At 42.3% G+C, this 57,671-nt stretch carries 47 protein-coding genes, 1 tRNA gene and 1 riboswitch (2 of these 49 cut by a window edge); of the genes, 24 read left to right on the top strand and 24 right to left on the bottom strand.

Annotation, left to right across the window (positions count from 1 at the left end; genetic code table 11):
* From secA to DWX23_RS07510, 5 genes are all read left to right on the top strand, one after another.
* Positions 1-564: the 3' portion of a preprotein translocase subunit SecA gene (gene secA / locus DWX23_RS07530; protein ID WP_122374029.1), read on the top strand. 2,823 nt of this gene lie to the left of the window's left edge; only the last 564 of its 3,387 coding nucleotides appear in the window; its start codon lies off the left edge, out of view; the stop codon is at positions 562-564.
* An 86-nt stretch (positions 565-650) separates the two neighbouring features.
* The gene (locus tag DWX23_RS07525; RefSeq protein ID WP_122374028.1) at positions 651-1,793 is read left to right on the top strand and encodes a glycerate kinase; all 1,143 of its coding nucleotides are present in this window, start codon (positions 651-653) and stop codon (positions 1,791-1,793) included.
* A gap of 83 nt (positions 1,794-1,876) precedes the next feature.
* Positions 1,877-2,770: a HEPN domain-containing protein gene (locus DWX23_RS07520; RefSeq protein ID WP_122374027.1), complete on the top strand. Its 894-nt coding sequence runs from the start codon at positions 1,877-1,879 to the stop codon at positions 2,768-2,770.
* 496 nt (positions 2,771-3,266) lie between these two features.
* Positions 3,267-4,373 carry an alanine dehydrogenase gene (ald, locus tag DWX23_RS07515; RefSeq protein ID WP_122374026.1) on the top strand — a complete coding sequence of 369 codons (1,107 nt, stop codon included), beginning with the start codon at positions 3,267-3,269 and terminating at the stop codon, positions 4,371-4,373.
* Between the two features lie 231 nt (positions 4,374-4,604).
* Positions 4,605-5,324, top strand: a complete 720-nt coding sequence (locus DWX23_RS07510; protein WP_122374025.1) for a hypothetical protein — start codon at positions 4,605-4,607, stop codon at positions 5,322-5,324.
* 495 nt (positions 5,325-5,819) lie between these two features.
* Here DWX23_RS07510 and rseP read toward each other — a convergent pair whose 3' ends face one another.
* The 8 genes from rseP to DWX23_RS07470 all read right to left on the bottom strand — a co-directional run bounded on the left by rseP (position 5,820) and on the right by DWX23_RS07470 (position 16,206).
* Complete coding sequence (gene rseP / locus DWX23_RS07505) at positions 5,820-7,151, bottom strand: RIP metalloprotease RseP (RefSeq protein WP_122352910.1); 1,332 nt, start codon at positions 7,149-7,151, stop codon at positions 5,820-5,822.
* A 22-nt stretch (positions 7,152-7,173) separates the two neighbouring features.
* Complete coding sequence (locus DWX23_RS07500; RefSeq protein WP_122352909.1) at positions 7,174-8,331, bottom strand: 1-deoxy-D-xylulose-5-phosphate reductoisomerase; 1,158 nt, start codon at positions 8,329-8,331, stop codon at positions 7,174-7,176.
* 4 nt (positions 8,332-8,335) lie between these two features.
* Positions 8,336-9,208: a M23 family metallopeptidase gene (locus DWX23_RS07495; protein ID WP_122352908.1), complete on the bottom strand. Its 873-nt coding sequence runs from the start codon at positions 9,206-9,208 to the stop codon at positions 8,336-8,338.
* Between the two features lie 71 nt (positions 9,209-9,279).
* Positions 9,280-9,801 carry a ribosome maturation factor RimM gene (gene rimM / locus DWX23_RS07490; protein ID WP_122352907.1) on the bottom strand — a complete coding sequence of 174 codons (522 nt, stop codon included), beginning with the start codon at positions 9,799-9,801 and terminating at the stop codon, positions 9,280-9,282.
* 11 nt (positions 9,802-9,812) lie between these two features.
* A complete protein-coding gene (gene murA / locus DWX23_RS07485; protein ID WP_122352906.1) occupies positions 9,813-11,117 on the bottom strand; it encodes a UDP-N-acetylglucosamine 1-carboxyvinyltransferase in 1,305 nt (434 codons plus the stop codon).
* Positions 11,114-11,713 carry a DUF4290 domain-containing protein gene (locus tag DWX23_RS07480; RefSeq protein ID WP_122352905.1) on the bottom strand — a complete coding sequence of 200 codons (600 nt, stop codon included), beginning with the start codon at positions 11,711-11,713 and terminating at the stop codon, positions 11,114-11,116. Before DWX23_RS07480 ends, murA begins: the two co-directional genes overlap by 4 nt.
* Positions 11,714-11,842: 129 nt before the next feature.
* The gene (locus tag DWX23_RS07475; protein WP_122374024.1) at positions 11,843-13,654 is read right to left on the bottom strand and encodes a glycoside hydrolase family 2 protein; all 1,812 of its coding nucleotides are present in this window, start codon (positions 13,652-13,654) and stop codon (positions 11,843-11,845) included.
* A gap of 29 nt (positions 13,655-13,683) precedes the next feature.
* Entirely contained in the window at positions 13,684-16,206 is a 2,523-nt protein-coding gene (locus DWX23_RS07470; RefSeq protein WP_122374168.1) for a glutaminase domain-containing protein, read from the bottom strand.
* Positions 16,207-16,368: 162 nt separating this feature from the next.
* Here DWX23_RS07470 and DWX23_RS07465 point away from each other — a divergent pair, with 162 nt between their 5' ends.
* Positions 16,369-20,313, top strand: a complete 3,945-nt coding sequence (locus DWX23_RS07465) for a hybrid sensor histidine kinase/response regulator transcription factor (RefSeq protein ID WP_122374023.1) — start codon at positions 16,369-16,371, stop codon at positions 20,311-20,313.
* On the opposite strand, the gene DWX23_RS07460 is transcribed toward DWX23_RS07465, so the two are convergent.
* The gene (locus DWX23_RS07460) at positions 20,297-22,150 is read right to left on the bottom strand and encodes a PAS domain-containing sensor histidine kinase (protein ID WP_122374022.1); all 1,854 of its coding nucleotides are present in this window, start codon (positions 22,148-22,150) and stop codon (positions 20,297-20,299) included. The genes DWX23_RS07465 and DWX23_RS07460 overlap by 17 nt on opposite strands.
* Before the next feature lie 337 nt (positions 22,151-22,487).
* The gene (locus DWX23_RS07455; RefSeq protein WP_122374021.1) at positions 22,488-22,964 is read right to left on the bottom strand and encodes a pyridoxamine 5'-phosphate oxidase family protein; all 477 of its coding nucleotides are present in this window, start codon (positions 22,962-22,964) and stop codon (positions 22,488-22,490) included.
* A gap of 79 nt (positions 22,965-23,043) precedes the next feature.
* Here DWX23_RS07455 and DWX23_RS07450 point away from each other — a divergent pair, with 79 nt between their 5' ends.
* A complete protein-coding gene (locus DWX23_RS07450; RefSeq protein WP_122374020.1) occupies positions 23,044-24,330 on the top strand; it encodes a M64 family metallopeptidase in 1,287 nt (428 codons plus the stop codon).
* 68 nt (positions 24,331-24,398) lie between these two features.
* Here DWX23_RS07450 and DWX23_RS07445 read toward each other — a convergent pair whose 3' ends face one another.
* Positions 24,399-25,106: a pirin family protein gene (locus DWX23_RS07445; protein ID WP_122352899.1), complete on the bottom strand. Its 708-nt coding sequence runs from the start codon at positions 25,104-25,106 to the stop codon at positions 24,399-24,401.
* Between the two features lie 178 nt (positions 25,107-25,284).
* Between DWX23_RS07445 and DWX23_RS07440 the strand changes: the two genes are divergently transcribed.
* The 4 genes from DWX23_RS07440 to DWX23_RS07425 all read left to right on the top strand — a co-directional run bounded on the left by DWX23_RS07440 (position 25,285) and on the right by DWX23_RS07425 (position 31,854).
* The gene (locus DWX23_RS07440; protein WP_122352898.1) at positions 25,285-26,778 is read left to right on the top strand and encodes an IMP dehydrogenase; all 1,494 of its coding nucleotides are present in this window, start codon (positions 25,285-25,287) and stop codon (positions 26,776-26,778) included.
* Positions 26,779-27,057: 279 nt separating this feature from the next.
* Complete coding sequence (locus DWX23_RS07435; RefSeq protein WP_122374019.1) at positions 27,058-27,960, top strand: helicase associated domain-containing protein; 903 nt, start codon at positions 27,058-27,060, stop codon at positions 27,958-27,960.
* 78 nt (positions 27,961-28,038) lie between these two features.
* Positions 28,039-28,244: riboswitch (cobalamin riboswitch) on the top strand.
* Between the two features lie 128 nt (positions 28,245-28,372).
* Positions 28,373-30,712 carry a TonB-dependent siderophore receptor gene (locus DWX23_RS07430; RefSeq protein ID WP_122374018.1) on the top strand — a complete coding sequence of 780 codons (2,340 nt, stop codon included), beginning with the start codon at positions 28,373-28,375 and terminating at the stop codon, positions 30,710-30,712.
* Between the two features lie 11 nt (positions 30,713-30,723).
* Complete coding sequence (locus DWX23_RS07425) at positions 30,724-31,854, top strand: PepSY domain-containing protein (RefSeq protein WP_122374017.1); 1,131 nt, start codon at positions 30,724-30,726, stop codon at positions 31,852-31,854.
* Positions 31,855-31,880: 26 nt separating this feature from the next.
* Here the strand turns inward: DWX23_RS07425 and DWX23_RS07420 are convergent.
* A tRNA-Gln gene (locus tag DWX23_RS07420) sits at positions 31,881-31,951 on the bottom strand.
* Between the two features lie 224 nt (positions 31,952-32,175).
* Between DWX23_RS07420 and rsfS the strand changes: the two genes are divergently transcribed.
* From rsfS to DWX23_RS07405, 3 genes are all read left to right on the top strand, one after another.
* Positions 32,176-32,535, top strand: coding sequence for a ribosome silencing factor (rsfS, locus tag DWX23_RS07415; RefSeq protein ID WP_122352894.1), 360 nt, complete (start codon positions 32,176-32,178; stop codon positions 32,533-32,535).
* A 28-nt stretch (positions 32,536-32,563) separates the two neighbouring features.
* Positions 32,564-34,627: an ATP-dependent zinc metalloprotease FtsH gene (gene ftsH, locus DWX23_RS07410; RefSeq protein WP_122374016.1), complete on the top strand. Its 2,064-nt coding sequence runs from the start codon at positions 32,564-32,566 to the stop codon at positions 34,625-34,627.
* A gap of 158 nt (positions 34,628-34,785) precedes the next feature.
* Positions 34,786-35,619, top strand: a complete 834-nt coding sequence (locus tag DWX23_RS07405; protein ID WP_122374015.1) for a phosphatidate cytidylyltransferase — start codon at positions 34,786-34,788, stop codon at positions 35,617-35,619.
* Here the strand turns inward: DWX23_RS07405 and DWX23_RS07400 are convergent.
* The gene (locus tag DWX23_RS07400) at positions 35,606-36,307 is read right to left on the bottom strand and encodes a porin family protein (RefSeq protein WP_122352891.1); all 702 of its coding nucleotides are present in this window, start codon (positions 36,305-36,307) and stop codon (positions 35,606-35,608) included. The genes DWX23_RS07405 and DWX23_RS07400 overlap by 14 nt on opposite strands.
* A gap of 112 nt (positions 36,308-36,419) precedes the next feature.
* Here DWX23_RS07400 and DWX23_RS07395 point away from each other — a divergent pair, with 112 nt between their 5' ends.
* Positions 36,420-36,590, top strand: coding sequence for a DUF362 domain-containing protein (locus tag DWX23_RS07395; protein ID WP_007658993.1), 171 nt, complete (start codon positions 36,420-36,422; stop codon positions 36,588-36,590).
* A 101-nt stretch (positions 36,591-36,691) separates the two neighbouring features.
* Here the strand turns inward: DWX23_RS07395 and DWX23_RS07390 are convergent, their stop codons facing one another.
* A complete protein-coding gene (locus DWX23_RS07390; protein WP_122352890.1) occupies positions 36,692-37,054 on the bottom strand; it encodes a DUF3276 family protein in 363 nt (120 codons plus the stop codon).
* A 224-nt stretch (positions 37,055-37,278) separates the two neighbouring features.
* Between DWX23_RS07390 and nusB the strand changes: the two genes are divergently transcribed.
* The 5 genes from nusB (at position 37,279) to DWX23_RS07365 (ending at position 40,688) form a co-directional block, all read left to right on the top strand.
* Positions 37,279-38,205 carry a transcription antitermination factor NusB gene (gene nusB, locus DWX23_RS07385; protein ID WP_122352889.1) on the top strand — a complete coding sequence of 309 codons (927 nt, stop codon included), beginning with the start codon at positions 37,279-37,281 and terminating at the stop codon, positions 38,203-38,205.
* A 63-nt stretch (positions 38,206-38,268) separates the two neighbouring features.
* On the top strand, positions 38,269-38,580 hold the full coding sequence (yajC, locus tag DWX23_RS07380) for a preprotein translocase subunit YajC (protein ID WP_007658999.1): 312 nt from the start codon (positions 38,269-38,271) through the stop codon (positions 38,578-38,580).
* Between the two features lie 12 nt (positions 38,581-38,592).
* Positions 38,593-39,603, top strand: a complete 1,011-nt coding sequence (locus tag DWX23_RS07375; protein WP_122374014.1) for a YbbR-like domain-containing protein — start codon at positions 38,593-38,595, stop codon at positions 39,601-39,603.
* Complete coding sequence (coaE, locus tag DWX23_RS07370) at positions 39,600-40,172, top strand: dephospho-CoA kinase (protein ID WP_122374013.1); 573 nt, start codon at positions 39,600-39,602, stop codon at positions 40,170-40,172. The genes DWX23_RS07375 and coaE overlap by 4 nt, the downstream gene beginning before the upstream one ends.
* Before the next feature lie 66 nt (positions 40,173-40,238).
* Positions 40,239-40,688, top strand: a complete 450-nt coding sequence (locus DWX23_RS07365) for a DUF5606 domain-containing protein (protein ID WP_122374012.1) — start codon at positions 40,239-40,241, stop codon at positions 40,686-40,688.
* 69 nt (positions 40,689-40,757) lie between these two features.
* On the opposite strand, the gene lon is transcribed toward DWX23_RS07365, so the two are convergent.
* On the bottom strand, positions 40,758-43,217 hold the full coding sequence (gene lon, locus DWX23_RS07360; RefSeq protein ID WP_370450077.1) for an endopeptidase La: 2,460 nt from the start codon (positions 43,215-43,217) through the stop codon (positions 40,758-40,760).
* A 107-nt stretch (positions 43,218-43,324) separates the two neighbouring features.
* On the opposite strand from lon, the gene DWX23_RS07355 reads away from it, so the two are divergent.
* On the top strand, positions 43,325-44,041 hold the full coding sequence (locus DWX23_RS07355; RefSeq protein WP_122374010.1) for a tRNA1(Val) (adenine(37)-N6)-methyltransferase: 717 nt from the start codon (positions 43,325-43,327) through the stop codon (positions 44,039-44,041).
* On the opposite strand, the gene DWX23_RS07350 is transcribed toward DWX23_RS07355, so the two are convergent.
* Complete coding sequence (locus DWX23_RS07350; RefSeq protein ID WP_122352883.1) at positions 44,026-44,997, bottom strand: diacylglycerol kinase family protein; 972 nt, start codon at positions 44,995-44,997, stop codon at positions 44,026-44,028. The two genes, DWX23_RS07355 and DWX23_RS07350, sit on opposite strands and share 16 nt — an antisense overlap.
* 197 nt (positions 44,998-45,194) lie before the next feature.
* On the opposite strand from DWX23_RS07350, the gene DWX23_RS07345 reads away from it, so the two are divergent.
* The 3 genes from DWX23_RS07345 to gldH all read left to right on the top strand — a co-directional run bounded on the left by DWX23_RS07345 (position 45,195) and on the right by gldH (position 48,436).
* A complete protein-coding gene (locus tag DWX23_RS07345; RefSeq protein ID WP_122374167.1) occupies positions 45,195-46,382 on the top strand; it encodes a pyridoxal phosphate-dependent aminotransferase family protein in 1,188 nt (395 codons plus the stop codon).
* 169 nt (positions 46,383-46,551) lie between these two features.
* Complete coding sequence (locus DWX23_RS07340; protein WP_122374009.1) at positions 46,552-47,985, top strand: regulatory iron-sulfur-containing complex subunit RicT; 1,434 nt, start codon at positions 46,552-46,554, stop codon at positions 47,983-47,985.
* Positions 47,924-48,436: a gliding motility lipoprotein GldH gene (gldH, locus tag DWX23_RS07335; RefSeq protein ID WP_122352881.1), complete on the top strand. Its 513-nt coding sequence runs from the start codon at positions 47,924-47,926 to the stop codon at positions 48,434-48,436. Before DWX23_RS07340 ends, gldH begins: the two co-directional genes overlap by 62 nt.
* A gap of 9 nt (positions 48,437-48,445) precedes the next feature.
* On the opposite strand, the gene rodA is transcribed toward gldH, so the two are convergent.
* The 8 genes from rodA to DWX23_RS07295 all read right to left on the bottom strand — a co-directional run.
* Positions 48,446-49,891, bottom strand: coding sequence for a rod shape-determining protein RodA (gene rodA / locus DWX23_RS07330; protein ID WP_122374166.1), 1,446 nt, complete (start codon positions 49,889-49,891; stop codon positions 48,446-48,448).
* The gene (gene mrdA, locus DWX23_RS07325) at positions 49,881-51,758 is read right to left on the bottom strand and encodes a penicillin-binding protein 2 (protein WP_122374008.1); all 1,878 of its coding nucleotides are present in this window, start codon (positions 51,756-51,758) and stop codon (positions 49,881-49,883) included. Before mrdA ends, rodA begins: the two co-directional genes overlap by 11 nt.
* Complete coding sequence (gene mreD, locus DWX23_RS07320) at positions 51,748-52,263, bottom strand: rod shape-determining protein MreD (protein ID WP_122352879.1); 516 nt, start codon at positions 52,261-52,263, stop codon at positions 51,748-51,750. Before mreD ends, mrdA begins: the two co-directional genes overlap by 11 nt.
* Positions 52,256-53,110, bottom strand: coding sequence for a rod shape-determining protein MreC (gene mreC / locus DWX23_RS07315; RefSeq protein WP_122352878.1), 855 nt, complete (start codon positions 53,108-53,110; stop codon positions 52,256-52,258). Before mreC ends, mreD begins: the two co-directional genes overlap by 8 nt.
* 95 nt (positions 53,111-53,205) lie before the next feature.
* On the bottom strand, positions 53,206-54,225 hold the full coding sequence (locus tag DWX23_RS07310) for a rod shape-determining protein (protein ID WP_007659018.1): 1,020 nt from the start codon (positions 54,223-54,225) through the stop codon (positions 53,206-53,208).
* A 19-nt stretch (positions 54,226-54,244) separates the two neighbouring features.
* Positions 54,245-55,768, bottom strand: coding sequence for a bifunctional phosphoribosylaminoimidazolecarboxamide formyltransferase/IMP cyclohydrolase (purH, locus tag DWX23_RS07305; RefSeq protein ID WP_122352877.1), 1,524 nt, complete (start codon positions 55,766-55,768; stop codon positions 54,245-54,247).
* A 139-nt stretch (positions 55,769-55,907) separates the two neighbouring features.
* A complete protein-coding gene (locus DWX23_RS07300) occupies positions 55,908-57,071 on the bottom strand; it encodes a 6-bladed beta-propeller (protein ID WP_122374007.1) in 1,164 nt (387 codons plus the stop codon).
* Positions 57,072-57,201: 130 nt separating this feature from the next.
* On the bottom strand, positions 57,202-57,671 hold the 3' end of the coding sequence (locus DWX23_RS07295; RefSeq protein WP_122374006.1) for a hypothetical protein. Its footprint extends 1,315 nt past the window's final position; 470 of the gene's 1,785 nt are visible here — the last part of the coding sequence; its start codon lies off the right edge, out of view — the gene reads right to left on this strand; its stop codon occupies positions 57,202-57,204.

Genomic DNA, 57,671 nt, shown 5'->3' with positions numbered 1-57,671 from the left:
TACGAAACTGAAAGCAAAGCGATCACGAAAGCATTCCAGAAATCGATTGTACTGCATACCATCGACGAAGCATGGAAAGAACATTTGCGCGAAATGGACGAACTGCGCCACTCGGTACAGAATGCAAGCTACGAAAACAAAGATCCGTTGTTGATCTACAAGCTGGAATCTTACAACCTGTTCAAATCGATGGTCGACACCATGAACCGTAAGACAGCCGCCGTATTGATGCGCGGACAGATCCCGGTGCGTGAAGAGCCGACAGAAGAAGAAAGACAGGCAATGGCTGAACGCCAGGCGGCTGCACAGCAAGCTCAGCAGCAGGCTGCCGCAGCAGAGCGTCGCCGTATCGAAGTAAGACAGGCTGGTCCGGAACAACGCCAGGACATGAGCCGTTACCGTACGGAAAAAACCGACATCAGCGGAAACAATGATCCGGAAGAACGTGCTCCGCAGCAACCGCGCCAGGAACCGGTTCGTGCCGAAAAGCGAGTAGGACGTAACGATCTCTGCCCTTGCGGAAGCGGCAAGAAATACAAAAACTGTCACGGACAAGGTTTATAAAACCTGACAAGATAACAGATAGAAAGGGTAGCTTACTGGTTAAGCTGCCCTTTTTTGTATCTTTACCCCATCCAAACAGATAGAAAATGAAAATAGTTATCGCTGTCGATTCTTTTAAAGGATGCCTTTCCTCCTCCTCCATCGCCAACGCCGTAGAAGAAGGGATACAGAATACTTTGTCCGGATGTGAAGTGATCAAAGTACCTATAGCCGACGGTGGCGAAGGGACTGTCGATGCGCTGGTAGATGCAACCCTAGGGAAAATCATAACTATACCGGTGCATAACCCCTTGATGCAACCGATTCAGGCCAGCTACGGTATGACGGGAGACGGACAGACGGCAATCATCGAAATGTCGGCTGCCAGCGGCCTGGATCTGATTCCTTTGAAACCGGGGAATGTTATGGATACGACCACCTACGGCACGGGTGAAATGATAGCCGACGCCATCAAACGCGGCTGCCGCAATTTTATTATCGGTGTGGGCGGGAGTGCGACGAACGATGCCGGAACAGGGATGATGCAGGCTTTGGGTGTCCACTTTACTGATGAAAAGGGTAATGAGGTGGAAAAAGGAGGGAAAAGTCTTTCCTCCATCCGGCATATCGACACACAAAACCAATTACCTGAATTACAGGATTGCACTTTTCATATAGCAACCGATGTTACCAATCCCTTTTATGGTCCGCAAGGAGCAGCCTGTATATTCGGTCCGCAAAAAGGCGGGAATGAAGAACAAATCAAAGCACTCGACAAAGGGATGGAACACCTGGCTGAACTTATTTTTGAAACGACCGGAAAAGAGATCGGCCATCTGCCCGGAGCAGGAGCCGGCGGCGGTATGGGAGGAGGTTGTGTCGCTTTTCTGCAAGCTAATATATCTCCGGGTATTGAACTGATTATGGATTATCTGCATTTTGACGAGATCATTCGCGGGGCCGGTCTGGTGATCACCGGAGAAGGAAAGATGGACCGGCAAACATTGTTCGGCAAAGTACCTGTCGGCATTGCCCGTGCAGCAGCCTCACAGCAGATTCCTGTCATTGCCATCACCGGACAACTAGATATTACAGCAGACAAAGAATTACGGGAAGCAGGTCTGTCCGCTATATTCCCTATACACCCTGCCCCCATCTCCCTGGAAAAAGCGATGCAACCAGACTATGCCTATCGTAATATCCGACGGACCATAGAACAGATTTGCTATATTCTTAACTTATTATTTTAAATGAGGACATGGATGTTTTTATCAGATGTAAAACAATCTTTTGTACATTTGTGTGTTTAACGTTTACATAAATATAAAACGTAATGAAAGACTCGATCGCTTATTTACCCAAAGACAAACAGGAAGAGCTGAACTTTCTGGTCAAAGAGATACTAAAACGGTTACCTCAAACGGAGTTTATTATTCTGTATGGTAGTTATGCGAGGGGGAATTATGTACGTCGTAGCCTTCGGATCGAAGATGGAGGTATTCCCACGGTTAAAATATCTGATTACGATATCTATGTGGTAACAAGCGATTTCAACAGTAAAAAAGCAGAAACAGTCCTAGACAATGTAGAAGATTTATTTTTTGCAGGAAAGGAGTTCGACCGCGATACTCCTGTGCAGTTTATCAACGATGATATTAAATTGCTTAATAAATACCTAAAAGAGGGACGATATTTCTATACACAAATTAAGCAGGAAGGAGTTCTTCTTTATAATAGCGGGAAATACAAATTAGCCCGTAGAAGAAAACTTAACTTTGTAGAGATTAAAGAACAGGCTCAGAAGTATTTTGATGAAAAATTAAATGAAGCGAATGAATTTCTAATAGATACCATCAACGCATATAATAGAAAGAATTACAAAAGAGCCTCTTTTTATCTCCATCAAGCCTGTGAAAATTATTACTATGCAATTCGATTGACATTTACTTTACGAAATAATAAACAACATAACCTCTCTAAACTATCCTCTTCTACTAACAGGTATTCTGATGATTTGAAAACAGTTTTTTCGCAAGATACACCTGAAGAAAAGCAGCTTTTTATCTTACTTAAAGCTGCTTATGTGGAAGCACGATATAATCCGCATTTTATGGTTACTAAAGAAGATATTGACGCTCTTATCCCGAAAGTTGAATTGCTCAGAGATATTACAAAGCAGATTTGTGAAATGAAAATCAAGGAATACGAAGATAATATCAATATGTAAAAAAGTTTTTTAAGTTACTGTCCAGTTCCATAATTATCAATAATATGCTAATTGGCCAATATACTAATGTACCAATGGTGATAATAACAAGTTCAGTATTTGTCAATAATGAGCTATCCCTTTATCAAAGTGACTTAGCCATTACAGGTTTATTTGCCGTCAGTTTTAACTGACGGTTTACATGTTGCTTCTCTTTATTGGCTTCAGCCACATTTCTCTTCAATAGAGAGACTGCTTAAATGGGACTAAAGTCCAAAGAGAGAGAGCATTTACTAATCCGTTGGTTAAAACCAACGGCAAATGAACCTGTAACTAAGCATGTTTTATGTATGACTGATCGCTTGCTCGGATAGTTCAAATCTTTCTAAAACTAAACCTTTAGCATATAACCATACCACCCCTTCTTTTGTCAAAAAGTAATAAAAATCATTCTTTTACAGCATAATGTCATATTTTTATGTATATTGCAGCATAACAACATTTAAACATTAACATTATGATCATCGGAATTCCCAAAGAAATCAAAAACAATGAGAACCGTGTAGCGCTTACGCCTGCCGGAGCTAAAGAATTGGTGAAGAGAGGACACACCGTCTATATACAACATACAGCCGGTGAAAACAGCGGTTTTCCTGATTCAGCCTATGTAGAAGCCGGAGCACAGATTCTCCCGTCGATAAGCGACGTTTACCAGACTGCTGAAATGATCGTTAAAGTAAAAGAGCCGATTGCCTCCGAATACTCATTGGTACGCAAAGGACAACTCGTCTTTACTTATTTCCATTTTGCTTCAGACGAAAAACTAACACTTGCCATGATGGACAGCGGTTCCATCTGCCTGGCGTATGAGACCGTTGAAAATCCGGACGGTACACTGCCCCTTCTGATCCCTATGAGTGAAGTTGCCGGACGTATGTCGATACAGGAAGGTGCCCGCTTCCTGGAAAAACCGCAGGGTGGAAAAGGCATCCTTTTAGGAGGCGTACCGGGAGTAAAACCGGCTCGCGTATTGGTGCTAGGAGGTGGTATAGTCGGACATAGCGCCGCATTGATGGCCGCCGGACTCGGTGCCGACGTGACAATAGCCGACATTTCACTACCCCGCTTACGTTACCTCGAGCAAATCATGCCCGCTAATGTAAAAACACTTTATTCCTCCACCCACAATATCGAGACAGAGCTTCCATACACGGACCTGGTGATCGGTGCCGTTCTGATCCCCGGAGCCAAAGCTCCCCACCTGATAACAAAAGAGATGCTGCAATTAATGAAGCCGGGAAGCGTCCTGGTAGATGTCGCCATCGACCAGGGAGGTTGTTTCGAGACTTCACATCCCACAACACATGCCGATCCGGTCTATACGGTCGATACGATCGTCCACTATTGCGTAGCCAATATCCCGGGTGCCGTCCCCCAGACCTCTACACTGGCATTGACGAATGCGACATTGCCTTATATACTGGAACTGGCGGATAAAGGATGGAAAGAGGCATGCAAAGAAGACAAAAGCCTTTATCCCGGACTGAATATCATAGAAGGGAAAATCGTCTATCCGGCAGTAGCCGAAGCCTTCGGACTCCCCTGCTATCCTGCCGTATTATAACCCCAAAACAAATGTCGGTTATGCTCCTGATCTTTGTCCGGAACATAACCGACATTTACAATCCTTTATATTCATGCCTTCTTTTATCTGTAATCTGTCTGCTTGCCTTCGTTTCTAAATTAAGGTCTCATTCCTTTATAATATCAAAAAAAATGTAAAATCGTTTTGATACTTTTACAGAGCTTACTACCTTAGCGCATCTAATAATAAAAATTAAATCGTTTAACAACCATGAAGAAAATTGTTTTGTTATTGGCTTTCTGCCTAAGTATTGGAAATGTATTTGCACAAGACGCTGATAAACTGCGTGATGAAGGTGATGCAGCCTTAAAAGCTAAAAACTATGCGGAAGCATTTACAAAGTATGACGGGTTCCTGAAGCAAACTAACAATGAAGATGCCGACCGTGTTTTTAATTGTGCATTCGCTGCTTTTCAAGCTAAGAAATATGAAGATGCAGTAAAATATTATGATTTAGCAATTCAAAAGAACAAAAACATCGACGATGCCTATACAGGAAAAGCAATGTCATTGCGTAACCTGAATAAAGCTGCCGAATTTACAGCAACTGTAGAGGCAGGTTTGAAAGCAAAGCCAGGTGATGCCGATCTGGAAAAACTGCTTTATGTATATTGTATGAAGCAAGGACAGGCAGCCCAGAAAGGTGGCAAAGTAGCCGATGCTGAAGAATTATATAAAGATGTCCTGATCGTAAGTAATCCTAAATATAAAGGTAATGCGCTTTATAGCTTAGGAGCTATGTATTACAATGAAGGTGCCAAGATTCTGGCAGCCGCTACCGATCCTGCAAAATATGATGCAGAAAAGGATAAAGCAGACGTTCAGATGAAGAAAGCAAAAGAATATCTGGAACAAGCTTTGGCAATCAATGCTGCAGATGCTAACTCCAAGAAAATCCTGGATTCTATCAACGAAACGTTGGCTAAATAAACGTATAATCAGCGTTTAAATATCCATCCCTCAAGGGAGTTTTTATTTCACGTTTCAGCCTTCAGGCTGTTTCAGAATGTAAAAATCAATAGCTCCGGCTGAAAGGTTCTTTTCCGACAGAGAAGTTCACCTTTCAGCCGGAGTTTTTATTATTCAAGCTGTAGGAAAGACTGAAGGCTGAAACATATAGTTCGCGAACTTCATAGCACAGAACAAAAAAACGGATGCCTACCCATTTCCTGACTGATAGTTATCCGTTTCAAAAAAGACTTACATATTTCAGAAGAAAAGCGTACACTTTTTTCCTTAAAAGGTAGCAGCTTCTACCCTATATCCTACCGGAACTCTCCTTATAGAATAACAGACTTTTCCCTATAACATAGAAATGATATACCCGCACTATAGACTCAGGTATCCTGATACTATAATGTCACTACTATCAGCACAGTAGTGCTAAAGGTAGTGACATTATAGTGTTATCAGTTTACAAAAACGTCAGGACTTGAAAAAGAAGCGGAATATATCATTCCCATTTGCATAGATCAGCAAAGCGAACAACAGGAACATACCGGTAATCTGTGCATATTCCAGGAATTTATCGCTCGGCTTGCGACGGGCAACCACTTCATAGAGCAGGAACATCACATGTCCGCCATCCAACGCAGGAATAGGCAATATATTCATAAAGGCCAGGATGATCGACAAAAATGCCGTCTGCATCCAGAATACCTGCCAGTTCCAGACTGTCGGGAAGATACTTCCGATCGTACCGAAACCGCCCAGACTCGACGCTCCTTCTTTCGTAAAGACATACTTCATATCATTGATATACCCTTTTAAGGTATTTACCCCCAGCATAGCACCGGCAGGGAACGATTCGAAGAAACCATATGTACGGGTCACTGTCGGATATATATCGGACGAACTCATCAGATAAGCTCCCATCTTTCCGGCTGTATCCAACTGGAGAACAACCGACTGTTCCTTATTATCACGATAAAAGTTCAGAGTTATATCCTTTCCTTTATTCTGATCGAATAATTCAGCAACCTCCTCCAACAAGGGGGTAGACTGCCCATTCACCGCAACAATACTATCTCCAGCCTGTAAACCGGCAATCGCAGCCGGTGAATCTTTGGACAACAAGCTCTTTACAACCATCGGTATACGGTTCGGATTGGCAAAACCTTTTCCTTCACGCATAAAACGCTGCATCATATCTTCCGGTATAGGAATAATCGTTTCTACCCCGTCACGCAATACCGTAACGTTATTAGCTTCCACGACTTTGCGGAAACTGGCCTGGTCCAGACGGTCCAACTCTTCGTTATTCGCTTTCAAAAGAATATCGCCATCCTTAAAACCGATGTTATGGAAAGCTTCACTGTAGTACATACCATGCTTCATATTCTTCAGAGGCAGATAGGTTTCGCCCCAGGTATAAAGCACCATCGAATAGATAAACAATGCCAACAGGAAGTTGAACAAAACACCTGCAATCATGATCATCAAACGCTGACCGGCAGGTTTGGAACGGAATTCATACGGTTTGGCAGGTTGCGACATCGCCTCCTTGTCCATACTTTCATCGATCATACCCGATATCTTGCAATAACCGCCCAGAGGCAACCAGCCGATACCGTACTCTGTCTCACTGTTCTTAGGTTTAAACTTGAACAATGAGAACCAGGGATCAAAGAAAAGATAAAACTTCTCTACCCGGACCTTGAAAATGCGGGCAAAAATAAAATGTCCGAACTCATGTACAAGGACCAATATCGATAAGCTCAGGATGAGCTGTAACGCCCTAATTAAAAATGTCTCCATCTATTTGTCTGTCTGTATTAATTTATATTGTTTTCATAACCGCTGCCGCCATCTGGCGTGCTTCGGTATCTGTTGCCACATAATCCTCATAAGTAGGTGTTGCTATGAAAGAAGATTTCTCCATCGTCTTTTCAATCACATCGCTCATTTGCAGGAATCCGATCTCATCCCGTAGAAAGGCTGCGACCACTATCTCGTTGGCTGCATTCAAAATACACGGCATATTTCCTCCCGTACGGATCGCATCGAATGCAAATGCCAGGTTGCGGAAACGCTTCATGTCGGGTTCTTCGAATGTCAACGTGGAATACTGGTTGAAATCCAACCGGGGCGCTTTACTCTTCAAACGCTTCGGATAAGAGAATGCGTAACTGATAGGTAACTTCATATCCGGAATACCCAACTGGGCCATCACAGCGCCGTCTTCAAACTGCACCATCGAATGAATGACCGATTGCGGGTGCACCACGATCTGTATCTGTTCTGGTGTTACGCCAAACAGCCATTTGGCTTCGATCATTTCAAAGCCTTTATTCATCATGGAAGCCGAATCGATCGTGATCTTTGCCCCCATACTCCAGTTCGGATGTTTCAAAGCCTGGGCTTTGGTTACCCCAGCCAGTTCTTCCATCGTTTTCGTACGGAACGGTCCGCCGGAAGCAGTAAGCAAAATCTTCTCCACCTGATTCTCCCACTCTCCCGCTAAACACTGGAAAATGGCAGAATGTTCAGAATCGACCGGCAGGACCGGTACTTTATGCTCTGTAGCCAGCGAAGTGATCAGTTCACCCGCCACCACTAACGTTTCTTTATTGGCCAACGCAATCGCCTTGCCTGCTTTGATAGCGGCAATCGTCGGTTTCAGTCCGGAATATCCGACCATGGCAGTCAGTACCATATCGATCGGCTCCGACTGTACCACCTGTGCAATCGCATCCGAACCCGCCCATACCTTGATCGGCAGATCTTCCAAAGCCTCTTTCAACTCGGGATATTTCTGTTCGTTGGCAATTACGACCACTTCGGGCATATATTTACGTGCCTGATTAATCAGTAAATCTACCTGGTTATTGGCGGTCAAGGCATACACTTCGAATAAGTCGGCATGTTCGCTGACTACTTCCAGGGCCTGTGTCCCGATCGAACCGGTAGAACCTAATATGGCTAAAGTTCTTTTCATCGATTTAAAAAGCTATATATTCTTCAGGATTGACCGGAGTACCTTTATACCACAACTCGAAATGGAGATGCGGGCCGGTAGACAGTTTCCCCGTGTTTCCCACCAAAGCAATCGCTTCGCCGGCTACCACGTGGTCGCCAATCTCTTTCAGCAATAATTCATTATGTTTATAAACGGAAAGGAATCCGTTCTTATGTTGCAACTGGATCACATTCCCGAAATTAGGATCAAATCCGGTAAATACCACCGTACCGTCCAATGTCGCCAGTACGCTTTCTTTCGGAGCAGCCACCAGGTCAACGCCGAAATGACGGGCATCCGCTTCATAATGCGAAGATACCACGCCGTTGACAGGTTTATAGAAAAAGATCCCGTCTGTAGGAACCGGATTCGGATTCAGCACCGTCAGGTTATATTTTTCTTCTTCCTCAAAACTCTTGACAAACTTTTCTTCCGACTTACTGCGGGGTATTTCGTAGTTTGCATCCACATGGGCCAGGGAATCGATCTGACGGATAGAATCCAGCTCGATCGTACCGGACAAGATACCGGCTACATTTTCCAGATAAAGCGACTGGATGGACATCATCCGCTCCAGTGAATCGGCACGCAGTGCATTCTGCATGATCTCTTTACGTATTTCTACATCCAGGTAACCCGGTAAATAGTTTCGTATCGGTGTTTTAATAATAATCAACGAAGTGATGCCCACCAACATAAAAGCGAACAGGGCAAGCGTAAGAAATGCGGAAAGCTGCGACAAACGGAAAGACCATACTTCTTCCAGCGTCGTTTCATTGAAAAAAGACAGCTTGTATTTGAACCTGATCCGGTGCCAGAATGATTTCTTATTGTTCTTTCGTTGTTTTCGTGCCATGTTTTTATGTTAAAACGCAAAAGTAACAAAAACCGTATCTACACGGGCATTGTTTACTCTAATTAACGTTATTATAAATCAAGCAGACCTTCGGGAACGGAAACCCGGAGTGTTTTATTTTCATGATCTGCAGCCGTTATCAACTCCTCGGCAGCCGGAAGGAGTATTTCGTTGCCTTTATGGTCGATCTGCAAAAGAACGTTGATTGTCGTTTCATCCACATCAGTGATCTTACCCAGTTCCCCGTGTTGCTCGTCGATGACAGTATATCCGATAAAACTATCCCACGACATATCGCCTACCAGATCGTCTTCATCCACATCTTCCAGCGGGAAAAAGACTTCACGGTTCGTAAATTCACGGGCAGCTTTCTCATCATTTATATTTTCCAGCTTTACCAACATGACAGTATCGGTCTTATAACGGTACTCCTCGATAAAGAAAGGGACCAGGATACCATCCATCTCACAAACGATACAAGGGTCTTCTACATCATCAAACAAGTCGCAGTTCGTCACCAGCGAGATCTCTCCCTTTATCCCGTGAGGTTTGGCAAACTGCCCGATCTTAAAAACTTCTTCTTTTCTTATCATAACAGGAAATATCAGAGCCGGGTAATACGGGCTCCTATGTTATTCAAACGTTTATCGATATTCTGATATCCGCGGTCGATCTGATCGATATTATGGATATGGCTGGTTCCTTCCGCACTCATTGCAGCGATCAACAAGGCTATGCCGGCACGGATATCCGGTGAAACCATATTGGAACCACGCAATTTGAAGCGGTTGCCCAAACCGATCACCGTAGCACGGTGCGGATCACAAAGAATGATCTGAGCTCCCATGTCGATCAGCTTATCCACAAAGAACAGACGGCTTTCAAACATCTTCTGATGAATCAGCACACTGCCTACGGATTGTGTAGCTACGACCAGGAGAACACTCAGCAAGTCGGGAGTAAGTCCCGGCCAGGGAGCATCGGCAATGGTCATGATAGAACCGTCGATAAAGGTATCTATTTCGTATGAATCGTGTGTAGGGATATGGATATCGTCGCCGATCTGTTCGACAGTGATACCCAGGCGGCGGAATGATTCGGGAATAATTCCCAACATCTCATATCCGGTATTTTTTATGGTGATGTCGGAAGCGGTCATGGCTGCCATACCGATAAAACTGCCGACTTCGATCATATCCGGCAAAATAGTATGGGTAGTTCCTCCTAGAGAGTCGACACCTTCGATGGTTAGCAGGTTCGAGCCTACTCCCGATATATTAGCCCCCATCCGGTTGAGCATGGATGACAACTGTTGCAAATAGGGTTCGCAGGCTGCGTTATAAATGGTGGTAGTACCTTCTGCCAGCACGGCAGCCATCAAGATATTGGCTGTACCGGTTACCGAAGCTTCGTCCAGCAGCATATAGGCTCCTTTGAGACGCTTCGCTTCGATCTCGTATAACTGACGTTCGGCATCATAGCTGAAGCAGGCACCGAGTTTCTGTATACCGACAAAGTGGGTATCCAAACGACGGCGTCCGATCTTGTCGCCACCCGGTTTCGGGATCAATGCCTTGCCGAAACGGGCAACCAACGGTCCGACGATCATGACCGAACCACGTAACGATCCGCTTTTACGCAGGAAATCATCCGTATTCAGATAATCCAGATCGATATTATCAGCCTGGAACGTATAGGTATCGGCTGCCGGATGTTCCACTTTCACCTGCATGTCACGCAAAAGCTGAATGAGGTTGTTCACATCCAGGATATCGGGTACATTATGGATCGTTACTTTCTCCGGAGTCAGCAAAACAGCACAAATCACTTCCAATGCCTCGTTCTTGGCACCTTGCGGAGTGATCTCGCCGGATAACTTATAACCACCTTCTATAACAAATGAACTCATCGGCTTTTACGGGGATAATTCTTTTTGTTCGTATTATTCCGGGCCAGGATATCGCGGCTTTCCGTCAGTTTATGTACCTCTTCGCTCAACACGATCTGTCCTTCCGACAATTCATCGAGGTCTTTGAATATCTTACGGTCGTCTACCGACTCCTTGTTCCAGGTAAGGAACGATTTCTTCATCTGGGTTGCCAGCAACTTGATGAGCTGATCTTTTTCAACGCCTGGTTCCAGCTCCGTAGCTTTACGGATCATCAGTTCCAGTGTTCTCCCGTAATGACGGTAACGGATACGGTTATTGTTATACGGGATCCGCGGAGGGCGGGCATACAGGTTCTCTTTCTTCACGATTTCATAAGGATAATCGATGTCCAGTTTAAAATCGGACATGATAGCCAGATGATCCCATAAAATGTGTTTGAAGTCGTTCACATCACGCAGATGGGGAAACATATTTCCCATGATGTTGATTATTGTATTGGCGCAACGCTTGCGTTCTTCCCTGTCCTCTATTGCAACACAATAGTCTACCATATTCTGGATATTGCGTCCGTATTCGGGCATAGCCAATTTCTTTTCTTCTGTATTATATTTCATTATCATATTCGTTTATCCGGCAAATGTACTTATTTTAATTGATTTACACAAGATGTCCCTACACCTGCAAAAGAGGCATAGGGACAAAATCTATCTGCTAAACAAATATTACTTGTTCTGGTTAAATATTTACTTTGACAACTGGTTGATCACCGCCTGGTTCGCTTTCTTCACGGCAGCTTCGTTGATCTTGATCTCCTTACGGTCGTAGGTCATCAAACCATTCACTTCGCCTTCCACATCTGTGGTCTGAGTGTAAACGGCTGCAGAGAAACCACGGTCTACCATATCTTTCAGTTCATTAGCATATTTTACATATTCGGCAGTAACCTCATCGCTGTTCTTGAACTGAACATATCCCCAGTTACGTTTATTCCACCACAAATGGTTTTCCAAAGGCAAACCGATACCTCCGTATTCTCCCAATACTGTTACCCGCTGCGGATCATACAGGAACATGTTCGGACCCGGATAGTTGTGCAGGTCGAGAATATCTCCGCAGGCACGGTGGTTACCTCCACTAGCCGGATTTACCAGACGGGAAGGATCGTAATTCTTTGTCCATTCAGCAACCTTTTCAGTATCGAACTGTCCCCATGCTTCATTGAAAGGAACCCATACGACTATAGAAGGATGAGAAACGCACAGGTCCATGATTTCTTTCCATTCCTGATAATAGTTTGCGATCGAAGCGGAAGAACGCTCCTTATCTGTTCCGCCGTTATAAGTATGAGGAGCCCACTGGTTACCCATATCACCGCTCGGCATATCCTGCCAAACCAGGATACCTTCTTTATCGCAATGATAATACCAACGTGACGGTTCTACTTTTACGTGTTTACGGATCATATTGAATCCCCATTCTTTTGTTTTGATAATATCATAAAGCAATGCCTCATCGGTCGGAGCAGTATATAAGCCGTCAGGCCACCATCCCTGATCAAGCGGACCATAATGGAATAAATTCTTATTGTTCAGCTGCATACGCATAACGCCGTTTGCATCTCTCTTAGCAGAAATCTTACGGAAAGCAGTGTATGATTTTACATCATCCAGTACTTTACCATCTTTAACCAAAGAGACTTTCATGTCATACAGATACGGATTGGTTGTATCCCAAAGAGTCGGATTCTGTACGGCCAAACGAAGTTCTTTCCCCTGGATACCTTTCGCAGAAGCAACCACCTGGCCCTTGTCCATCAGCTTAACCTCAACAATAGAGGTATTACAAGGCATAGAAGTACCGACCGTTACATTCATCGTTCCATTGTCAATGTTCGGAATCGATTTAACGGAAGTAATATGATTAGTAGCTACCGGTTCGATCCATACAGTCTGCCAGATACCTGTTACCGGAGTATACCAGATACCTTCCGGATTAGAAGTCTGTTTACCTCTCGGCTGGTATCCTTTGTCACTCGGGTCCCAGACACGTACAACCAATTTCTGGTTACTCTTTCCGTTCAGATAAGGAGTGATATTGAATGAGAACGGGGTAAAGCCTCCCTGGTGGGAACCGATCAGGACATCATTGATAAATACATCCGCTTTCCAGTCCACAGCACCGAAATTAAGTACAATATCTTTATTCTTCCAGTTAGCCGGAACCGAAAAAGTCCGTTTATACCACAGCTCATTGGCATCTCCCACTTCTTTCTGAACACCCGACAGAGATGATTCTACGGCAAAAGGAACCAGGATATTCCCGTCAAACGCCTGCGGTTCGACCTCTCCCTTCGGTTTAATAGCATATTCCCACTCTCCGTTCAGATTTACCCAATCCGTACGTTCCAGTTGCGGACGGGGATACTCGGGCAATACATTTTTAGGGTTGATCTGTTCCGCCCATTTCGTCTTGATCTTGTCACCTGCCGGCTTCCATTGGGCCTGGGCACACACGGTTAGTGCCAAAGCACAACATACCAATAATGTTTTTTTCATGTTCGTGAATATTAAAGTTACTATTTCGTTTATTTGTTTTTATTCATCTTATTTTCAAGCATCTTCATAAAATAACCACCGACAACCGAACGGGCACGGAAACCGACAGAGTTACCGTCCGTTGTTTCATGCCAGTCGCTAAGCGGCATACGGGTGGTTGTTTCACCGGCATATTTATACACCGGAGAGACAAGCCGGTCGAATGTATTCCTGTCTTTTGCCAGACAGGCAGACCAGATGATCCAATCCGATTTCGTATAAGTTTTACGACTATCCAGCGGCAGACCGTATGTATTTTGCCGGGTCAGATAATAGGCTATTTCCCGATCAGCCACTTCATCCGGGAAGATGTTTAATCCCAACAATTTATCCCACACCAGATTATATTTCTGGCTCCAGGTTCCCGGCTGGTCAAATGTCAACCGGTAATGATCGCCGTCGTCTGCCATAACAACCCACTTAATGGCCATATCCTTAGCAGCAGCCATATATTTGTCGGCAGTAACCTGATCGCCCAGCATGCCGGCCAGTTTTCCGTATCCGGCTATTCCCATGATCGCTTTGATAGAGAGGTTGGCGTTATGGGCAAAATGACCGGCAAAGTCATCCGTACAAAGCTGGTTCTCGGGATCCAGCCCTTCCTTCAATAAATAATTCGCCCAGGTAGTCAACACATCCCAATGTTTCTTCGCGTATTCGGCATTTCCTTCCCGCTGGGCTATGGCTGTCGTTAGTATCAGCATATTACCGGTTTCCTCCACCGGCATATCGCCGCCATAAGTCTGACCGTTTGCGATCGGATAAGTACCTACATCATGGGCGGCAAAAGGTTTATTCCACTGTCCGCTCTCACTATAATAAAAAATCGGATTCATCATACCCTTCAATAGATCAGGGTTATAAATCAAAAACAAAGGAGCAGAAGGATAAGTGATATCGACCGTCCCGATCGAACCGTTGCTGAAATTCTCTTTGGAAAGAAACAACAGGTTACCGTCCTTATCATTTACCAGTTTATGTGCAGCTATTGCCTGACGGTAGGCCAATGCACAAAGAGCGGCATATTTCTGACCTCCGGCATTTTCTGCATCGTTCATCAACCCGACATCAAAAGCACGGCAGCGCTCCATTACTTTATTATATTCTTTACCAGCTTTGGTTAAAGCCTGTATCATATCGACCTTTCCGTTCTGTTTCCAATACCCCATCCGGTTATCCTTAAAATACTGTATCGAATACAGATCGTCATAACCGATCATAAGGAAACCGTCAGCGGAAGAAGAAACTTTACCCAAATCCTCACTATAGGCAACTACCGGTTCTGTTCCGGATATTTCCGAATTAGGAACTCCCATCAATGAAACAGAGCCTCTATCGGCAAACAGTTTCTTTATCTTATGATATTCTCCCATAGAAATAGCACGTTCCGGTTTAACATCCGATGCCAGATAGAAATATCCCCAGTCGATACGGACATCATCGCCTTTTTTCTGTAAAACGGGCTGTTCCACAGTTCCGACTTTTGCATACGTTATCTTATCCGGACCTCCCAGGTACACAGACAAGTCCATTTCCTGTCCCGGCAGGTTCATTGCCCAAAGCGGAGTAGCATCCATATAGATCTGCACATCGTGTGCTTTGCCATCCAAAGGTTTTACCTGATAAGAGATATAGTTTACAGGAGTAGACATCAGTTGAAGGTCATCCTGCAATAGAGGAGAAGTAAAAATCAAATCCAATTGTACCGGACCACACTCAAACGTATAATAAGTTTGTGTCGGCAACACATTGACTGATTTCTGAAAAGCCGGAGTATCGAATACATCCTTTACTTTATCTTTCACAAACAGACCAAAATCAACGAAACCGCCACCCACGCGATTATGGCAATGGGCAGCAATTACGTTTTTACCCGGCTTAAGGGTAGCTTTTACATTGGTCGGTAATTCTTTCAATACATTGTTTTTCCATGAATAATCCGTTTTTACGACCTCGATCCCATTGATATACAATTCAAAGATATCATCGTGCGAGTAATCGAGAATGACGGTTTCATCAGCATAATCCTGAGACAGGTCAAAGATGCGTCTGACCCATATATCCTTACTGTTCCATTCGGTAGAAAGGTTCGGCATCCCGGGAGTTCCGAAAGCAGCCAGGCCTTTTTCCCAGGCAGCGTCATTAAAATCCGGTTGGTTCCACTTTCCTGCCGGTTCCTTTTCTGTGTAAGAGGCAGCCCATTTCTCAACTCCTGCCGTAGGTAAAACAGACTTCATCGGTGTCTCTTCTACCCCCATAAAACGATAAATTTTACCATCTACCCGCAATGCTCCGACCAAAGGGAAAGGCTTCCCGGTCCAGTGCCGTACATTATCTTCATTCAATTGATCCGTAAATGACCAGGCACTCGTATAAGGATCGATGGTTACCAAAGGATAGGCCGGAGCTCTCAGCTCGTTGATCTTTTCCGGCTGGAAATATTTACTTTGCTGGCTGCAGGAACACAATAAACCGGCAGTCACCATATATAATAATAAGGTATATTTCTTCATGGCACGTAGTTTTTTATGATTGCAAAGGAACTGTTTTTCAGGTATAAGGACTTTCAATTTTCCTGCATAAGCTTTCAATAATCATTCAGAATGATCTTTATTGGTTTATTTCTCTTTTTTATTTATTAGCTTTGTCTTCGAGAAACACTATCACTATTCGATATGAAAAGAATACCGCTGCTAATCTTCTATGTTTGGCTATTGTTGGAATACTTGCCGGGAGTTGCCAATAACCCTCATTTCAGACATTACAACAATAAGCACGGATTATCGCATAATACGGTGTATTGCTCACTGCAGGACCTGCGGGGTTTCATGTGGTTTGGTACGGAAGACGGACTGAACCGTTTCGACGGGCATACGTTTAAAATCTATAGGCATAATTCATATAATCCGAATAGCTTGCCGAACGACCATATCCTGAATCTTTTTGAAAGTTCAGATGGAAAGATATGGGTTTTTACCGCCGGCGGAACCTGTTATTATGATTACAAAACAGATACCTTTCATGCATTCCAGCTATCACCCGGGCAAAACGAACCGGAGTCTTTTTCCGCTGTAACAGAAGACAAAAACCACAGTCTCTGGTTTATCGGTTATAACCGGATCGTCCGGTACAACCCGTCGGATAACACTTCCCGGACTTATCCGGCAGAAAACAATTTCTATCCGGCCATTATCACATTAATGAACGATGGGGAACCTCTTTTCTCTGACCGGCAATCTTTATATATGTATAAATCCGAGACCGATAACTTTCAGAGACTTCCTCTTCTGAATGAAATGCAGATCGATAGCCAGATCGTTATACAAGCAATATGCCAGATCCCAGACCTGGGTATCCTGGCCGGGACCAATCAGGGCGGACTTCTGCTTTACAAATATCAGGATCGGAGTGTAGTGAATATTATTCCCGAAATACAGGTCCGTGCCATCACCCCGTATAGTACGACAACCTACTGGATCGCATCTGAATCAGGCATCTACATTTATAATATACTGGATCAGACAGTAACCAATCTGCGAAAATCCCTGACGAACGAATATGCCATTGCTGACAATGCCATTTACTCCGTAACCCGGGACCGCGAAGGAGGCATGTGGGCAGGTTCCTTTTTTGGCGGGATCAGTTATCTGCCCAAAGAATATAACCGGTTCAACTATTTTATCGGAGGAAAAACACATCCCCAGTTACTCGGTAACGCAATCCGCGAAATCGTACCCGACCAATATGGCAATCTATGGCTGGGAACAGAAGATAACGGTATAAACTGCTACAATCCTCAAAACGGACAAATAACAAACTACTCATACAACAATCCGAAACATCTTCTGTCGGCGACCAATATACACGGGTTACTGGCTGACGGTAACCAGTTATGGGTAGGCACGTTCAATAAAGGGATCGACGTATTGGATATTCCATCCGGAAAGATCATCAAACATTATTCACGCGAAAATACTCACAATGCCCTGAACAATAATTTCGTCCTTTGTTTCTGCAAAACAAAGAATAATGAATTTCTGGTAGGTACCGGCAGCGGGGTATTATCTTACGACAGGCAGACTGAAAGTTTTACGCAATGGAATAATATTTACACCCTGATCAGACAGATATATGAAGATAGCCGCGGAGATATATGGTCTGCAACATCCAACGGTATTTATCACTACCTGCGTGAAGAAAATAAGGTAGAACAATACACGGCCGATGCCAACAAATTACAGAGTATCGGCAGCAATAACACGACGTCAGTCTTTGAAGATTCAAAAGGCCGGATATGGGTTACCACTGTTAACGGATTATCCCTGTTCAACCGGGAGACAAAATCGTTCAACCGGATCACAGCAGAAGACGGGTTACCCAGTAATATCATCTACCGGATCGTTGAAGACGATTCCCACAATTTCTGGTTATCCACAGCGAACGGCCTGGTCAGGTTCAATCCGGAAACATACGTGATGAAAACCTTCACCTATACAGACGGGTTGCATGAAACACAATTCAACTACAGTTCTTCCTATCAGTCACCCGACGGAACGATCTATATGGGAACTATCAACGGTATGTTGTCATTCAACCCATCCCGGTTCAAAGAAGATACATTCACCCCTCCCATGTATATTACCGGGATCGACCTTCCCGAAAATGAAGCAAACGGATATAATTTCACTACTTCTTCCATCGAAAACAGAGACGTTTTAAAGTTACCTTACGATGCTTCGACATTTACCTTATCGTATATAGCTCTCAGTTATACTTCGCCGGATGCGATCCGTTATGCCTATAAGCTGGAAGGCGTCGATAAAGACTGGATCTATATGAATCAGAATAAAAATGTCACTTTTGCCAACCTCTCTCCCGGAGAATACACCTTCAAAGTGAAATCGACCAATAGCAGCGGTATATGGCAGAATAATGAGCAGTCGTTACAGATCATCATTACCCCGCCTTTCTGGGCTACCGGATGGGCATTTCTGGTTTACATCCTGATCATTTGTATCTGCATAGTACTCTTCTATAATTACAAAAAAGCAAAACTGGAAGAAAAACACCGTATAAACCAGGATTTATTCGAAAGCAAAAAGGAAAAAGAACTATACGATGCCAAAATACAATTCTTTACCTTTATCACCCACGAGATACGGACACCACTCACATTGATCAAAGCTCCTTTGGAAAAGATCATCAAATCGAACGACGGTACTCCTTCTACCAGGGAGAACCTTCAAATTATTGAAAAAAACACACAACAGCTATTGAACTTAAGTAACCAGTTACTCGACTTCCGGAAAACGGAAAGCCGGGGATTCAAGCTGAATTATGTAAATACAGATGTTACTCTCTGGCTTCAAACGATCCTGCAACCATTCCTTCCGGTTATGGAACATGATAATAAAACATTTGTCTGCGAGATACCTGAAGAAACATTCTCCGCCTTTATCGACCGGGAAGCTTTCTCCAAAATAATGAACAACTTGCTGACCAATGCTATAAAATATTCAGACAAGTACCTCTCCCTGCAACTGCAAATACAGAAGGACAGAAACGAGTTTATCATTTCCGTCACTAATGACGGTATGCTCATCCCCGATAGCGAAAAAGAAAATATATTTACCCCTTTCTACCGTCTGAAAGAAACGGAACATCAGCAAGGAAGCGGTATCGGACTTTCGCTGGCACGTTCACTGGCTGAATTTCATAAAGGTACTCTAAATTATACGCAGACTCCGGAAGGAATGAACAGGTTTACACTTACCTTACCTAAAGAGCAGGAAGACTGCTATTTATTAACATTCGACAAAAACACAGAAAATACGGTCACAGATAATACCTGCGACGCTGATAATGAAAAGCCGGTAATCCTGATAGTGGAAGACCAGGAAGATATGCGTCGGTTCATTGCCAAAGAGTTGGCAGAGACATACCGGATCCAGGAAGCTGCTAACGGAAAAGAAGCGGTTACAATTTTAAAAGATCATACGGTAAACCTGATCATCAGTGATGTTATGATGCCTTTTATGGATGGGTTTGAACTATGTAATGAGGTAAAGAATGATGTCAACTACAGCCATATTCCTTTCCTCCTGCTGACAGCTCAACACAATCTGCAATCCAGGCTAAAAGGGTTAAACAATGGAGCCGATGCATATATGGAAAAACCCTTTTCGATCGAGTTGTTGGTTGCCCAGGTCGCAAACTTGCTGAAAAGCCGGGAGATGTTGACCAGAACTTACAAAGAAACTCCATCCACCCCGGCAACAACATTGGCTGTTTCCACAGTCGATGATCTTTTCCTGCGGAAACTTAATATATATCTGGAAGAACATATCACCAACGAAGCCATGAATGTAGAAATGCTGGCAACGGAAATGGGGATGAGTACCTCCAGCCTGTACCGGAAAGTAAAAGGATTATCAGGGTTATCTCCGGTCGACTTTATAAAAGTAACCCGACTGAAGAAGGCTGTCCAACTTATGGAGAAGGGAGAAAGCCGCATCAATGAAATTGCATTCCAGACTGGATTTTCTTCTCCGGCTTATTTCTCTACCTGTTTCCAGAAACAATATGGGAAAACGCCGTCGGAATTTATGAAAGAGTATTAGCCAAAGGCAATGTAAAACGGAAAGTGGCACCCTCTCTGAGCCTGGAAGATACGGACATCTCGCCTCCCATCTTATTTACCAGTCCTTTACAGATAGCAAGTCCTAATCCAATACCGTTGCTAGCCCCTTTCAACTGCACGAAACGGCCAAAAATATGATCCAATTCCTTTTCCGGAATACCTGTACCGGTATCGGATACATAAAAGTGAACATAGCCGTCCTCCAATTTATAACCAAAGCGAATAGTCCCGACAGAGGTATGTTTTATCGCATTCGTCAGCAAATTACTAAGGATTTGTACCAACCGGCTCTTATCCGTCCTCATAGTGATATCAGCACAAGGATCCAGTATCAATTCCACATTTTCCGGCATCCGCAGCTGCATCACATTGTACATATCTCTCATGGTAGAAGGCAAGTAAATATCTACATAAGCAAACGAGAGCATGCCTGATTCTATTTTTGAAATATCCAGCACATCGTTTATCAAACGTAATAACAATTCATTATTCGATTTGATGAGACTTATATAAGTCTCCCTTATTTCCGGATCGGTTTCAATAGACAACAGATCGGAGAATCCCACTATAGCATTTAACGGGGTACGGATCTCATGTGTCATATTGGCTAAAAACGCAGATTTCAACTGGTCGGCATTTTCAGCTTTCTCCTTGGCATCTATCAAGGTTCGTTCATATTCAATATATTTCTGATTATCGACCATGCAACCTACAATCAAATTTACACGTTCGTTCTCATCATGTTCGAGTGCTCTCCCGATCACCTCGTAATTCCGGTATTCCCCGTCATCGTTCTTCAAACGGAAATTAACGGCAAACTCCAATAAATTCCTGTTTCTTATCTCATTGAACAAAAGAAAAAAATCTTCCCTGTCATCGGGATGACGGAGACTGGACAGAGCACGGCAGATATATTTATTCCTTTCCAACAGGTAATTACTGGCACCATAAAACTGAAAACAATGGTTACAATGCTCTTTATCACAAGTCTGAAAACGATGAAAATTAAAAGAGTAGGTGGTTATGTGGCTATTCTTCAATGCTAATTCCATCATTGTACGACTCTCCGTCAGTTTTCCGCTCAGAGCCTTATTTTCTTTTTCCCTTTCTACCTGCTCAGATACGTTGCGAATATAGACCACCACATATTTATGATGCAACGGAACCATTCTTATCTTAAAATAGACAACCGGAGTATCATGCCCGGGAATCGACATATCCATATTGATTATTTCCGATGTATCCAGGCATTTTTGTACAATCTTCGTCATATTCCTCTTCGTTTCATCGGGGTAGGTAAAACCAGGCAAATCATCTATACGGTGATTGATCGCTTCGGGAGTGATACAAGTCTCTGTCGCATAAGCGATGATCCGCTCTACTACAAGTTCTTCATTCACTAACAGTATCGTATCCGGAATCGATTCGGCTACCTTTTCGGAGATATCAGCCAGTTCCCGCATTTTCTGGTCATACGACATAACATCCCATTCTTTGGAGGCCGGGTCTGTAAGTAACAATGTATATCCTATAATTCCTCCTTCTTCATTGAACCCGGGAATAATAGAAAACCCGAGAGGCAAATTGTGACTGACCACACTCCCATTCCGTAGATAAGTTTTTTGAACATCTGAAAGAAACGTCGTTTCAAATAAATTACTCAGGAGAAAATCAGAAATATCTGTTATAGCAAACTTCTCACACATTGCCTTATTTAAAGCGATTAACAAACCATCACCATCATACAAAGCTCCGCCCTGAGGATAGTAGTTAAAGAAATTTGTTATCAACTGCTGTTCGACCAATGAATTTCCCATCGCTATTTAGATTTAAATCAATCTACAAAGAAAAGCAAACTTTATAAATCAAAGACTATTTAAACATAAAAATATTTTATCAGAGAAAAATAACAATTACCATAAACGTAGTCTATCGCATCATAGATATTATCCATCGGATAAGTTTGGCTAAGGAAAATGAATAAGCGAACTTTGTTACAGAATCATGTAATGTTATAAAAATAGGGATATAATTAGTCAATAGCAAAAAGGCGATAAGGGATATGCCGTGAGATGGCACAAGAGATCCCGTCATAACTAAGAGAGGGTTAATCCCGGGAAAACTTCCCGGGATTAATTATTTATATTCATCCTGTTATTTGATGCGTTTACATTTTCCGGAAATATGCTCAATATCCAGACGCAGGACATTAGTCCGCTTAAATGATCCGGCAATATATTTTTCTCCGACAACCTCAAATCCGGAGCAATATTTCTTTGCCAGCAGACGCAGGGCAAGCATTCTCTCTTCTACCGGCAGATCCATATGAATTGTACCGAAAGCAATAGCAGATTCATAAGCAGTCGTAAACTGTCCGGGAATAACACGGGTTTCTCCAACTACACTAAAACTGACTTTCGGGTTTTGTTTCAGACATTCCAGTTTATATCCTTCCGGGGCACAATGAAAATAGATACACTTATCATCGTTCAGCACATAGCTGATTGGTATACCATAACCATAGCCATTCACTCCTTCCATAGCAAGAAATCCATATTCTCCACTTTCCAGGAGCCGATAAGCTAATTCATTTTCAAGAATTCTATCCTTTCTTCTTATATCCGTAAACATATCCTTGAGATTTAGAAAGACAAATCTACAAAAATAGTATCTTTGTGCGTACAAATCACACCTGATAAAACACAAAAATATGAGAACACAAATTTCCCTGCTTCTAATTGCCTGTTTTTGCAGTCTTACTTGCCTGGCACAAAACGAGTTCGACAAATACTTCACAACCAAAAGCCTACGAATTGATTTCGCTTTAAGCGGAAATACCCAATTTCAGGCCGCAGCTATACAGCAATTACGGGAAGAACCGGTATGGGGAGGTCCTGTTAAAAACCGGATCGACAAATTCAATTATGGCGGATATTACATCAACATATATGATAAATCAACCAATGAATTGATCTACTCACGCGGTTTCAATACGCTTTTTGAAGAATGGCGTACCACCGAACAGGCCAAAACAGAAACACAATCGTGGACGAACAGTATCTCGGTTCCCTATCCTAAGACAACAGTCGTTGTTGAGATTACAGCACGTGACAAAGCGGATATGCAATTTCACCCTCTGTTAAAAATGGATATCGACCCGACCAGTATTTTCATTGACCGGGGAAAACTAAAAGAAAATAAAGTAACTCAAATTCAATATGAAGGAAATCCGAATGAAAAAGTCGATCTGGTTTTCATTGCAGAAGGTTATACGGCAGACGATCAGGATAAATTTGTTGCCGATGCAAAGAAATTTACGGAGTCATTGTTTCAGACGCCTCCTTATACTACACGACGTAAGGATTTCAATATATGGGCTGTGAATCTAATCTCAGAAGATAAAGGGACTGATATTTCAGGTAAAGGCATATATAAGAACACGGCTTTAAATACCGGATATTACACCTTTGGAGTCGACCGTTACCTGACAACACCGGATATGAAATCGATCCGCGATGCAGTATGGAATGTACCCTGCGATGCCATATTTCTGCTGGTTAACACCGATACATATGGTGGTGGTGGCATGTATAATTTCTACGCTATGGGAACTGCCGATAATGAAAAAACACAACATGTTTTTGTCCATGAATTCGGACATAGTTTTGCCGGACTGGCCGACGAATATTTCTCTTCCGAAGTTGCCTACCAGGATTTCTATAATCTGAAATATGAACCCTGGGAACCCAATATAACGACACTGGTTGACTTCGACAGTAAATGGAAAGATCTTTTACCTGCCAATACCCCTATTCCAACACCACTGGACGCTGCACACAAAGATAAACCCGGTGTATTTGAAGGAGGCGGTTATATTTCCAAAGGTATTTACCGCCCGATGGATCATTGTATGATGCGTGATTATGCTCCTTTCTGCCCGGCCTGCAGCCGTGCAATTCTACGAATGATCGATTTCCTGTCTGACAGAGAATACTAAAAAACAGAAGGAGGTATGCCATCAAAACATACCTCCTTCATATTTATATTAACCAAAAGATCTAAAATTCAATTCATCGGAACTTCCATCAATAAGATTTTCGCATCCTTCAGAACTTCTATCGTTATACTGTCGGTATCATAGAAACCGGCACCATCCCGTTTGGATAAGGTCGTGTTGTTCACCTCCACTTCCCCTTCAATAACGAAAAGATAAACACCTGTTCCTTTCTTATGAAATTTATACTCCTTGATCTGTCCGGCATCCAGTGTTCCCAACGAGAACCAGGCATCCTGATTGATCGCAGCCGGAGTTGCACCGTCAGGCGAAAGGATCAAAGATAACTCATTCTTTTTCAACAAAGGACGTACATCATAATTGTTGTACTTCGGTTTGGTATTCTCTTCACGCGGGAAAACCCAAATCTGCAGAAATTCAAGCTGCTGCTCGGCACTATCATTAAACTCGCTATGGAAAATGCCTGTACCGGCACTCATCACCTGTATATCTCCCGGAGTGATCGTTTCGCTGTTCTGTATACTATCGCCATGCCGCAAATAACCATTCAACGGAATAGAGATAACTTCCATATTCTTATGTGGGTGTGTATCAAAACCTTCACGCGGTGCTACCGTATCATCATTCAATACACGCAACTTTCCGAAATGTACTCTTTTGGGGTTGTAATAATTGGCAAAACTAAATGTATGATATGTTTTAAGCCATCCGTGGTTTGCATATCCGCGAGAGTTCGCCTTATCTACTACCATTTTCATAAATATTCCTCCTCTTTAATTCATATATATAACATTTCAGCCGTTGAAAAAGTTCCGGCAATGCCTTTTGTCCGGTAACAGCCTTTTTTATTCATATGAAAAATGATCATAAATAAAACATATCTGAACAGAATTCAGTACTTTTGCACAAAAATTCATCCAGTAAATATATAATCATATGGCAGTTTACTTAAACGATGTATCTAGAACCTTCGGAGAATACCTTCTTATTCCCGGTCTGACTACAAAACAATGTGTGCCTACAAACGTTTCTTTAAAAACTTCGCTTGTCAAACACAATGTTGGCGATAAGTCATCTATCGAATTAAATATCCCGTTCGTATCGGCAATCATGCAATCGGTATCCGGTCCGGAACTGGCAATCGAACTGGCCCGCAACGGTGGTCTTTCTTTCATTTTCGGTTCACAGCCGATCGAGAGCCAGGCTGAAATGGTTAGAAGAGTAAAGAAATTTAAAGCTGGTTTCGTGACCAGCGACTCCAACCTAACACCGGAAAACACGCTGGCTGACGTGATCGATCTGGTCAACAAAACAGAACACTCCACCATCGGTATCACTGATGACGGAACTCCTAACGGTAAACTGCTGGGATTGGTTACCAGCCGCGACTATCGCATCGAAAAAGACGATCCTTCCACAAAAGTAAAAGAGTTCATGACACCTTTCGCAAAACTGATCGTCGGAGAAGTCGGCATCACGCTGAAAGAAGCAAACCAGATCATCTGGGATCATAAACTGAATACACTTCCGATCATAGATAAGGACCAGAACCTGGCCTATTTTGTATTCCGTAAGGATTATGACAGCCATCGCGAAAATCCGAACGAAATTTCCGGAGCTGACAAAAAATTACTGGTCGGTGCCGGTATCAATACCCGTGACTATACGGAACGCGTTCCTGCCCTGGTTGAAGCCGGTGTAGATGTATTATGTATCGACTCATCAGATGGTTATTCGGAATGGCAATACGAGACATTACAGTGGATCAAGAAAGAATATGGTGACAAAGTAAAAGTCGGAGCCGGAAACGTGGTGGACAGAGATGGTTTCTTATATCTGGTAAAAGCCGGAGCTGACTTTATCAAAGTCGGGATCGGTGGCGGTTCCATCTGTATTACACGCGAACAAAAAGGAATCGGACGCGGACAAGCTACCGCTTTGATCGATGTAGCTCAGGCCCGCGACGAATATAAAGAACAGACAGGTATTTATGTCCCTATTTGCAGCGACGGTGGTTTGGTGCACGATTATCACATGGTACTTGCATTGGCAATGGGAGCTGACTTCCTGATGATGGGACGTTATTTTGCCCGTTTCGACGAATCTCCTACAAAGAAACTGCGTATCGGAAACAACTTCGTAAAAGAATATTGGGGTGAAGGTTCAAACCGTGCCCAAAACTGGCAACGTTACGACATGGGAGGAAGTGCCTCACTGAAGTTTGAAGAAGGTGTAGACAGCTATGTTCCTTATGCCGGTAAAATGAAAGACAATCTGAACCTGACATTAGGCAAGATCAAAGCTACCATGTGTAGTTGCGGTGCTATCGCAATCCCCGCCTTACAGAAAAATGCCAAGATCACGCTGGTATCTTCAACGAGTATCGTAGAAGGTGGTGCACACGATGTGATCCTGAAAGAACAGAATTAAGTAATCCTATCTGAGATATTTAATCCCCCAACTGTAATCTCTTCATTCGTGAGCTTACTGTTGGGGGATTTTTTCTATCAATTATTTATATCTACAGAAATCCGATATTTTGAAAACAGACGTAAATATCTCCTATAAAACATATAGAAAACAGAGGTAAAATAACATTATATCAAACGGAGATTATTAGAAACCAAATATTTGAATATCTTTGAGGATAATAAAAACATTCGGTTATATAATACACAATAGACAAAGGAGATATAGAGTCGCTAGTATATGAAAAGAAGAAGAAAGAAAAGAAGTACCAAGCAGTATGCGGTTATTGCTTTCTACGAAAAAAACAACAGATGGCCTGCACCTTCGTCGCAAAATGTAAAAGAGCGGCATCTAGGTGAGTGGATTACCAGATGCAGATTTATCAGGAACCATTCTTCGGAGAAACTTACAGAAAAGCAGATTCAATTAATTGATAGAATCGATGCGGATAAGGCTCAAAAAAAGACAGAACGGTGGATGGCTAATTATGAGATGTTGAAAGACTTTGTGGAAAAAGAAAAACGATGGCCTTCCGTCAATGCATCAGAACCGGAAGAAATCAGACTTGTCAACTGGTGCCTGTCACAACGGATTACCAGAAAAAACACCCCCAAAAGCAAACAAAATAAAGAACATATCAAACTGTTGGATGATATCGGTTTCCATTGGAGTTCAAACAACAAAAGAAGAACATGGAAAGAATCGTTCAACCTGGTCAAGGATTATTATGCCCGTACCGGTCAATGGCCTGCCCATACCAGAGATCCGGAAGAGTCGAGACTGGCGAAGTGGTGTAGTAAAATGAGAGCCTATAAAAACCGAACGGATACAAGTGTAACGCTTTCTCCCGGACAGATCAAAAAATTGAGTAATTTAGGTTTCGACTGGACCAATAGCCAGGAGAATAACAGACGCTCACCGGAAAATACCAACAGGATATGGATCGAGAGATATCATCATTTTTGTGAGTTCACAACAAACAACAAACGATACCCTAAGGCGAAATCCGGAGATCCCCAGGAAGAGTCTCTGTATTCATGGTGGATGAGAATGGCTTATTTGAAAAGAAAAGGCAAGCTCAGTAACGAACGTATCCATCTACTTGATTGTATCGGATTCAGATGGGGGAAAGGGAATGAATAGTTGAAAACAAAATTTCCCCACTCTGTCCCCGAAAGATAGGCGCATTCAGGTATTACTTTTATTCTAAAAAATATATTTATATTTGCTGCGATTTTTGGTTCATATAAAATAGACTCTATGAATATGATTAAAAGGGAATCAGGTGTGAATCCTGAGCAGACCCGCTGCTGTATTCTCCACAAAAGTCTTTGAACAACAAATACATCCACTGTTCATCAATGAATGGGAAGGAACGTTCAAAGATGGAGTAAGTCAGAAGACCTGCCAAAATCTTTTTTCTAAGGCTAACGTGGAATATAGCTGAAAGATATGACCAATGGAAAAATTCTAATTTTTCTTTTATCTTTTGTACTAAATTTTCAATTGTTTAGCTGTAATTTTTGTTATTTTTTCAATATTAATAATAATTATTATGGTTACATCATTTACTCGTTGCAGAACTCCATTTTTAATATGGCTGTTTCTGTTTATTTTATTTATTCCCATTTGTACCTTTGCACAAACTAACAGAATGGTTAGTGGTTATATTGTTGATGAAAGCAATAAGGCGTTAGAAAACATTGTAATTTTCATCAAAGGGTCGGAGTTGAGAACGATTACAGATGACAATGGCTACTACTCCATAAATTTAGAAGACTCAAAAAATCATGTATTGATAACCAACAGTTACAATACCGTTTCCGCTGTCCGCGACATTCCTGATGGCGAACAGGATTACAGATTGGATATTCAGCTGTCATATAAATCATTAAGCCTTCCCGAGGTAGATATTACAGGAGCCAAACCCCAAAGCTACAATTCTGATATCGCCTTTTCTGCAACCCGCATGGAAATTCCGGTGCTGGAGATACCGGGATCGGTTGGTATTGTAACAAGAAAATTAATTGAAGACCAGCAGGCAACCACCATGACAGAAGTAGTACGAAATCTGGGTGGTGTCAAAGGAGGAGCTTCTGGTGAAGCCGGTAACATTAACGAGGTATTTTCTTCCCGTGGCTTTTCTATGACAAACTCCCGCAATTATTTCAGAAATGGAGTACGTTATCTCAAATTCTCAAATGATGCTCTCTCAAGTATCGAACGCATCGAAATACTAAAAGGACCTGCATCCGTTCTTTATGGAGCCGTAGAACCTGGTGGTATAATTAATTTTATCACCAAGCCGACTTTATATACTCCCCGCTATGGAGCTTCCATCAGATATGGCAGTTATGATTATAAACAGGCGGCCATCGACTTAACCGGTCCAATAAACACGAAAAAAACAATACGCTATCGCCTGAATGCGATGTACGAAGACGCAGATAAATTCCGTAAACCGCAAAATAGTAAACGATATGACATCACTCCAACCATTGACATTGATTTAGGAAGAAAGACTACTCTTAATCTTGATGCAGACATTTTCAGGGACAAGAGAACACATGATCCCGGAGTTTTACATATAAACAATGAAATTATCGATCATGGGTTCAAAACTTTTTTAGGTGAACCATGGGCTTATGGAAAGTTTACCAACACCAGTTTCGGCTATGAGTTGAAGCACCGTTTTAATAAAGATTGGACATTCAGAAGTTCTGCCCGCCAATATTTCACCCATGAAGACCGTCTGTATTTTCAGATGAAGACACCTCAAAAAGATAGTACAATCACTAGACGTCTAGCACATTGGGATGCAAAAATCAATTATTTAAATCTGATTGAAGAAATTAGCGGTAATTTCACAACAGGCTTTATCAAACATAAAGCGATCGCAGGAGTAGAATTCGGCCGGCTTACCAATAGAAGAAAAGTAAAGGGTAATATGTATACCCCCATAAATTATGTCAACCCTGTATACTCAGAGAAACCGACAGATTTTGAAATGGAACAAAGTACAGATTTATATATCACACAAAATACCGGAGCAATATATTTGCAAGATCAGCTAAGCTTTACCGACCAGCTAAAATTATTAATTGGTGCACGTGCTGACTGGGTAAACGACAAACAGGACAATTATATTAAAGAGACAAAAAGTGATGAAAAGAATTTCGCTATCTCCCCACGTGTTGGTGCGGTTTATATGCCAATACCAAGTTTAAGCCTTTATCTTTCTTATAGCCAATCATTCGTTCCTCAATCCGGCCAGACTAAAGATGGTAAAGCTTTCGATCCGATTCGTTCCAAACAATGGGAAGCCGGTATAAAGAAATCATTCTTCAATGATCGTCTTACCTCTAGCCTGGCGTTCTATAAACTGTCAAAAACAAACTTACCTACCACAGATCCTGAAGATGAAGAATTCAAAATTCTTATCGGTGAACAGACAAGTAAAGGTATAGAATTGGCTGTCTCCGGCGAAATTACCCCGAGCTGGAGTGTCGCATTCAACTATGCATATACACATGCCGAGGTGACCGAAACTAACGACAAGAACTATCCCGTTGGTACAAAGTTGGCAAATATATCTCCCAGTCAGCTCAACTTATGGACTTCTTACCTTGTTAGAGGAGGTGTTGTAAAAGGATTATCGTTTGGTGGCGGCTGGTATTATCAAGGAAAATCTTATGGAAATATGGCCCAAACCATCGAATTGGACTCATACCATATTTTTGACTGTTTTGTTGCCTACAAGCGTAGCTTCTATAAAATTTCCGCAAACTTGAAAAATGTATTCAATCAGGAATACTATACCGGCTCGCAAGGTAATAACCTGTTGTTCCCCGGTACAGCCAGAACACTCATGGTAATGCTGGCTGTTAACTTTTAAAAGACTGTGTTATGATGCACAATTATATCCTCAAAAAGATATTGGTAAATACACATTTATATATAGGACTCATATTAGGGTTAGTGATAACCCTAATATGTGTTTCCGGTTCAGCCATTGTCTATAAACCTGAGTTAGAAAAACTGTCAGTGAAAAAATTGGCATTTGTCGAGCCGTCGGACAGAATAGTTCCATTGCAATATTTACTGGATAACGTTAGAAAAAAATATCCCCAACTAACTATAAGCAACATGGTCCTTTACGGAGGAAAGGATTGCGCATACAGTTTTCGGACCACATCCACGGATGAGAAAGGTCGAATTCAAGTTTATGTCAATCAGTATACGGGGGAAGTCCTTGGGATTGACCGATATCGTCACAAGATATTCCAATGGTTGTATGATTTACATGTCAAGCTTTTATTAAAAAAGAACGGCGTTGTATGGGTTGCAGTATTTGGTTTCTTACTGATATTTCTTATTGTTTCCGGTCTATTTTTATATCCAAGTAAAAAAATATTCAACTTCCGGCAAGGGGAAAAACCAGGCGTCAGATGTTACAGGTTACATATAGTTATAGGACTCTTCACAGCCTTGTTTCTATTTTTAATCGCTTTCACCGGTTGCTATTTTGGGTTCAAAAAAGAATTCCACACTGTATTTGAATCTGTATCATCAGGTAAAGCCTTACAACCAGCTCCCAAAGTTGAAGAGTACTCCGGTCAATGGATTTCTTTAGATGCCATTATGGATATAGCATGTAAAGAATTTACAGAAGGTCGTCCTATGATGATCTTTTTTCCGAAAGACAACAAATCTGTTTTTTCTGTCAGAATGTATCATAGAGGTGACTTTGAAAGAACAGGAAGTAACCACATATATATACACCCTATTACAGGAAAAGTTGTCAAATTAAATTTGTGGAAAGAAAAGCCAACTCCAGAAAAACTGACCCGGTCTATGTATTTCATTCATTTCGGTACTTTCTGGGGACATTATTCACGTATTCTGTGGATCTTTATTGGCCTTGTTGTTCCATTTTTATATTTCACAGGTTTTTATGCATGGTGGTCTAAACTAAAAAGGAGGCAAAACACCCCCTATTCCGCCCCACGTAAAAGAAAATCCCTTGCAAGTTCTTGACTTACAAGGGATCATTTTTTTAGCAGTTGTTCTACCAGGGCTCGAACCTGGAATTTCAGGACCAGAATCTGACGTGTTACCATTACACCATAGAACAGTTTTTGTAGCTTCGAGTAGTATGTTTCTCGATTACGGCTGCAAAGATACGGACATTTTTTATTCTTGCAAATATTTTGCGAAAAAATTTCATCAAAATAAACAATTTTCTTTTTCTCCTGTTTTGAATTTACTGGGTTTATACATATATTAAATAGAGAAAGCATGCAGTTTATAAATTAAGGAGTATATTTGCATCTTCGAAAATTATTCAATAAAAAATAAATGGATCAAACAAAAGAATTAGTAAAAACAATTATTGAAGGCCTACAAGAGAAAAAAGGCAAAAATATTGTAACCGTAGATTTAACCCAACTATCCGGAGCTGTATGCCAATATATGGTGATCTGCGAAGGAAACACACCAACCCAGGTTTCAGCCCTGTCTGATTCCGTTTGGGATTCTGCACGAAGAAAAGCCGGTGAAAAGCCATTGTCTGTCGACGGCAATCAAAGTGCCCAGTGGATAGGTATGGATTATGGCACGGTTCTTGTACACATATTTTTACCGGAACAACGCGAGTTCTATAATCTGGAAACTTTGTGGTCGGACTCAAAGGTCACACAGATCCCGGATCTCGATTAAACCGGATTAATATTATCGAATTCAAAGTATGGAAAATAAAAACGACATGTTTAATAAAGCGCCGAAGAACAATAAGCCTAAAATGTTCCGGTTTAACCTGTATTGGATGTATGGGCTAATATTTATGATGCTTATTGCATTATATCTGACAAACGATTCCTCGGCGTCAAAAGAACTGGGATGGACTGAATTCCAGAAACTGGCTCAGGAAAATGTGTTTGACAAGATGGTTGTCTACAACAAAAAAAACCTTGTTGAAGCTAGTGTTAAAAGCGGACAGAAAGGATTGGTATTTAAGAGTGACAGTACGGCTTTGGGAACAAACCCTAAAGTATATGTAAAAATACCGTCGGCAGACAAATTTTCCGATTTTTACGACAAAGCGGTGACAGATAATCATATCGATACACAAGTACGGTTTGAAGAAGGAGATGATGCAATATGGAACTTTCTGGTATCTTTCGGACCTATTATTCTGATTATTGTCGTATGGATTTTCCTGATGAGAAGAATGTCTGGAGGTGCAGGCGGTGGCCCCGGCGGAGTATTCAGTGTCGGCAAGGCCAAAGCACAACTATTCGATAAAGATAACGACAGGAAAGTTACATTTAAGGATGTAGCAGGATTATCTGAAGCCAAGCAGGAAGTAGAAGAAATAGTCTCTTTCCTCAAAAATCCTGAAAAGTATACGGAACTGGGAGGTAAAATTCCTAAAGGTGCCCTGTTGGTTGGTCCTCCGGGAACCGGTAAAACATTACTGGCAAAAGCAGTAGCTGGTGAAGCAGATGTACCATTTTTCTCATTGTCTGGTTCCGACTTCGTGGAAATGTTTGTCGGTGTAGGTGCATCACGTGTTCGTGACCTGTTCCGTCAGGCAAAAGAAAAGTCACCTTGTATCGTATTCATTGACGAGATCGACGCCGTTGGCCGTGCCCGTGGTAAGAACGTGAATATGAATAGTAATGACGAACGTGAAAACACGCTGAACCAGTTATTGACAGAAATGGACGGTTTCGGTTCCAATAGCGGTGTGATCATTTTAGCAGCAACTAACCGTGCAGATATCCTGGATAAGGCTTTACTTCGTGCAGGACGTTTCGACCGCCAGATCCATGTGGAATTACCGGATCTAAATGAACGTAAAGAAATATTCGGAGTACATTTACGCCCGATTAAAATAGATGAGAGTGTCGATGCAGAATTTCTGGCACGCCAGACTCCGGGTTTCTCCGGAGCCGATATCGCGAATGTTTGCAATGAAGCAGCATTGATAGCTGCCCGTAGCGGAAAGAAATTTGTCCAGAAAGAAGATTTCATGAATGCTGTAGACCGTATTGTCGGAGGTTTGGAAAAACGGACCCGCATAACCACAGCAGACGAACGCAATAGTATTGCTAATCATGAAGCCGGCCACGCAACTCTAAGTTGGTTACTTGAACATGCCAACCCTTTGGTAAAAGTAACTATTGTTCCTAGAGGTAAAGCGTTGGGAGCAGCCTGGTACTTACCGGAAGAACGCCAGATCACTACCCGTGAACAGCTACTCGATGAAATGTGTGCAACACTGGGTGGACGGGCTGCAGAAGAATTGTTCCTAGGCAAAATTTCGACTGGAGCATCCAATGACCTGGAACGTGTCACCAAGCAGGCCTACGCTATGGTTGTTTACTTTGGTATGAGTGATAAACTCCCGAACCTGAATTATTACGATTCAACCGGTCAGGACTGGGGATTCACTAAACCATACAGTGAAGAGACATCTCGCATGATCGACCAGGAAGTACAAAAGATCATCAACGAACAATATGAACGTGCAAAGAAAATCCTGTCAGAAAATGCAGAAGGGCACAACCAACTGGCACAGGTATTGCTTGAACGGGAAGTGATCTATACAGAAGATGTGGAACATATCTTTGGCAAACGGGCCTGGATCTCACGCTCACAGGAAATTCTGGAATTGCAGGAAAAGGCAAACAATGAGAAACAGGCAGCTGCTGACGACAAAAAAACGGAAGATACAGACAGCCAGGCAACCGACAATAAAGTCCAGGTTGTTACGGCCAGTGTCAGTGAGACTGACAATATTGCCTGACAAATATTTTTTACCGGACACAGATAACGCAGAGCACGCAGACTGCGTTATCTGTGTCCGGTTTATTTGTTTTGCCACACTCTATCCTGTTTATATTTAGATTTATTCTTTATCTTTGCACGAAAAATAAATCAACAAACGAACAAAACGATACAGTATTGAAAAATCTGATAAAACGGGCGCTTACCGGTATAATCTTCGTTGCGGTACTAGTTGGAGCAATTTGCTACCATCCAATCTCTTTTCTCATCGTATTCGGTATAATTACCGGATTGACTTTATGGGAATTCTACGGCTTGGTGAAACATTATGAAGAAGCCTCTATCAAGCGAACAATCTCATCACTGGGAGGAGCTTATCTATTTGCTGCCACTTTCGCTTACACCAATCAACTGACAGATGGTATCATTTTCCTGCCCTATATCCTATTCCTTATATATATACTGGTTGCCGAATTATATTATAAAGCACCGAATCCGATCAATAACTGGGCATTTACCATTTTTGCACAGGTATATTGTGCCGGTACATTCTCGATGCTGAACTTTATAGCTACCATACCGGATACTCCCGGACAAATCGTTTATTCGCCTTTGTTCATTATGGCAATCTTCATTTTCATCTGGCTGAATGATACCGGAGCATATCTGGTCGGTTCCATGATCGGAAAAAGAAGATTGTTTGAACGCATATCTCCTAAAAAATCATGGGAAGGATTTTTCGGAGGACTAGCTGTCGCTTTAGGAGCGTCACAAGTTCTGGCATGGTATGCCCCGGAAGTAAGCTGGTATAACTGGCTGGGATTATCAGCTACCGTTGTCCTGTTTGGGACCTGGGGAGACCTGATCGAGTCATTACTGAAACGCACGCTGGGTGTTAAAGATTCCGGCAACGTTCTCCCCGGTCATGGAGGAATGCTCGACCGGTTCGATAGTCTGATGCTGGCTGCTCCTGCCGCTTACATTTATATAGAAGTGTTTATTCGAAATTAAACGTCAGCGAAACCATACGTGAAGTTGCTTTCGATAACGCATTCGGATACTTGATAAGATCTTTATCAGTAAGGTCACTACGATCTTTTTGCAAAAGGTCGACTAGCCCGAAACTAAACTTCAATTCGGGACAGAGCTTAAAAAACGGCAGGTAAATATCACATCCGATACCAAACTCCAAACCGAAATCAGCTCCTTTCAACAAGACAGGCATCCCCTTTTTACGTCCAAGATCCATCGCACCATATATACCTCCTATTAAATAAGGACGATAATTATTCAACCGAAGGGCAGAAAACTTCACATTCAGAGGAAAACTCAGGATAGTAGAACGGACAGAAGTAGAGAACTCCTCACCGGTTTCCTGTTCACGGAACAGAAACTTTTTATCCCCGAAATGCACGGTGGGAACAAAACGCAAATTAAAATATGGATTCAGATACATATCACCTATAACACCGACACTGAATCCTGGCGAATAACTAGGAATTTCAGCAAACCATATCTCACCATCGGTTGTAACACCGGTATTGGTCAACAACAAATCCTGCGCATGCAATCCGACATGGAATCCTAAATGGAGCCACTTCAAATCGGCATACGGCTGATTTTTAACCTTTTCTTTTTGCGCCATCACACCAGGGATGGCAAGGCTACACACTAATATTAAAAGTAATAGACGTCTCAACTCTCAATCAATTTTGAATAATAACGAAAAAGATCAGAACTTATTGCAGAAATACAAATAAAACTCTATTTTTGCACCAACTAATAGTTATCAATTTTAAACGTTTAAGAAAATGGCTTATTTAATTAGTGAAGATTGTATTGCTTGCGGTACTTGCATCGACGAGTGTCCGGTAGGAGCTATTTCAGAAGGTGATATCTATCATATCGATCCTGAAATGTGTACTGATTGTGGTACTTGTGCTGACGCTTGTCCTACTGAAGCAATTCATCCGGTTGCATAAACCGCAGTAAAATAGGCAACCTTTACAACAGGATACCTATAAAAGATAACGAGCTGCCTATTCTTTAAAGAAAAGCAGCTCGTTATTATTTTTCCCCCTTCTTAGAAATCGATGTCCAGTTTTATCTCATCTGAATCATCGTCTGTTTTTGTTTCAGCATCCGGGGCCTGTGCTTTTTGATCTTCGGAGTTTCGCTGTTTGATGTAATTGATTACATCATTCATTCCCTCCATAAACTTCTCAAAATCCTCCTTATAAAGGAAAATCTTATGCTTCTCAAAAGAGACCTGTGTTCCGTTTTTAGGCTGTACCTTTTTACTTTCGGTAACCGCCAGAAACAAATCGTCTTTCAAGTTCTTCTTCACATCCAGATAATAGATCCGCTTACCTGCTTTTATGGCTTTAGAGTACAGAATCTCTTTATCGCCACCTTCAACCTGTGTTTTCTTCACCGACTCATCCATATAGCCAACATTTGTTAAATACCCACCCAATATTCATAACTTGCTTCAAATATGTGCATTTTTTTTTAAACAACAACTATTTTAACTCATCAAAATATCTGATTTTACGTTTGAAAGTGTAAAATAACACCTAACTCATGTAAAATTAAATAAACCAGGACTCTTTTATCAAAAGAATGACTACCTTTGCAACCTAATTTATAATAAAGTAGTTCCTTCAAACGATGATCAACAGAATTTTAATCCGCATTAAAGTTTTACAGATAGTTTACTCATTCTATCAAAACGGAAACAATGACCTCAAAGTAGCGGAAAATGAATTGCTTTTCAGCTTACGGAAGTCGTATGACTTATATCACTACTTCCTCCTTCTAATTATCGAAGTCACCAATTTACAAAGACGTACGCTTGACGCTAAAAAATGCAAGTACATGCCGACTCACGCAGAGTTGAATCCCAATACCCGTCTGGTAGATAACCGTTTCGCAGCCCAGGTCGCAGAAAACGAAGCTCTTCAGAAATATGTAGCAGAACAAGGGTTGTCATGGGTTAACGATGAAGAGTTTGTAAAAAATGTACTGGATATAATCCTGGCTTCGGATTTGTATAACGAATATCTGGATAATGAGAATGATTCGTACGAGACAGACAAAGAGTTTTGGCGTGCCGTATTCAAAAAGTTAATCTGTGGTAATGAACAGATTGAAGAATTTCTGGAAGATAAAAGTATCTACTGGAATGACGATATCGGAATCGTTGAAACATTTACATTAAAAACAATCAAGCAATTTGAGGAAAAAAGCGGTAGCAAACAAAAATTGTTACCGATGTTCAAAGACATGGAAGACCAGTCTTTTGCAATCAAACTATTCCGCCAGTCATTGCTGAAAGGTTCCGAATATCGCGAACGTATCAATAAACATATGAAAAACTGGGAAGCTGAACGCATTGCCAATATGGACCTCATTATTATGCAGGTAGCCTTGGCTGAAATCATGACATTCCCGACAATTCCTATCAATGTCACATTGAACGAATATATCGACACAGCAAAATACTACAGTACTCCTAAAAGCGGAGTGTTTATTAATGGAATATTAGATTCTATTGTATCCGAGTTAAAAAAAGAAAAGGTATTGCTTAAAGACTAATTATTATCCTTACATTTGTAGTTAGTCAACTTGGTACAAATTTATAAATGAATATAATTAATTATGAGCTTAGTTAGTATTTTACTTCAGGCTGCCGGAGGCCAGTCACAATGGTCAGGCATCTTAATGATGGTAGTTATCGTTGCCATCTTCTATTTCTTCATGATCCGTCCGCAACAGAAAAAGCAGAAAGAGATCCAGAAATCGCGTGAAGCGTTGAAAACCGGTGACAAAGTAATCACTGCCGGAGGTATTTACGGTAAGATTAAAGAAATCGGTGATACTTATATGCTGATAGAAATTTCAGACGGCGTACGTATCCGTGTTGATAAAACTTCTATCTTTGCTTCATCAGAAGACGCACAGCAAAAATAAGGAACAACAAATATGCCGCAGCTTGATAATATAAATCAATCATTCAAGTCTGCCCGGATGAAGATTAATGCTTTTCTGCGTCGTCAGAGATGGAAGGAAGCATTGATCTTTTTCTTTTTTGTACTACTGTCATTAGGTTTCTGGTTATTACAGAGCCTCCAGCAGGAATATGAGATAGAAATAAACATACCGGTCAGATATAAGAATATCCCCCCTGATATCTCCTTTACGGAAACACCTCCCCAAGTGGTTATTGCCAAAGTAAAGGATAAAGGAAGTGTTCTGTTGAACTATTCCTTCGGGAGATCATTTGCTCCAATCGAGACGAATATGAAAAATCAAGCAGAAAAAAGCGGTTCCATATCCATTTCTAAAAAAGCGATCGAAAACGATATTCAAAAACAATTGCTGGCAACCACCTCTTTGGTTACTTTTGAACCTCAGCACATTGAAGCAGCATACAGCAAACGTATCAAAAAAGAGATTCCTGTTGTATTCAATGGGACGATCCAGACAAACCCAGGTTTTCACGTATCCGGTAATATAACAATCTCACCGATGAATATCAGCGTATATGCAAGTGATGTAGTCCTGGATACTCTGAACCAGGCGAAAACGGTATTTACGGAAATAAAAAAAGGTAATAAAACAATCACAAAGACCATACAACTGCAGAAGGTCAGCGAAGCGACTTATGATCCGACCAGTGTTACTATAACGATCCCTATTGAGGAGTTTACAGAAAAAACACTGGAAATTCCGGTACTTTGTACGGATTTGCCACCTCATTATACGTTACGCACTTTCCCTTCTGTTGCAAAGGTGACATGCAGTATTCCGTTATCTCGTTTCAAGGACTTATCGGAAGACGCCTTTGAGATCAGATTTTCTTTTAAAGACCTGGAACAAAACGTATCAGGCTCCTTACCTATCCAACTGACAAAAAAGCCGGATTGGGTAAATTCTGTGGCGCTCGTTCCGGACAAAATAGAATTCATCCTGGAACAAAATAATCTTCAATGATCAAAATTGGCATAACGGGAGGTATAGGAAGCGGTAAATCGGTAATCGCTACTTTATTGAATCTATATGGAGTACCGGTTTACGTAGCTGATACGGAAAGTAAAATATTGACTGAGACTTCTCCGGTAATCAGAAAAAAACTTATAGCATTGTTCGGGAACAGCATTTATACAGAAAACGGACTGAATAAAAAATTGTTGGCGTCATACATATTTAACACTCCTGAATACCTTCAACAGGTAAACGCAATCATCCACCCTGAAGTCAACCGGCATTTCTCTGAGTGGACAAAGGCCCAGACTGCTAATGTATGCGCTATTGAATCGGCAATTCTCTTCGAATCAGGTTTCAACAAAGCGGTAGACAGAAGCCTGATGGTGTATGCTCCCCTGGAGCTCCGTATTGAACGGGCTGTCTCACGGGATAATGTTCTCAAGGAAGAAATCGTACGCCGCATCGAAAATCAGTTTCCGGACGAAACAAAAAGGGACCAGTCTGATTATGTCATTTACAATGATGATAAGCAGGCATTACTCCCCCAGATTGAAAAATTTCTGGCGTCTTTATAGAATTAATCGCATAGTTATGCTACATTTGCAGCTTTAAAGTTTAACACTATTAGAAAACGAAGTATTATGTTGAAGACTATTTTGTCTATTTCGGGAAAACCGGGATTATTTAGATTGGTTTCCCACGGAAAGAACATGCTGATTGTCGAATCGCTGACAGATAAAAAAAGAGTACCCGCTTATGCAAAAGATAAAGTGATCTCGCTAGGTGATATAGCTATTTACACGAACGAGACGGAAGTTCCTTTGCACGAAGTTCTTACCAGCGTAAAAAATAAAGAAAACGGGGCTAAAATAACAGTACCTTCAAACACAAATGAATTGCGTACTTATTTCGCCGAAGTTTTACCTGATTTCGACCGTGAAAGGGTATATCCCAGCGATATCAAGAAATTGCTGACATGGTATAACATCCTGATCGGAGCAGATATCACCGATTTTACCCCGGAAGAAGAACCGGCTACAGAAGAAACAACAGCCGAGACAGAAACTAACGCTGAAGAAAAAACTGAATAAGAATCGATCAGTAACAAAAAAGCCGCTGCATTAATTAATGCAGCGGCTTTTTTGTTATAGCAGATCAAATCAGAATAACGGATTATCCACCTTTTCTTTCAACAGAGCGATATCGATCACCTGATGAATATCTTCCACATAATGGAATGTCAATCCCTTTACATAATCAGCCTTGATTTCTTCAATATCCTTTTGGTTTTCCTTGCAAAGGATCAATTCTTTGATGCCTGCCCGTTTGGCAGCCAGGATCTTTTCCTTGATACCTCCGACCGGAAGAACTTTTCCACGCAACGTTATTTCACCCGTCATAGCCAGATTCTTCCTTACCTTACGCTGGGTAAATGCAGATACGAGCGAAGTAACCATGGTCACACCGGCACTGGGGCCATCTTTAGGTATCGCACCTTCCGGGACATGAATATGCACATTCCAGTTCTCAAATAAATCCTCATTTATATTGAACACAGATGCATGTGCGTGAATATACTCAAGTGCCAACATGGCAGATTCTTTCATCACATCACCCAAATTTCCTGTCAAAGTTAACTTCGAGCCTTTTCCACGACTCAAGCTGGACTCTACAAAAAGGATCTCTCCCCCTACGGCAGTCCACGCCAAACCGGTAACAACTCCGGCATACTCATTACCCTGGTATTTATCACGGCTGTATTCTACCGGACCCAGATAATCATGAAGGTCTTCCGGCTTGATCTGTGCCGGGATCGCTTCGTCGGAAGCTACTTTACGAGCCAGCTTGCGCATTACTTTGGCGATCTTCTTATCCAATTCACGTACGCCGCTCTCACGAGTATACGATTCTATAATAACTTGTAACGTCTTCTTAGGGAACTTCACCTTGCCCTTACTCAGTCCATGGGCTTCCAACTGCTTCGGCACCAGATGACGGGCTGCTATTTCTACTTTTTCTTCCAGGATGTATCCGCTCACTTCAATCAATTCCATACGATCCAGTAAAGGCTGCGAAATCGTATTCAGATTGTTAGCCGTAGCGATAAACATCACTTTACTCAAATCATAATCTATATCCAGATAATTATCGTGGAAAGCAGAATTCTGCTCCGGATCCAGAACTTCCAGCAATGCAGAAGCCGGGTCCCCTTTGAAATCGTTCGTCACCTTATCTATTTCATCCAGGATAAACACAGGATTTGAACTACCTGCTTTCTGGATATTCTGGATAATACGTCCGCTCATGGCTCCTATATAAGTACGGCGATGACCACGTATCTCAGCCTCATCGTGTAAACCTCCTAACGAGACACGTACATATTTACGATGCAAAGCCTCTGCTATCGATTTACCCAAAGAAGTCTTACCAACTCCCGGAGGTCCGTATAAACAGATGATCGGCGACTTCATATCACCTTTCAGCTTCAGTACGGCCAAATGTTCTATAATACGTTCTTTTACCTTTTCCAGTCCATAATGATCACGGTCGAGAACTTTCTGAGCATGTGTCAGATTGAAGTTATCCTTACTGTATTCATTCCACGGTAAATTGATAATGGTCTGCACATATTGCGTCTGTATGGAGAAATCAGGTGATTGCGGATGCAAACGTTCTAGCTTACGAATCTCTTTCTCAAATATTTCAGCAACAGAAATCGGCCATTTCTTCTTGGCAGCTTTCTCCCGTAGTTCTTTTATCTCCAGTTCATTTATATTACCACCCAATTCTTCCTGGATAGTTTTGATCTGCTGCTGCAGGAAATACTCCCGCTGCTGCTGATTGATATCCTCATGTGTCTTCATCTGGATAGAAGCTTTTAATTCCACCAACTGATATTCACGATTCAGGATAAACAACAGGCGATAAGCACGATCTTTCAGATCACCGATCAACAATAGTTCCTGTTTTTCGGAAGCTCCACTGGGAATATTGCTACAAGAGAAATTGACCAGATAAAGGATATTCTTATTATTTTTTATCGAAAAGATCAAATCGCGGGGTGGATCGCTCATTGCGCCCAACATCTTAATCGTCAAATCCTTGATCGTCGAAATAAGAGCTTCGAACTCCCGGTCGGTCTTATCCGGCATCTTATCCTCCAATAAGGATATTTTTCCTTTCAGATAGGGTTCCGTATCTTCCAGAGCTTCCAGCGAGAAGCGTTTCTTTCCTTGCAAAATAACGGTAGTCGTACCATCCGGCATTTCCAGCACGCGAACAATATCAGCGATCACACCAGTCGTATACAAATCATCAAAATCCGGATCTTCTGTGTTCATTTCCTTTTGGCAGACAACTCCGATCAAAGATTTATTGTGGACGGCTTCTTTTATCAGACGCATAGATTTAGGCCTGCCAACAATAACCGGCATGGCTACTCCCGGAAAAAGAACCATATTCCTTAACGGAAGAATAGGAACTATGTTCCCTACCTTTTCTATTCCTTCTGTAAAATCCTCATCCACATCGCATTCTGTAAGGATAGGCATTACAATCCCAATATTATCATCCAAATCGTCATACGACTCTTCGGTAAACCTCTTCATTCTTTCTTTCATCATATTACTTCCCTATCAATTGTACTGATTGATACAATAAACGTGCCAAAGTTACAGCTTTTCAGGTAATTCTAACTACTTTTGTACCCCACAATATAAAAATATGTATGGCTAATCCTTATTTTCAATTCAAAAAGTTCACGATCCGGCATGATAAATGTGCAATGAAAGTCGGAACAGATGCTGTTTTGCTTGGAGCATGGGCTGATATCACGGCATGCAAAAACATATTGGATATAGGAACCGGGACCGGAATTATCGCTTTAATGCTTGCTCAACGATGTTTTGCGAACATCGATGCAATCGACATCGATACGGATGCCTATAGCCAGGCGAAAGAGAATGTTGCCGCTTCCCCATTTGCAGAAAGGATTAACGTCATACATGCTTCCTGCTCCGAATACACCGGTTCATGTGCACGGGAAAAATATGACCTGATCGTTTCCAATCCGCCCTATTTCATTAATTCCCTGAAATGTCCTGACAACAAGCGTTCGGTCGCACGCCATACAGACAGTCTGTCCTTATTCGAACTGATTGACGATTCGTGTTCATTATTGTCTTTATCCGGACGCATTGCCCTGGTCTTGCCTTACGAGCAATTGGGAGAAATCGAAATGATCGCTCGTAAAAATCATCTGTCTATTTGCAGGCAAACCGATGTTATCCCCATTCCCGGAGCTCAACCCAAACGACTTTTGATTGAACTCTCCATGACCTCTACAGATATAAAAAACCGGAATACACTGATCATTGAAGAAGCCAGACATCAGTATACTCCGGAGTATATAGCATTAACCAAAGATTTTTACCTGAAAATGTAAGGCAATTTCTTATCGAAGAACCGGGTCACTTCACCAAACAAGTTGTGCACCTCCTCGGTAAAAGAGACAACTTCCGGTGTTATGACATGCAATGACTGTGGTATAACCGAAATATCGATCCGATTGTCAGCCATGATCGGTTCCCCATCCAGGTGCATAACCCCCGGGCTCTGACGAATAATCGTTACTTGCCGTGCCTTCATCGTCTTGATCTTACTATTCCGGTCGATCTGTTTCGTAAATAACTGGATTGCCAAAGGTGCTATATCCAACGGCATAAAAGGAGACAGAATAGTCAAATCCATCTGACCGTCCTGTATATTGGCATGAGGAGCTATAAAAGCATTATTCCCGTACTGGGAGGCATTCGCACATGCTACCAGAAATGCTTTTTCCTTGATCGTCTGATTATCTACCAGCAACTCATACGGCTCCGGCTTGTAACTCAGATATTCTGCCACCGTATTTTTAATATAGGTAAGAGATCCGCGTCGCTTCTCCTCGGCAAACTTCTGGCTTACCGCAGCATCAAAGCCAACCCCGCAGGTACAAAAAAACACACGGTCGTTTGCCTTACAGCAATCTATTGTCGAAACATGTCCTTTTATGATCAGTTCCAATGCCCGTTTAGCATCCATCGGTATATGGAGCTCACGAGCCAGTCCGTTACCGGATCCTTTCGGAACAATCCCCAAAACGGCATCCGAATGAACCATAGCACGAGCTATTTCATTTACCGTGCCGTCGCCACCTACAGCTATAATACAATTAGCCCCTGCGTCAATCGCTTTTCTCGTCAACTCGCTGGCATGCCCCGGATATTCCGTAAAAGAGATCTCCAGCGAACAACCGCCTTTCTCGCACATTTGTTCGATCATCTTAGGGATCTTTCGCTTCGAACCTACTCCGGAAATAGGATTTATTATAGCCTGTACCGTTATTTTTTTCCCGTCCATCCTAACTGTTTATAAAGATTGAAGCGACAAAAATAATGCTTTTGTAAAACTTTTAAAGCATTAAGGCTACTATAAGTTATTTTTTTACTACTTTTGCGGCTGGATTTGCCGAAACATAGGTGAATATGTATACGACAAACCTTCAATTCTATAATGGAATTTTAATAAGCGAGAAAATCATTCTCTTCAATAATAATATGAAACTTTTACAAGAGAAACTAGCAAAGTACGATGCTCCTCAAAAAGCTATGGCTGCAGGAATTTACCCTTACTTCAGAATGATCGAAAGCGATCAGGATACTGAAGTAATGATCAGTGGTAAAAAAGTCTTGATGTTTGGTTCAAATGCTTATTTAGGATTGACTAACCATCCTAAAGTAAAAGAGGCAGCAATTGAAGCGATCAAGAAGTACGGTACGGGTTGTGCCGGTTCACGTTTCCTGAACGGAACGCTTGACATCCACATTCAATTGGAAAAACGTCTGGCCGAATTCGTAGGGAAAGAAGATGCGATCGTGTATTCAACAGGTTTCCAGGTGAATCTGGGAGTAGTTTCCTGCCTGACAGGACGTGAAGATTATATCTTGTGGGATGAGCTGGACCATGCCTCCATTATCGAAGGTCACCGTCTGTCTTTCTCAACTAAACTGAAATACAAGCATAACGACATGGAATCGCTGGAAAAACAACTCCAGAAATGCGAGCCCGATAAAGTTAAGCTGATCGTCATCGACGGTGTATTCAGTATGGAAGGAGATATAGCCAAACTTCCTGAGATCGTAGCCTTGGCAAAGAAATACAATGCCAGCATTATGGTCGACGAAGCACATGGCCTGGGAGTTCTCGGAGATCACGGACGCGGAACATGTAACCATTTCGGTGTTACCGACGACGTAGACCTGATCATGGGTACGTTCAGTAAATCACTGGCTTCTATCGGTGGTTTTATCGCTTCAGACAAAGACACGATCAATTACCTCCGCCACAATTCACGTTCATACATTTTCAGTGCAAGTAACACGCCGGCAGCTACAGCAGCAGCAGGTGCAGCACTCGATATTATGCTGAGTGAACCGGAACGTATCGAACATCTTTGGGATCTGACCCATTACGCACTGGACGGTTTCCGCAACATGGGTTGCGAGATCGGACATACCGCAACACCGATCATCCCGCTGTTTATCCGCGATAACGATCTGACATTCCTGATCGTTAAGGAACTGTTCGAAGCAGGAATCTTCGTCAATCCGGTAGTTTCTCCGGCTGTTGCTCCGGAAGATACGCTGATCCGCTTCTCACTGATGGCAACCCATACAAAAGAGCAGTTGGATTATGCCCTTGAAGCAATTCATAAAGTATTTAAAAGTCACGGCTTAGTATACTAAACTGTTACTATTTTTATAATAAAAGGCTCCCAAACGGTAGAAATACAAGCTTGGGGGCCTTTCACGTCTCTCCTATTCTTGTTTTTTCACTTTCCCTTGCTCATTCTCTGAGAATATTTGACTATTTTTGCGTAATTGTACAGACTATAAATACATATACAACCAGAAAATGGATTTCAAATTAAATAAAGGAAGTTGCTGCATGGGTAAAAAAGGATGCAGCAAAATACAAAATAATAAACTAAATACCTACGATTGGCTCTGCGACGTACCAGATGCGGAAAATGCAACCGATTACGTAGAAGTGCAATTCAAAAACACCCGTAAAGGGTATTTTCTGAACAGTTCGAAGATTCCCCTTGAAAAAGGAGATATGGTAGCGGTCGAAGCCAGTCCCGGACATGACATAGGAACTGTAACGCTTACCGGAAAACTGGTTCTTCTTCAAATGAAAAAGAATAATGTTCGCACAGGAGAAGGATACGAACCCAAAAAAGTGTATCGCAAAGCGAAACCTACCGATATAGAGAAGTACGAAGAAGCAAAAGCAAAAGAACATGTAACCATGATCCGTTCACGCCAGATCGCAGCAGACCTGGGACTGAACATGAAAATCGGCGATGTAGAATACCAGGGAGACGGCAACAAAGCTATTTTCTACTATATTGCCGACGAACGTGTCGACTTCCGCCAGTTGATCAAGGTATTGGCCGAAGCTTTTCGCGTACGAATCGAAATGAAACAGATAGGTGCCCGTCAGGAAGCCGGCCGTATCGGAGGTATAGGACCTTGCGGACGTGAACTGTGCTGTTCCAGCTGGATGACAAGTTTCGTATCAGTGGCAACCGGTGCCGCCCGCTATCAGGATATATCCATGAATCCGCAGAAACTGGCCGGACAATGCGCCAAGCTGAAATGTTGCATCAATTACGAAGTAGATGCTTATGTAGAAGCTCAGAAGCGTTTACCGTCCAGGGAAATCGTACTTGAGACAAAAGACAACAACTATTATCATTTCAAGACAGACATCTTTAAACGTGAAATAACTTATTCCACCGACAAATCTTTTGCTGCCAATCTGATCACTATAACAGCCGAACGTGCTTTCGATGTGATCAATATGAATAAGAAAGGAAGCAAACCGGTTACACTGGAAGCCGATACCAAGCCGCAACCACCCAAACGTGATGCGCAGGATATCCTCGGCCAGGACAGTGTTACCCGCTTTGATTCTGTCAAGAAAAAGAAGAAAAAGCGTCCGTCCGGTAATGGAAGCAACGGAAACAACGGCGGAAACAATAATACGAGTGCATCCGCGAACGGAGAAAACAGGGAAAACGGAAATAATAAACCGGCAAACAACCGCCCCGTCAACAATGACAGGCAACCCGGAAACGACAAAGCTCCGAACAACAACAATAACAACGGTAATAAAGGCGGCGGCAATAACAATAACAATAACAATAACAACCGCAACAACAATAACCGGAATAACAGAAACAGACAAAAGCCTAAAGGGAATAATGACAAACAAGCGAATAATGACAGACCTCAGCAGCAAGCTAAACCGGGAAACAAACCGGAGAATAAGCCCGAAGCTTAAAGGAATCTTTGTCGTTCTCTTTGCTTCCTTATGCTTCTCCTGCGATCAACAGGCCTTGTACGACCAGTACCAGGCCATTGACAATAAAACGTGGGGGAAGGATAAGGAATATTACTTTTCTTTTCATATAGACGACATTACTTCTCCTTACAATCTAACCCTCGAGGTTCGTAATAATAATATGTATCCATACCAGAATCTCTGGTTATTTTGTAATGAAGAACAGCCTATCGGCCCTTTGAAGCGGGATACGATCGAATGTACGCTGGCCGACGAATTCGGGAAATGGTACGGACATGGCATCTCTTTGTTCCAATCCAGTTTTCCTATACGGACAAATTACAAATTCGAACATCCCGGAATGTACACATTCAGTTTCCGTCAGGGAATGCGTGACAGTACCTTAAGAGGAATACAGGAAATCGGCTTCCGGGTAGAAAAAGCAAACTGATCACATCGATCACCGCTCTCTCCGGGAAGCATCCAACCGGAGGAATATAAATAACAAGATTGTGAATCCTAATAAAGAAGAGCCTCCATAACTAAAGAAAGGCAACGGAATACCGATCACAGGAGTCAATCCGGTAACCATTCCTACATTTATAGCCAGGTGAAAGAAGAAAATAGAGGCTACACTATACCCGTATACCCGTCCGAATGCCGTATTTTGTCGCTCCGCAAGCACAACCAGCCGGACTATAAATATACCGAACAGAATAAGTACGATCGTTGAGCCGACAAAACCATGTTCCTCTCCTACCGTACAAAAAATAAAGTCTGTTTCCTGCTCCGGTACATATTTCAATTTAGTCTGTGTCCCGTTCAAAAAACCTTTTCCGGTCAATCCTCCCGATCCGATAGCGATCTTCGACTGATTCACATTATAACCGGCCCCGCTGGGATCGTCTTCTAATCCTAATGAAACCTTGATACGGATTTGCTGGTGAGGCTCCAGTATCTCATCAAACACATAATCCACTGAATACATAAAAGCCATAGACCCCAAAGCAAAAGCAGCGATCAACGCATAATGCCATACCCAGTTACGAACAGAAAGATATACCAGATAAATGACAGCCAAACCGACCAACCCCATCGACACCCAGGCAAAGTTCACAGGAATGAACAAGGAAGCGATATAAGCTGCCAGATATACGATAGCCGTCCCACCCAACATGATCTGCAAAGCCATCTTATCCTTACGGACTGTTGCCACAAGGAAAAAGGAGATAACCAGTATCAGCGAAGAAACAATCAATTCCCCCATATCCGTTGCACCGACCACCACATCCGAAAACTTCATAGTCGTCACAAAAAACGCTACCGCACAAACACCTGCCAGCAAAATATATCCGGACATCCCTTCCCTGTATAACATCAGAAAGAAAGCAAAATAAACCAAAGCTGAACCAGTCTCCTTTTGCAGAATAATACAGATCATCGGCAGAAAAATAAGCAGGAGAGTGATGGAAAAATTCTTGACAGTGGTCAGTTGGAACCCATAGGAATTCATAAATTTCGCAACAGCCAGAGCGGTTGCAAACTTGGCAAACTCCGCCGGTTGTATACGTAAAGACCCCAGCTGCAACCATGAATGGGAACCTTTTATATTCGGAGCAAAAAAGATGGTCGCTATCAACAGCACTATGACAGCCGCATAGATCAGATAAGCAAAGACATCGAAGAAATCGCTTTCCAACATCAGTATGACAAAAATAACCACCATAGAAATGCCGACCCACATCAGCTGTGATCCGGGACGTCCGTTTATATCAAATAAACTCATGCTGTCAAACTCGAAACTGGCACCACAAATCGTAAACCAGCCGGCCACTATCATCAAAAAATAAAGAATGATAGTAAACCAGTCAACAGTCTTCCATATTTCAGTCTTTCTATAAACCACGATCCAACAATGAATAAATACGATCTTCAGTAACAACTGAATTCACTATTCTTTCTTCCAATGCTTTATCTTCCGGAGATATCTCACCTTTCAGATAAAGTTCCATCATCAGTTTTCCGATAGGAACTCCAAACACAGCCCCGAATCCACCGTTCTGGACATATACACAGATAGCCACTTTAGGATTCTTATACGGAGCAAAACCAATAAACGCAGAGTGATCCTTTCCATGAGGGTTCTCAGCCGTACCGGTTTTACCGCAAACTTCAATTCCCGGTATTGCCGCAGCCCAGCATGTACCGCCAAGTACCGCATTACGCATACCCTCTGCTACAACGTCATAATATTTTGCATCTACAGTCGGATAACGCTTCTTTGTATACAGAGTATCCAGAGGCGTATCCTGTACTTCCTTTACAACATGCGGAGTAATAAAATATCCCCGGTTAGCGATCGTTGCCGCCAGATTACATATCTGCAACGGCGTTGCAGTTACTTCGCCCTGACCAATTGCAATAGAAATGATCGTAGTAGAAGTCCAGCGCCGGTAAAATTTATCATAAAATTTACTATTCGGGATAAAACCTCTCTTCTCGCCGGGTAAATCGATACCTAACGGATAACCATATCCCATCGATACCAAATGATTCTTCCAGACTTCAAAAGCATCCTGGATAGTCGGATACCGGCGGCGGCTATCCAACATATCATGTAATCCCCAACAAAAATAAGAGTTACAAGACGTTGCCAAAGCCGGGACCAGGCTCAAAGGTGAATAGTGCCCGTGACAAGCCGGCTTTCGTTTAGGCGAGTAAGTATATCCATGTGCACAAGTGTACATAGTTTCAGGAGTAACAACCCCTTCCTGTAAAAAAATCAATCCCTGAGTAGGTTTAAAGGTAGATCCGGGAGGATAAAATCCCGTTATTGAACGGTCTACAAGCGGTGTTTGAGGGTCATCCTCCAACATTTTATGATTCTTTCCCCGTTGGCGTCCTACCAATAAACTCGGATCGTAATTCGGTGAAGAGACCATACAAAGCACTTCACCTGTCTCAGGCTCTATCATTACGATACTACCGACTTTATTTTTCATCAGTTTCTCTCCGTAAGCCTGCAAATTTATATCGATGGAAAGCTTCAGGTTCTTTCCGGACACCGGAGCAATATCACTGTTACCTTCATCATACTTGCCTTTAATGCGGCCGTGTACATCCCGTAAAAGAATTTCCACCCCTTTTACACCACGCAGTTCTTTCTCGTATGAACGCTCAACACCTGCACGACCGGAGAAATCCCCCTGCACATAATAATCATCTTCTTTAATATCTTTCCGGCTCACCTGACCGATATTACCCAGGATATGGGCGGCATAAGGATACTCATACTGCCGGATCGTACGGTTCTGGATATAAAATCCGGGGAATTTATAGAGCTTCTCCTGCAACACCCCGCACTCTTGCGCAGAAAGATTGTTCATAAACACCTGCGGGACATACGACGAATACCCCGGATTCAGCTGACGATTTTTTATTTCAGAAATCCTCTTGTCAAACAGTTCTTTGGTTATGCCGAGTATATTACAGAAATCCAGCGTATCGAACGGCTGGACCTCACGCATGATAAGCATTACTTCATAAGCCGGCTGGTTATAAACAAGCAATTCGCCGTTACGGTCATAAATCATCCCGCGCGAAGGCAGTAAAGTCTTTTTCAGGAACGCATTACTATCCGCCCACGCTTTATAATCGTTCTCGACCACCTGCAGGTAGAACAAACGAATGATAAAGATGAGAACCAACAGAACCACGGCACTGATTATTACATAACGCCTGTTCTCAAGTGTATACTTTGTATTAGTCTCCACTCTTCTGTGTCTCTATATTGAAAGCTTCTATTGTACAAATTAATAATGTAGTCGTTACTACACTCGCCCCGATACGGATAGCCAGGAATAACGGATCGAACAAAGTCAGCGACTCGATCAGGAATAAAGTTACATGGTGAATGATCACGAATGTAAATACATACCGAAAGAAACCACCATAGCCAAAAGTCTTATAAGAGGGGTAAATCCCTTCAGGCAGATCCTTTCCCATAAAAAAGCGGATCAACGGCTCACGGATGAACCCGGCCAATGTACATGCAGCAGCATGCATCCCCGGTGTATTTGAAAACATATCGATCACCAGGCCGATCAGGAAAGAAGACAGGACAACCACATCACGCGATGTCCCTACCGGCATCTTTATAATAAAATAAAGATATAAGAACGGCGTTGCGACCCGCAGAAAATGTATATTGTTCAGGATCAACACCTGAATCAATACCAATACAACGAAATAAATCAATCCCCGTAATAAATTAATCATTTCTTCTCGCCTCTTGTTCTACTCTTCTCTGTTCTGCCTGATTATAATTCTTAATGATCCTGACGTTGTTCAACGACTGGAAATCCGTAGCCAGTTCCACCTCCAGTGAAAAGAAGTTATCGTCATGTTGCTTCTCAAAATCGGAAACGGTACCGACAATCAATCCTGCCGGGAAAACACTTGAATAACCGCTCGTCACGATCGTGTCTCCCTTCTGAAACTCCACATGTCGTGGCAATTCCTCCAGATTGGCATAGTGGGTATTACGTCCGTTCCAACTCAACGAACCGAAATAACTACTTCCCAACACCTTACAACTTAACCGTGATTTAGGATTCAGTAAAGGGATGATTACCGAAAATTTATCAGCCACCGTCGAAACAATTCCCACAACTCCCCGTTCGGAAACAACTCCCATATCCGGAGCAATCCCATCTTTACGTCCTTTATTCACAGTGATATAATTCGAAAGATGGCTAACACTGTTGTTCACCACCTCGGCAAGGACAAAACTATACGGAAACAGTTCGGTCGAATCCGGAGCAAACCCGGTAAAGGTAAGCGTATCCGCCATCATCATATCCAGGCGGTCCTGCAATTCCAGCAACTCCATTTCCAACTGTCCGTTCCTCTCCAGCAACTCTTTGTTTATTTCATGCAGGTTCAGATACGATGTCACATAACCGGAAACAGATGAAATATGGCCTGTCAATACGTTTGCCGAACTAAAGATAATATTCCGCTGGTACGCATTATTACGATAGATCAGCATCAGCGAAACAATCTCAAGCAAAACAAACAGAAACCAGTGCCTCTTTCTTACCAGGAAGTCCAGCAGTTTACGCATAATCAATTTAACAAGCTGACAGTTGACAAGTAACAGTTGACAGTTAGAATAGAAAAATGAAACTGTCAATTGTTACTTGTCAACTGTCAACTACTTTATCGAATAAGGAAATTAAATTTATCTATATTCTTCAATGCAACCCCCGTACCTATTGCTACTGCATGTAACGGGTCTTCCGCAATATGAAACGGGATATTGATCTTATCCGTCAGACGCTTATCGAGTCCGCGCATCAAAGCACCGCCGCCAGCCAGATAAATACCGTTACGTACGATATCGGCATACAGTTCGGGAGGAGTCTGTTCGAGTGCACTCAGGATAGCCGCTTCCATCTTGGAGATAGATTTTTCCAGACAGTGTGCTATTTCCTGATAAGAAACGGGAACTTCCATCGGAAGTGCCGTCATCTGGTTCGGACCATGCACGATATAATCTTCAGGAGGATTATCCAGGAACGTCAATGCTGAACCGACATTGATCTTAATCAGTTCGGCTGTACGTTCACCGACCTTTACGTTGTGCTGGCGGCGCATATATTCCATAATATCAGCCGTCAGGTCATCCCCTGCGATACGGATCGATTTATTGGAAACGATACCGCCCAGAGAAATAACAGCGATTTCAGTGGTACCACCACCTATATCCACAATCATATTACCTTCGGGTGCTTCCACATCGATACCGATACCGATCGCAGCAGCCATAGGTTCATAGATCATATAAACATCACGTCCTCCGGCATGCTCCGCAGAGTCACGCACGGCGCGGATTTCCACTTCGGTACTACCGGAAGGGATACAAACCACAATCCGCAGTGAAGGTGAAAACCAACGATGTTTCGGATTTATCATTTTGATCATACCGCGTATCATTTGCTCAGCAGCAAAGAAATCGGCAATCACGCCGTCGCGAAGCGGTCGGATCGTACGAATATTCTCGTGCGTCTTCCCGTGCATCTGGCGTGCCTTTTCTCCGACAGCCAGCACCTTGTCGGTACGCCGGTCAAGGGCAACTACCGATGGCTGATCTACTACAACCTTACCACCACTGATGATGATGGTATTCGCAGTACCCAGGTCCATCGCTATTTCTTGTGTAAAAGAAAATAATCCCATTTTTTAATAAGGTGTTTTTTTAGTGTTTGAAATGACGGATTCCCGTCTTAACCATAGCCAAGCCATGCTCGTTGCAATAATCAACAGACAGCTTGTCATTTACAGAACCACCCGGTTGGATAACGGCAGTAATACCTGCCTTATCAGCAATCTCAACACAATCAGGGAACGGGAAAAATGCATCAGAAGCCATAACGGCACCTTTCAGATCGAATTCGAAAGAGTTTGCCTTTTCAATAGCTTGTTTCAAAGAATCTACGCGCGATGTCTGACCGATACCACTGGCACAAAGCTGTTTGTTCTTTACCAATGTGATAGCGTTTGATTTACTGTGTTTCACCAGTTTGTTAGCGAACAGCAGGTCTTCCGTTTCCTGTACGGAAGGCTTTTTGTCAGTCATCGGTTCCAGATCTGCAGCAGTCTGGATGCTCAGGTCTTTTTCCTGCATCAATGCACCATTCAACAGTGAGCGGAATTGCATCGGACATGTCTTTGCTTCCTTACGGATCAGGATGATGCGGTTTTTCTTCTGCATCAACACATCCAAAGCGTCTTTAGTATATTCCGGGGCGATGATCACTTCGAAGAAAATCTTGCTGATCTCTTCTGCTACTTCTTTATCGATTGCACTGTTGGTAATCAGAATACCGCCGAATGCAGAAACCGGGTCACCGGCCAAAGCATCTTTCCATGCTTCGAGCACAGTCGGACGGGATGCGATACCACATGCATTATTATGTTTCAGGATAGCGAATGTCAGTTCATCGAACTCGTCGATCAGGCTGACAGCAGCATCGATATCCAGCAAGTTGTTGTAAGAAATTTCCTTACCGTGGATCTGGTCGAACATATCGTTGAACTTACCATAGTATTTGGCAGCCTGGTGCGGGTTTTCACCATAACGCAGGTGCATTGGCTGATCTACAGCAACACGCAGGTGAGAGCCTTCGCGTCCGTCAAAATAATTGAAAATAGCAGAATCATAGCCTGATGAAACAGCAAAAGCTTCTTTGGCAAACCATTTACGGTCTTCCAGGGAAGTTTCTGCCCCCTTTTCATTCAGCACTTGCATCAAAGGTTGATACTGTGCTTTGGATGCTACGATCACTACATCTTTGAAGTTCTTTGCAGCGGCACGGATCAATGAGATACCGCCTATATCTATCTTTTCGATGATTGCCTGTTCTTCAGCTCCGGAAGCAACTGTTTCCTCGAACGGGTACAGGTCTACAATCACGAGGTCTATTTCAGGAATTTCGTATTGAGCGATCTGTTCTCTGTCGCCTTCATTTTCTCTACGATTAAGAATGCCGCCAAAAACTTTCGGGTGAAGTGTTTTAACACGTCCTCCCAGGATAGAAGGATAACCTGTCAGGTCTTCCACCGCATCACAAGGGATGCCTAATGATTCGATAAACGTCTGAGTTCCACCGGTTGAGACAAAAGTCACACCTTCATTATGGAGTTTTTTTAAGATTTCATCCAGTCCCTCTTTATGAAACACGGAGACCAATGCACGCTTAATACGTTTTGTTGCAGCCATCTTTGTTAGGTTTATTTTAATGTTTTAGAGCACAAAAGTAGATAATTATTTTCAATATGTATATGAATGTTGAGAATTAATTTCCCGAGGCAATTCATTAATAAAACTTAGAATCTGTTGAAAACTGTAGGGGTAATTATTATTTTTTAAGCTTCACCAGCATGATCACCGGATTATCCTCTTCGTTCAATCCGGCTGCGACCTCTTTCAATTGACCTTTCAGTTTACCTTTCCCGTTAGCTTCCAACAGTTCTGCAGCTTCCAGCTGTATTGAAAAAGCAATATCCTCGTTTAATGCACAAGCAGACATGTCTTCTTTCCGCTGATCGAAATCGGCATTATAAACGGTACTGCTATAGATCTTCTTTTCCTGTTTGTCGTATACCAAATCAACTTTCGGCATATCTGTTTCTTTCTCGAAGTCACACTCTTTTTTCACCGTCTGCATAAAACAATAACGATCTGTCAGGATTCCCGGGAAAAGAAAGACTTCCGGTGTCATCGTCTGTACGGAAGGGCTTCTGACCAAAAACGGGCGAAGATCTCCATTCGGCCGATGGGCATAAATGGTATCGGCCGAAGGCTCACTCAAAATCCAGTTATCCTGGTAAGAGGAGATAAAACTATTACCGGGAACGCTTGCGTACACTCTATCTGCTACACGCTTCATAATTACCGGCGATATTCTTTTCCGGTACGGAACCTCGATATCCGTCCAGCTTCCATCCTCTTTAGACAGCAGGAAGAATGTACTCGTTGAAGATTCGTTCTCCGGTGCATATACATTTTGAGACAGAAAATGACGATCGTCATAATCGTACAGGTTTGTAACAAGTGCTCCTTTTTTATAAAAGATCGTTTTCTTATAATTACCTTCCAGATCATACACCTGGATCTTACTTGAAGGGCCATCGTTCACAAATATCTCATTCTCTTCCTTATTCAAGTGAACATTAAAAGGCAGTATATATTCCTCCGGTCCCTGTCCCCTACGATTGATCTTTTTCAATCCTTTGCCGGTCGACCGGTCGAAAATCAATATTTCTCCCTGACGCATATTTGTCAATATCAGGATATTTTTCCCAACATCCGCCACCTTGCCTTTAATTATAAACTCGTCCGTTGTCTCCAACGGGATATATTCCACATCCATAAAATCTTGAAGTGTCAAATTCTTCTCCGGATAGTTCGCCGTGACATCCACTGTGATAAGATTGTCAGTCCCTGGTTTGTTGCCTCCACATCCTATCAAGACCAATAGGATAACATAAACAAATGCTCTATTCAACAAAGAGTTTTTCATGATAATAACTTTTAAATTACGTTTACACAAAAATAAGGACCACCAAAAACCTCCCCAAAGCTTTCATGTCACAAATATGTCACATTTCACAAGATATTAATAAACAGTAAATTATAAACAATATCTATTATTAAAAAGCTTTTATAAATTCATCAAAATCCTGTGCAGATCCTTTCCGGTGAGTTAATTTTTCATATAAACGCTTACGCTTATTAGATATCGTCTGGCTGTTTACCGATAATAACGATGCTATACGTCCTACCGGAATATCCAACTTGGTCAAACAACATACCACCAAATCCAACTCTGAGATTCGGGGATATAATATTCTTATCTTGCTGGTAAAATCTCTGTACAACACATGGTCTATGGTCTTAACCACCTCCGGCCATTGTGTCTCATCTAACTTTTTCCATTTTGTACATAACCCCAGATACATCTCTGAAGTAAAAAACAAATGATTAAAATCGACTTCCTCCTGAATACCATCTATTGGCACAACTAATTTTTCATTCAAAAGGACTTGTACCATTTTCAGCTCTCGTTCCTTTTCAGCCGCCCTATCTGTTTCCTGTGCCAACTTCTTTTCATACCGTTGGA

The organism is Parabacteroides sp. AF18-52 (assembly GCF_003479145.1).
Lineage (GTDB): Bacteria > Bacteroidota > Bacteroidia > Bacteroidales > Tannerellaceae > Parabacteroides > Parabacteroides faecis.
This window is presented reverse-complemented; position numbering and strand designations above follow the sequence as displayed.

Bases quoted from the DNA above. Each gene is read 5' to 3' on its own strand.
- DWX23_RS07395 (WP_007658993.1), top strand. From the start codon at position 36,420: ATGGCTTATTTAATTAGTGAAGATTGTATTGCTTGCGGTACTTGCATC.
- rimM (WP_122352907.1), bottom strand. From the start codon at position 9,801: ATGATAAGAAAAGAAGAAGTTTTTAAGATCGGGCAGTTTGCCAAACCT.
- ald (WP_122374026.1), top strand. From the start codon at position 3,267: ATGATCATCGGAATTCCCAAAGAAATCAAAAACAATGAGAACCGTGTA.
- murA (WP_122352906.1), bottom strand. From the start codon at position 11,117: ATGAGTTCATTTGTTATAGAAGGTGGTTATAAGTTATCCGGCGAGATC.
- DWX23_RS07510 (WP_122374025.1), top strand. From the start codon at position 4,605: ATGAAGAAAATTGTTTTGTTATTGGCTTTCTGCCTAAGTATTGGAAAT.
- DWX23_RS07310 (WP_007659018.1), bottom strand. From the start codon at position 54,225: ATGGGATTATTTTCTTTTACACAAGAAATAGCGATGGACCTGGGTACT.
- DWX23_RS07495 (WP_122352908.1), bottom strand. From the start codon at position 9,208: ATGGCACGAAAACAACGAAAGAACAATAAGAAATCATTCTGGCACCGG.
- DWX23_RS07465 (WP_122374023.1), top strand. From the start codon at position 16,369: ATGAAAAGAATACCGCTGCTAATCTTCTATGTTTGGCTATTGTTGGAA.
- mreC (WP_122352878.1), bottom strand. From the start codon at position 53,110: ATGCGTAAACTGCTGGACTTCCTGGTAAGAAAGAGGCACTGGTTTCTG.
- nusB (WP_122352889.1), top strand. From the start codon at position 37,279: ATGATCAACAGAATTTTAATCCGCATTAAAGTTTTACAGATAGTTTAC.
- purH (WP_122352877.1), bottom strand. From the start codon at position 55,768: ATGGCTGCAACAAAACGTATTAAGCGTGCATTGGTCTCCGTGTTTCAT.
- DWX23_RS07450 (WP_122374020.1), top strand. From the start codon at position 23,044: ATGAGAACACAAATTTCCCTGCTTCTAATTGCCTGTTTTTGCAGTCTT.
- DWX23_RS07425 (WP_122374017.1), top strand. From the start codon at position 30,724: ATGATGCACAATTATATCCTCAAAAAGATATTGGTAAATACACATTTA.
- DWX23_RS07300 (WP_122374007.1), bottom strand. From the start codon at position 57,071: ATGAAAAACTCTTTGTTGAATAGAGCATTTGTTTATGTTATCCTATTG.
- DWX23_RS07390 (WP_122352890.1), bottom strand. From the start codon at position 37,054: ATGGATGAGTCGGTGAAGAAAACACAGGTTGAAGGTGGCGATAAAGAG.
- rseP (WP_122352910.1), bottom strand. From the start codon at position 7,151: ATGGAGACATTTTTAATTAGGGCGTTACAGCTCATCCTGAGCTTATCG.
- coaE (WP_122374013.1), top strand. From the start codon at position 39,600: ATGATCAAAATTGGCATAACGGGAGGTATAGGAAGCGGTAAATCGGTA.
- DWX23_RS07475 (WP_122374024.1), bottom strand. From the start codon at position 13,654: ATGAAAAAAACATTATTGGTATGTTGTGCTTTGGCACTAACCGTGTGT.
- DWX23_RS07365 (WP_122374012.1), top strand. From the start codon at position 40,239: ATGTTGAAGACTATTTTGTCTATTTCGGGAAAACCGGGATTATTTAGA.
- DWX23_RS07520 (WP_122374027.1), top strand. From the start codon at position 1,877: ATGAAAGACTCGATCGCTTATTTACCCAAAGACAAACAGGAAGAGCTG.
- DWX23_RS07445 (WP_122352899.1), bottom strand. From the start codon at position 25,106: ATGAAAATGGTAGTAGATAAGGCGAACTCTCGCGGATATGCAAACCAC.
- DWX23_RS07350 (WP_122352883.1), bottom strand. From the start codon at position 44,997: ATGGACGGGAAAAAAATAACGGTACAGGCTATAATAAATCCTATTTCC.
- DWX23_RS07340 (WP_122374009.1), top strand. From the start codon at position 46,552: ATGGATTTCAAATTAAATAAAGGAAGTTGCTGCATGGGTAAAAAAGGA.
- DWX23_RS07345 (WP_122374167.1), top strand. From the start codon at position 45,195: ATGAAACTTTTACAAGAGAAACTAGCAAAGTACGATGCTCCTCAAAAA.
- DWX23_RS07430 (WP_122374018.1), top strand. From the start codon at position 28,373: ATGGTTACATCATTTACTCGTTGCAGAACTCCATTTTTAATATGGCTG.
- DWX23_RS07355 (WP_122374010.1), top strand. From the start codon at position 43,325: ATGGCTAATCCTTATTTTCAATTCAAAAAGTTCACGATCCGGCATGAT.
- DWX23_RS07460 (WP_122374022.1), bottom strand. From the start codon at position 22,150: ATGGGAAATTCATTGGTCGAACAGCAGTTGATAACAAATTTCTTTAAC.
- lon (WP_370450077.1), bottom strand. From the start codon at position 43,217: ATGAAAGAAAGAATGAAGAGGTTTACCGAAGAGTCGTATGACGATTTG.
- DWX23_RS07375 (WP_122374014.1), top strand. From the start codon at position 38,593: ATGCCGCAGCTTGATAATATAAATCAATCATTCAAGTCTGCCCGGATG.
- mreD (WP_122352879.1), bottom strand. From the start codon at position 52,263: ATGATTAATTTATTACGGGGATTGATTTATTTCGTTGTATTGGTATTG.
- gldH (WP_122352881.1), top strand. From the start codon at position 47,924: ATGACAGACCTCAGCAGCAAGCTAAACCGGGAAACAAACCGGAGAATA.
- DWX23_RS07470 (WP_122374168.1), bottom strand. From the start codon at position 16,206: ATGAAGAAATATACCTTATTATTATATATGGTGACTGCCGGTTTATTG.
- rsfS (WP_122352894.1), top strand. From the start codon at position 32,176: ATGGATCAAACAAAAGAATTAGTAAAAACAATTATTGAAGGCCTACAA.
- DWX23_RS07440 (WP_122352898.1), top strand. From the start codon at position 25,285: ATGGCAGTTTACTTAAACGATGTATCTAGAACCTTCGGAGAATACCTT.
- DWX23_RS07525 (WP_122374028.1), top strand. From the start codon at position 651: ATGAAAATAGTTATCGCTGTCGATTCTTTTAAAGGATGCCTTTCCTCC.
- DWX23_RS07480 (WP_122352905.1), bottom strand. From the start codon at position 11,713: ATGAAATATAATACAGAAGAAAAGAAATTGGCTATGCCCGAATACGGA.
- DWX23_RS07500 (WP_122352909.1), bottom strand. From the start codon at position 8,331: ATGAAAAGAACTTTAGCCATATTAGGTTCTACCGGTTCGATCGGGACA.
- yajC (WP_007658999.1), top strand. From the start codon at position 38,269: ATGAGCTTAGTTAGTATTTTACTTCAGGCTGCCGGAGGCCAGTCACAA.
- DWX23_RS07435 (WP_122374019.1), top strand. From the start codon at position 27,058: ATGAAAAGAAGAAGAAAGAAAAGAAGTACCAAGCAGTATGCGGTTATT.
- DWX23_RS07455 (WP_122374021.1), bottom strand. From the start codon at position 22,964: ATGTTTACGGATATAAGAAGAAAGGATAGAATTCTTGAAAATGAATTA.
- ftsH (WP_122374016.1), top strand. From the start codon at position 32,564: ATGGAAAATAAAAACGACATGTTTAATAAAGCGCCGAAGAACAATAAG.